Here is a 57671-nt window from a genome sequence, read left to right on the forward strand (position 1 = left end):
TTTCTAGTGTGGACAGTATTGGCACTAAAAGTTTAGAGCTAGAGCATAGCCGTATGTTGTATGTGCTAGCAATGGTAAAGAGTCAATGGCTCAATCAGGGAAGACCTGATTCGCTCAAGCTGAACTGGGAGGATATTACAGTTGGTTCAGGCAATAAACAGCTTGAAACAGATAGCCTTGGCACCAGTTCAAATATTATAAAGATGTCAAAGCAAGGCTGGCCGCAACTTAATGAGCCATCTTCGAAAGGCTGCAAAGAGTTATGGCAACAGTTAATGGCAAGTGATTTGCATGATTTAAAAGCTGCGGTTTCATATCAAAATGAGACAGAAATTTGTCGTTTTTCGACAGAGCAAAGTGGCAGTATTAGCTATCAAGGTATATCAGGAAGAGTGATTTTTATTGATAGCAAGAGCTAATATTTAACTAATACAAATGTTTAAATGTATAAATGGTGCTAAAATTTATTTATAGGATAGCTTTAGCTAGGTAACAATGGTCTTACGACTGTAATTACGGTCTGACAAATGTAAGGCGTAAAATAGGTAACTTATTATGAAATTAAAACAGCAAGGCTTTTCGTTAATCGAATTAGTGATTGTTATCGTGATCCTTGGTTTATTAGCTGCGACAGCGATTCCACGCTTTTTGAATGTCACTGAAGATGCGCAAAATGCCAGTGTTGATGGCGTTGCAGGTGGACTTGCTACGGCTGTTGGGTTCGTTAGAGCACAATGGGAAGTGGATGGTCGTCGTAATACGTCGGTAATTTTAGATGGTACTGTTGTTTCGTTAGATACGCGTTTTGGCTTTCCAACAGGTACATCAAATACAGATGCGACTTCGATGACAAATCAATCGTGTCAGCAGGTATTTGATAATGTACTACAAAGCGCACCCAGAAATGTATTGTTTAATGAGGATGCCCGCGATCAACGTTATACCGTCAGAATGTTAGAAGGTGTTGGTGGCGAAACAACTACAATCGACGGCACATTAGTGACGGCTGTAGATTTGTGTGTCTATCACCAAGTAGCTTCACTTACGTTAGATCAGACTACCGGTGTACCATCTCCAGCCCCAGATTTAACGACGAGTGGTGCTAAAGGAGTGACATACAACCCAGGCACAGGACAAGTACTTAGTTTCAGTAACGATTAGTATTTAGTAACAAGTATGATTAGCAAATTAATGCTCAAATATCGTTAGAAATATTGTTAGAGAATAGACTTAGAATAACCACAATATATGGAATGTTGAGTGGACTTTTAAACAAATAATAGATGTACAAAATTCACAAATTTTGATTTTAATAAAGGGTCAGTTTTATGCAAAAACAACAAGGTTTTACACTAATTGAATTAGTCGTGGTTATCATCATTTTAGGTATTTTAGCTGTTACTGCAGCGCCAAAATTTATTAACTTACAGGCTGATGCGCGCCAATCATCACTTCAAGGTGTCAAAGGTGCTATTCAAGGCGCAAATGGTTTAGTTTTTGCTAGAGCGGCGATTGATGGTCATGAGAAAAAAGCAATAGCTGATTGGGCTGCTAGCGAAGGTGTTGATATAGGTGCAGAAGAACTTGCTGTGACAAATTTTGGCTACCTTCAAGCTGATATGGATGAATTTAATAACGCCATTGATGCCGACTTTGGCACAGCAGATGCTGAGTGGATTGTGGTTGCTACTCCTCCTACCTTGACGATTACCCAAAATGGTTCACCAACCGAAGTGGTTGGAACTTCTGCCTGCAAACTAGTTTATACTCAAGCGGCTGACGCAAATACGGTACCTACTTATGTAGTAACCGATAACGGTTGTTAATAGGAGCTTTTATGAAACAGCAACAAGGTTTTACACTAATTGAACTAGTTGTCGTGATTATTATTTTAGGTATTTTAGCTGTTACTGCAGCGCCTAAATTTATTAATCTACAAGGTGATGCTCGTGTCTCTGCTTTAGCCGGGATGAAAGGGGCACTTCAAGGTGGCAACACTTTAGTTTATTCAAAAGCTGCGTTAGCCGGTGAAGAGAAAGAAGCTACTGGTAGCGTAATCATCAGTACAGGTGTAACTGTTGCAACACAATATGGATACCTGAAAGCGACTAAAGCTGAACTAGAGAAAGCATTAGAGGTGTCATTTGACGATATTGCTGCAGTGGATACTGGAACTAATGATTGGATTATTACAGAGACTGCAGGAACTGCTCCAGCAGCTGGCAGTGCTGTTATATATCAAAGAGGTGCGCCCGATACGTGTATTTTCACTTATACAGAAGCAACTCCAACGACGATTCCAACTTATGTATCTGTAACTGATACCGACAACTGTTAATTATTAGCTATCTACAAAAGCCCGCATAATGCGGGCTTTTTTGTGGCTAAATATCAGTTTTAAAAGCTTTTATGTGCTTTGGGTAACACGCAGCTAATATTGAATGGTGATAAAATTGTTGTGATAAAGGAATAAGCTCGTGAACAATATATTTTGTTTCATACGGGCTGTAGTTGTTCTATTTTAATGAAGGTTTTCAAATGCAAAAACAGCAAGGTTTTACGTTAATTGAGTTAGTTGTGGTTATTATCATTTTAGGTATTTTAGCGGTAACAGCTGCACCTAAATTCATCAATTTACAAGGTGATGCCCGTGTTTCTACATTGCAAGGTGTAAAAGCGGCAATTCAAAGTGCAAACAGCTTAGTATATTCAAAATCAGCTTTAGCTGGTGTAGAAAAAGGTGATACAGATGGTAAGGCGACTGTCGATATAGGAACAGGAACTGATTTGAATGTTGTTTATGGTTATACTGCAGGAACCGTTACAGACATCATCAATGCTGTTGATATTTCTAGTGATGATTGGACAATTACGGAAAGTAGCGGAGCAGTATCTATTCAGCAAGTAGGAGCTCCTGCTGGATGTAATATCATTTATACAGAATCTCAATCTGAAGGTGCTTTACCTATATTCACTAGTGGAGCTAAAGATGAAGATGGTGATGCTTTATTAATGCCAACTGCTTCTGAATGCTAATTAGTTTTTAGCTAGTTTAAAGGTCTGCTTGCAGGCCTTTTTTATTATCTGTATTTAAAAAGTAACCAGAAAAATACAAACTTCCTTTATGTATATACGATTGTATTTTTAATAAAGGATATCAAGACGTTTGTGTTATATTTTGCCATACTGTATATAGAGAAATGTTACTAAAGGCACTGACCATTCGAATGTTTCAAACTCGGGGTTTAAAAAATACATTGGGGTTTTCACTCATTGAGTTAGTCACTACTATTTTAATAGTAGGGATTATCGCTGTGTTTGTTTTGCCTAAATTATTACCTGAATCAAGCTATAGTGCCCATGCTCTTCGAAATGAATTTATCAGTGAGCTTAGACAAGTTCAAATAAAAGCATTAAATAACAGTGACCGTTGTTATCGTATTAGTGTTTTTTCAGATGGTTACCAACTCAGCACTTATCAACATAATATTAATAACGTCTTTGCAGGTTGTATTGATGCACAGCTTATTCGAACTGAAGTGAAACAAGATTTTAGTAGTGGGGCAACCATTGAGCTAGCAAGTAATGGTAATACTGATTTTACTATGGATTTTGACAATCTAGGTCGAGCTAACCTTGGCTGCAATGGGGCGTGCTTTGTCGTAAAAGCAGATGAAGCGCTCAATATTGCGATGGAGTCTGAGGGGTATGTGCATGCTTTATAATTTATCTTCCTCAAGAAACCTATTAGTAAAATCTCTTCAACACAGCGTGATTAAAAACTCACAGGGTGGTTTTACCTTAATCGAACTTGTGATTGGCATGCTGGTATTAAGCATTGCAATAGTGATGCTTACGTCAATGTTATTACCTCAAGCTGATAGAGCTGTTGAGACATTATCTCGAGTTCGCTCTGCTGAATTAGCGCATTCGGTCATGAATGAAATTTGGGGCAAACGTTATGATGAAAATACTAATGCTAATGGTGGTATCCCTGCTTGTAACTCTACTTCACCATTAAATCCCGGGGCGAATTGTACAGATGAAGGTGATTTTGGAGTTGATGGCGAAGGCCGAAATGATTTTAATGATGTAGATGATTATCACCAATTAAATATTACAGATCTGATGCTTGATTCCACTCAAACCTACGCTGATGTTTATATTAACTATGGCATGACAGTCACAGTCGCTTACCTAAATGGCCAAGCGCAAAAGCTTATCACCATATATGTAACAACACCTTCAGGGGAAGTTATTACTTACCAAGCGGTAAGGAGTAACTATTAATGAAAAGTAAAAGAGGTTTGCAACAAGCTGGCTTTACGTTAGTTGAAATGGTCACTGTGATTATCATTCTTGGCATTCTGATAGTAGGTGTAAGCAGTTTTGTTATATTTGGTACACGTATTTTTGTTGAATCTAGTTCTGTTGATCAAGTTCTAGGCCAAAGCCGCTTTGCTGTAGAGCGAATGACCCGTGACATTCGACATTCTGTGCCAAACAGTGTCCGACTCCGAACAGCTAGCACTGGCACCTTTCAATGCATTGAGATGCTTCCAATAGAAGCCAGTAGTAGTTATCTTGAACTACCTATTTATCCTGATTCTGCTTCGAGTACTGGCACCATTGTTGATAATAATATTACTGTTAACAATGGCATGTTTGCGATTGTATATCCTCTTGCTAATGAAAGTATTGGCGGTGTTAATGATATTTATCAAGCATCAAGAAATAAGCGCTTTGAGGTGCAAAGTGCCACTTCAGCAGCGGATAGAATAACCCTGACATTTGCTAATTCAGTTCAGTTTGCTGAACAGTCCCCCATTAAGCGGATTTACTTTGCTAATCAACCGATTAGTTATTGTTTTGAAAGCCCAGTAGGCTCATCTGAAGTGAGTTTGTATCGTTATTCAAATTATGGCTACATAATAAGCCAGCCAGTGCCATCGAATATGGGTACTGGTGTGTTAATGGCTGAAAATATTACTAATAGTTTACTTACAGAACCTGCAATTAAAGTGACAGAACAAAACTTAATGACCAACTCAATTGTGCACCTTGAGCCTCGCTTTAGTGTTAATGGTGAAACCTTCAAGTATCAGCATCAAGTGCAGGTGACCAATGTACCTTAATTACTTATCACTAAAAGACGGTCACATGAATACTAGGCTGCGTAAGCAACAAGGTAGTGCGCTGGTGATTGCCGTATTTGTGCTGATTGTGATGTTTTTACTCGCGGGTACCTTAATTCGAATGCTGGAAGATGGTGATGAGTCAGTCAATGTTGAAGTGTGGGGAGCTCGAGCGCTTTTTAGTGCCAATAGCGCTGCAGATGCTGAGTTGGCTAAATTATTTCCGCTGTCAGGTGCTGTGGGTGTTTGTAGTGCGACTTCCACTTGGACTCCACCTAGTTCAGTAGGTTTTCATGGTTGTACTGTCGCTGTGACCTGTAACCCTATTACTGTAGATGGAGTTACTCAGTATCAAATAAGCAGTAATGCAGTGTGTGAAACTGGAGATTGTGCTGGAAATGCAGCTTCGACCAATTGTTTACGAGTCAATCGCCAAGTGGAGGTAGAAGCACGTGGAGACTAGATTCTTTACTTCATTAATGTGTCTGTTGATATTACTGAGCAATAGTGTCAGAGCAGATTGGAGCGATACCTTCTTGGAAGGAGTCAATAACATAGACTCTCTAGGAGAAATGCGCACCAATACCTCGTTTATTATTAATGCACCGACTAATGGTCAACTACCTACTCATAATTATATTCAGGGGGGGGATGCGGCTGCAAAACTATGTGTTCCTGCCAATGGTAATGCTAAGGATTGTAAGGCTGGTAATTACGTCGCCACACTGCCATTAAATCGATTGGATTTTGCACAATGTGAGTCATCAAGTACAGAAAATATTGGCCCTCCTGAATGGGATAATAAAACTATTCAAGTGGATGAGGGAGAGTACCAAAATATTACTATTGGTAATGGAGGGGATCGTACGATTGAGTTCATTTCCTCTAATACTGAAGGGTTTTATAAAATAAAGTCGCTAACGGGTAACTCAGGTAACATAATTTTTTCTCCCGGCCAGTATTGGGTAGAATCTTTAAGTTTAGGAGATGGCGTTAACATAACCTTACCAGCTTCTGGGGCGGTCAGTTTTTTTATTAAGAATGATTACAGCCATACTAATTGGGGGTTGAACAATAACCCTGAACAACTTTTGTTTTACAGTTATGGCAACTTTTCAATGCAAGGGAGTTCAAGCTTAGAGGCTTATGTCGTTGCAGAAGGAAATGCAGATATTGCGGGAAGTGCAGCTCTCACAGGGGCGATCACCGCTTCAAACATAAGTATGGGAGGAAGCTCAAGTGTGACATTTGATGATACAGCAGATCAAATTTCGGTCGTGCCCAGCTGTAGCTCTTCGGCAGCACCATTCCACATCCAATATGGCAAAGCAACTTCGACTTCTGTGACTTTTGATGATGCCTTTCCTACGGGTGTAACACCGCTGGTGTTTATCATGTCGACAATTTCTGAAACGAATTCACTCACCACTGATGGTCCTCAAAGTGCATTTTTATCAAATATCAGTGAAACAGGTTTTACATGGGCAAGGCAAGAACCACCAGGGAATATAGTTTCTAGCGTCGATATGCCCGAAGTGCATTGGGTTGCTGTGACTCCTGGAACACATGACCTATCAAATGGAACGCAACTTATCGCAGGTTCGGTCGAATATGATTTAGCGCTTATTGGGGCGAATAATAATTATATCAGCGTGACAATGGACGCATCGCAAGATGTTTTACTGAACCAAATGCAAACAAGTAATAATGATTGCTGGTTAACCAGCACTTCCCAGTTTAATAATACTGGCATTGAGTTAGCAATGGATACTTCGGAAGTGAGGAATAACAGTGCGGAGTGTCAGCCTGCAGGTCTAAGTAATGGTAATTTACATAATGAGACCATCGCTTATATGACCGTTGCTTCTGGTTCAGGCGCCTTGATATTAAACGGTGAGGACCTCAACTATCACTTTGGAAATTCACAAACTTTTTTCAATACCACTGGAATTAGAGATGTGGAATATCAATGTAGCGTCACCACCCCATTAACGGGTTTTACTGACGTACCAATTTTAGTTGCTGGTAAAACTAATCGCCGTGGTGGTGATGGTGGTTGGTTAAGGCGTTGTCAGTTGACGAACGATCTAGTCAGTATGGTTGTGGATGAAGATACCTATCGAGATAACGATCGTAGACATATCTGGGAAAACTACAGTTTCTTTGCGCTAGAAAGAACAGAACCGGTTTCGCAATGTTTTACTGATGACTTTAATCGTACTTCTTTAGGGAGCGATTGGGTGGCTGCGAGCTCGAGCGGCAGTTTTACTCCTTCAATCGTGAGTAATAAACTTCGTCTAACTCAAGCAGCTGGCAACCAAGCAACTTCAACGACTTACCAACGTTTATTCCCAGCTGCTGATAATTTAATTGAAATTGAGTTCGACCATTCTGCTTATGATGGCAACGGTGCTGACGGTATTGCAATGGTGTTTTCTGATGCATCAATAACACCACAACCAGGTGCTGCAGGGGGACCGTTAGGTTATGGCTATAAACCAAGCATTGATGGGTTTGCTGGTGGCTGGTTAGGCATTGGTATTGACGAATATGGTAATTTTTCGGCAGAAGGGGGCGATAATAATATTGGACGCCGCCAGCAAAGCGTTTCGATACGTGGCTCGGGCAGTGGCACGTCAGGCTACCCATATCTGCGCGGAACGTGTAATAACGGCACCACTAATACTACTGGCGACTGCTTAACTCCACCTGTTGATAACAATGAGAATGACAATCATCGTTATAGAATCGTCATTGACTCACGTGTGTCAGGGCAGTCGTTAGTGTCAGTCTCTCGTGATACTGGCAGCGGCTTTGTCGAAATCGTTCCCCAGTTTGATATTTTATCTTTCGCATCACAAGCTGCAGTGCCTGATGACTTTATCTTGTCAATAACAGGTTCAACTGGTGGCTCAACCAATGTGCATGAAATTGATGATATAGAGTTTTGTGCACTTGACTCAAGCCCAGTGGGGGTTGTCATTGATCATTTTGAATTTACTCATACCGGTTCTGCGTTAACTTGTAATGCTGAGCCAATGACTCTAACTGCTTGTGCTAACGCAGATTGTACTCAAACCGTGCCTGACTTTGTTACTGCGACCTTGAGCCCTGCAACCATCGCTACAGGTGGTGGTTGGGTTGGTGGCAACGTAGTCAGTTTTAGTGGCGGTAGCACTAATTTATCACTCAGAAATAATACCGCTGGCTCAGTAACGGTTGATGTCACAGGCTCAACACCAGGCGCTAAGCCTTTTAGTAGCACTAAATGTAGTGTTGCTGGTTCAACACCAACGGCTGAGCAATGTACCTTTAACTTTGCTGATAGCGGTTTTATTTTTACTGTACCTGACAAGTTAGCGAATAAACCCAGTGGTGCTATTAGTATTTCAGCCGTAAAAAAAGATACCGAGACGTTGGAGTGTACGCCGCAGTTTGAAAATGTGACTAAAAGTGTTGGTTTTTGGAGTGACTACGTCAATCCGAGTTCGGTTATTTCAGCTTCAAGTGTATCGGTAACTGGAACAGGCGCTGCAACAGATATCGGCACGAGTATTGGCGCTCGAACTCCTATAGCGCTTCAATTTGATGCCAGTGGTATCGCTGAGTTTGAAGTGAATTATCCCGATGCTGGCGCAATACAGTTAAATGCGCAATACGATGGCACAGGCGAGGAAGATGGCTTAGTGATGGTTGGCGCGGATCCATTTGTCAGTTTTCCTGTTGGTTTATGTGTAAACCCTGTCGATACTAATGCCAGCTGTGCAAGCGGAAACAGTAGTTGCGATGTGTATAAAAAAGCCGGAGAAGACTTTGATTTATCGGTTCAAGCAATGGCTTGGGAGTCTGATAGCGACACTGATTATTGTGACAATTTAACCACGCCAAATTATGTTCATGCAGGTATTGTATTAGGCAGTAATCTTGTGGCACCAAATCCTGGAGAAACAGGCACTCTTGGCTTAGGTAACTACGACCATGTGGCTGCTATTAATAACCAAAACACCATCACTCAGTCAGTTAGTGAGGTGGGTGTATTTGAATTTACTGTGAAAGCACCCAGTGAATATTTAGGTTCTACCTTTTATGATATTCCGCAAGCAAGTTCTGGCAATATAGGCCGCTTTATCCCTGACCGATTTGTTGTTAGCAGTGTGAGTGTCCTTCCCGCATGTGGGGTTTTCAATTATATGGGTCAGCCATTTTCGATGGCGATGAATATAACTGCATTTAATATTGGCAGTGAGGTGACTAAGAATTACCAAGATGCTTTTGCATACGCGACCGGTATTTTAGTGGGTGAAAATTCGGATGATGGTGACGACAAACGTAACCGAATGAGCGCTTTACCCGTCTCTGCAAGTTCATGGGTTGCGGGTGTTGCAACTGTAGAGAGTAGTTATATGGCTAGCTTAAGTCGAACCACTGCACCTAGCCAAGATGGGCCTTTTGAAGACTTTGATATTGGGCTGATTGTTGTTGATAACGATGGTGATAACAGCTTTGTTTCAGATCCTGATATGAATGCTGCGACCTCTGGCACTTGTGGCAGTAATTGCGATGCAAAATTACTATCAAATCAACGTTTTCGTCATGGCCGTGTGGTGATGGACAACACGTATGGCGCTGAAAACGACACGCTACAAATGCCAACCAGAGCAGAATACTGGAATGGACTGGCTTGGGTGACCAATACTGATGATAGTTGTTCAGTCGTAACCCCTGCGTTAGCCAGTCAAGTCGATGATCTGTCGTTGGGATACAAATTTGAACCCAGTTTAACAACGGGTCAATTAATCGATCGAACTGGGCAAACTGGCAGTTTTTCTAACGGCGAATTTACCTTACTGTGGAATGCGATTATTACAGGTTCAGCTGCTGATTATCGCGGTCAAGTAACCGCTCCTTTGATTGTGCCTGAGTGGCTACAGTGGTATTGGAATTGGGAAAACGCTTCGTCGACAACTTTGTATGATCCAAGGGCGAGTGCGTACTTTGGGCGTTATCGTGGCCATGACCGAATTATTTATTGGCGTGAAAAACGATAAACAAGTTACATAATGGTGGACCAAAAGGATTATATGCAGCCTATTGGGTTTTGTATCGTCAAAATATATGCTTGAACGATTTTTTGACGGAGACACAGTATTAAATACTGTTGTTTTTTTACTCGTTATTTTGTTGTTTTTATGCACTTATGATTTAATTTGCTAATAAAGCAAAAAAAACACCGAGATTAGCGATTGTTAACCTGTTCGGTCTTGTGGAAACTGAGCTGCATTGATAAAGTTACCTGATTTTTCTTTCTTCTGACGTTACAGAATACAGGCTAGACACATGTTCAAAAAGCTGCGTGGAGTTTTTTCAAACGACCTATCGATCGATTTAGGTACGGCAAATACATTAATTTACGTTCGTGACGAAGGTATCGTGCTTAACGAACCATCTGTCGTAGCCATTCGTGGCGAGCGTGGCAGCAGCGGACAAAAATCAGTGGCTGCTGTAGGGACAGACGCAAAGCAAATGCTTGGTCGTACTCCTGGAAACATTCAAGCTATCCGCCCAATGAAAGATGGTGTGATTGCTGACTTCTATGTGACTGAAAAAATGCTGCAGCACTTCATTAAGCAAGTGCATAATAATAGCTTTTTCCGTCCAAGCCCACGGGTTTTAGTTTGTGTTCCAGTAGGTGCAACGCAAGTAGAACGTCGTGCAATTCGTGAATCTGCCATGGGCGCAGGTGCACGCGAAGTATACTTAATTGAAGAGCCAATGGCGGCAGCGATTGGTGCAGGTTTACCTGTGTCAGAAGCAACGGGTTCTATGGTTGTTGATATCGGTGGTGGTACCACTGAAGTTGCTATTATCTCGTTAAATGGTGTGGTGTATTCTTCATCGGTGCGGATTGGTGGTGATAAATTTGATGATGCCATCATTAACTATGTACGCCGTAACTACGGAAGCCTGATTGGTGAAGCAACTGCAGAACGTATTAAACATACGATCGGTACTGCTTATCCTGGTGACGAAGTGCTTGAAATTGAAGTTCGCGGCCGTAACCTTGCTGAAGGTGTGCCAAGAAGTTTCACACTTAACAGCAATGAAATACTTGAAGCGCTGCAAGAGCCATTATCAGGCATTGTTAGTGCAGTGATGGTTGCACTTGAGCAGTCTCCTCCAGAACTTGCTTCAGATATTTCTGAGCGCGGCATGGTGTTAACTGGCGGTGGTGCATTACTTCGTGATTTAGACCGTTTATTAATGCAAGAAACAGGCATTCCAGTGATGGTTGCCGATGATCCATTGACATGTGTTGCTCGAGGCGGTGGTAAAGCACTTGAGATGATCGACATGCATGGTGGCGACTTATTCTCTGAAGAGAACTAAAGAGCGAAACAATGGCGGTGTAGACTCTGATGATATTATTAAGAGTGTCACCGCCTACAAATTATGAAACCCATTTTTGTTCGTGGCATATCGCAACAATTCAGATTAACACTGGCAATTTTTTTGTCGGTGGTATTACTTATCGCTAATGATCGCCTCGATCCTATTCGTCAGTCCATTTCCTCAGTATTAAGTCCCTTACAGTATTTAGCCAACGTGCCAGGTTTATTATTGGATTGGTCAGCAGACTCCATTGCAACGCGCAATATGTTGGCTCAACAAAATAAAGAACTATTACGACAACAACTAATGATGTCAGAACGATTACAACGTTTCGAACATTTACGACAAGAAAATGTACGTTTAAGAGCTTTACTGGGTTCTCCTGTCCACATGGATGCTCGTAAAGTGGTTGCCGAAGTCATGGAAGTAGCCAGTGATCCGTTTCGTCATTATGTGGTACTGAACCATGGTGCACGTACCGGTGTTTTTGTCGGGCAATCAGTCGTAGATGCCCAAGGTGTTGTTGGCCAAGTGGTTGAAGTGAGTGAGTTAACGAGTCGGGTATTATTGGTAACCGATCCGACGCATGGCATACCTGTTCGAATCACTCGAAATGATGTCCGCGCGATGGCTCAAGGCACTGGTGATATTGATGAAATTGAACTGCGTCATGTGGCCAAAAGTACAGACATCGTAGTCGGTGATTTATTGGTGACTTCTGGTTTAGGTCAACGCTTCCCTGAAGGCTACCCTGTCGCGCGAGTGATGAAAATCTCCCGTGATGCTGGGCAAAGTTATTCTGTGATTTCAGCTCAGCCGTTAGCTGCATTAGATCGAATTCGCTACGTGTTGCTGATTTGGCCTGACGACAATTTAGATGATCTGCCTAGTTCAATCCATTCAGAAATATCAACGATTGATAATCCAAGCGTGGAACCAGAAACACAAGACGAGGGCAGTCAATGAGTGCACATATTGCCAATGGCCGCTTTGTCGTATTAGTGACAATTTTTATTGGGATGATGTTTCAAATCATGCCACTGCCTAAAATCGTCGAAGCTTGGCGACCAGATTGGTTGCTAATGGTAATGATTTACTGGGCGATGGCCTTACCGCATCGTTATAGCATCTTAACCGCTTGGTTCTTAGGCGTATTATTGGATGTCTTGCTAGGGGCGACCTTAGGTATACGTTCCTTGGCATTTTCGATTGTGATTTATGTGATTGTGATGCAATCACAGCGACTGCGAAACTTTACCCGTTGGCAGCAGTCTATTTTAGTAGCCATTTTTATATGTCTTTATCACTTTATTATTTACTGGGTTGAATTTGTTGTTAATGGTGTTGCCTTCGATTGGGCGATGTTTTTACCTGCTATCTCGAGTATTTTTATGTGGTGGTGGGTGTTCTGGGTGCTTAGAAATATTCGCCGTAGTTATAAGGTCCGTTAGATATGGGTTGGGTGCTCGCTTCCACTTCTCCAAGACGTAAAGAGCTATTTGCTCAAGTTGGATTCACTGAAAAGCATTTTTCATTTGACCAGGTTGCACCAGATATTAATGAGTCGCATATTTCAGGCGAACCTGCTGCGGACTTCGTTGTTAGATTAGCTAAAGAAAAAGCCCAAACAGGCTTAGCTTTATGTCCTGATGGCGAAAACCATAAGGTGCTTGGCTCAGATACTATTGTGGTATTAGGTGAGCAGATATTAGGTAAACCAGTAGATAAGCAAGATGCGCAGCGCATACTTTCTGATTTATCAGGGAAAACACATCAGGTGATGACGGCAGTAGCGGTGACCAATGGTAAGACTACGCTCACTAGACTGTGCCAAACGGAAGTGACATTTTGTCATCTGACACTAGATACAATTAATGACTATATCGACACACAAGAGCCAATGGATAAAGCGGGAGCTTACGGTATCCAAGGTTTAGGTGGTTGCTTTGTAAAGTCGATAAAGGGTAGTTATTCAGCGGTAGTCGGTTTACCTCTTGTTGAGACGCGCGAATTACTACATGAAATGAATCAAATTGAATTAACTTAACTTTTCGTTCGCAAACATGTGAATTTTACTGCGCTGACTATCAAAAAATATACGCGTGAGTAATGCATCATCCTTGCAGCAGGGCGTTAAACAGGTGGCTTATGCAAACAAAAGCACAGCGTAAAAAAGGCTCTGAATTACTGATTAACGTCACGCCAACTGAGGCAAGGGTCGCACTTGTTGAGCACGGCGTGTTACAAGAAGTGCATATCGAGCGCCGCATGAAACGTGGCCTTGTGGGCAATATCTATAAAGGAAAAATCAGTCGTGTGCTACCTGGCATGCAAGCTGCCTTTGTGGATATCGGCCTAGAAAAAGCCGCATTCTTACACGCCTCTGACATTGTGCCGCATACCGAGTGTGTAGCTGATGTTGAAAAGGGCAACTTTGTTGTTCGTGATATCGCAGAATTGGTTCGCCAAGGTCAAGATATCATGGTGCAAGTGGTTAAAGATCCGCTTGGAACGAAAGGTGCTCGCCTCACAACTGATATTACCTTACCTTCGCGTTATTTAGTCTTTATGCCCGGCTCAAGCCATGTTGGTGTGTCGCAACGCATTGAAGAAGAGTCAGAACGCAGCCGTTTAAAGAAGATCACTGAGCCTTATGTCGATGAAGATGGCGGTTTTATTATCAGAACTGCTGCCGAAGGCGTAGGTGATGATGAACTGGCACAGGATGCCGCTTTTTTACGTCGAGTTTGGGCTAAGGTCAGTGAGCGTCGTAAGCGCAAAGGTGCGACCTTGTTGTATCAAGATTTAGCGCTTCAAGTGCGAATTATTCGTGATTTTGTTGGCACGGAGCTGGACAATATCCAAGTGGACTCACGCCGAACCTTCGCTGAAATTGAAGGTTTTGCGCAAGAGTTTATGCCAGAAATAGCGGCCAAAATTGAGCACTATGCTGGGCCATCACCGATTTTTGAACTCTATGATGTTGAGAATGAAATTCAACGTGCATTAGGGCGAAAGGTTGAACTTAAGTCGGGTGGTTATTTAATTATTGATCAGACAGAAGCCATGACCACAGTTGATATTAATACTGGTGCATTTGTCGGTCATCGAAATCTAGCTGAAACAATATTTAATACTAATTTAGAAGCCACCCAAGCAATAGCAAGACAATTAAGATTGCGTAATTTGGGCGGTATAATCATTATCGACTTTATCGATATGATGAATGAAGAACACAAGAAACGCGTATTGGACAGCTTAACAGCGGCCTTAGCGATGGACAGAGTTAAAACCAGTGTGAGTGGCTTTTCTGGGTTAGGTTTAGTTGAAATGACCCGAAAGCGCACACGTGAAAGTCTTGAGCATGTGGTGTGCGGTGAGTGCCCAGCTTGTAATGGCACGGGTTCGATGAAAACGGTAGAAACCGTTTCATATGAGATTTTTAGAGAAATTATTCGTTTAAACCGAGCATATGCAGCTGATGAGTTTTTATTATATTGCTCCCCTGCAGTTTACAAGAGTTTAAGTAATGAGGAAGGCCACTTATTGGCTGAGCTAGAAGTTTATATTGGTAAGCAAATCCGCCTTCAAAACGAAACTTTATATACTCAAAATAAGTATGATGTGGTGATGGTGTAGTGCCCAAAAGTAAAACCGTAACAGTGTGTCGTTTTTTGTTCCAAATTGTAGCCGTAGTACTTGTACTATTTGCGCTAGCGGTCAGTCTCATCCGTGGTTTATTACCCCAACTACCCGAAGCTCGTTATGAAGTGATCAATTATTTGCGCGACCAATATCAAGTGGAAGTGCAAGTCGGCAAACTGTCAGCTGAATGGCAAGCGTTTGGGCCAGCATTAACGGTAAATAATTTAGTTGTTCCTCCCCAGCAAGCTTTGCCGGTAACGATCATCGCTAACAAAGTCCACTTTAAACTCGATTTCTGGCAAACCTTGCTGACTTTGTCACCTAAAATTGAAACCGTAAAGTTTGATGGCATACATGTGGCACTTAATGTTGATGAGTTGTCTACAGATAGCGAAAAGCCAGTGAGCAATACCAATATAGATTGGTTATATGCACTGTTATTAGAACAGCTCGAGTATTTCTCCATCAGCGACGGCACCCTTCAGCTATTAAGCCATAATCATGATTTTAGACCGATTTATATCAGCAATTTTATCTGGCATAACGGAACAGACTTACATCAAGGTAAAGGCTTTATGCACCTTGACTCAGAAGCATCAGCAAGTGAGCGACTGGCATTAAGAGTGGATTTAAATGGTGATGGCTATAACCCTGATGAACTGGTTGGACAGATTTACTTATCAGCAGAATCGTTAGATTTAGGTGAGTGGGCGTCTAGGCAACATGAGCCGTTGCTTAAACTGGACAATATTGAATTTGAAGGGGTAGTGAATCTTGAAGCTTGGTTAGGTATTGAATATCGAACGATTAATACAGGTTTATTGATGTTTGAACCCAGCTGGTTACAGTGGAATACTGCTGGCGAGCAACAAAGGTTTGCCATTAATGGTGGAGCGTTAAAATGGCAGCCAAATGAAACGGGCTGGCAAGTGAGCAGTCATGACTTAGATTTTTCAACTAATGGTGAGTCGTGGCCAGAGCTTAAATTGTCCCTAAAAACGAATTACAGTGACCTCTCTGTTAGCATTAACGAAATTGCGCCTGAAGTATTAACCCCGCTGTTACCTCTTATCCCTAAAATGGGCGAGAAAGGAGTCGCAAAATGGCGTGCACTCTCACCTAAAGGGCTTATTGGGCCTTTGCAGCTATTAAAAGAGCCAGGTAAACCTCTGTTATTAAAAACAGAGGTTAAACAACTACAGTGGCTAGCTTCAAATAATATCCCTGGAAGCAGCGCGATTGACTTTAATCTGTCTTGGGCCAATGGTTTGTTAAATGCTGAGTTTCCTCAGCAAGATTATCGATTAGACTTTCAAGATGGTTTTGAAGCGCCACTTGCGTTAATAGGCGAGGCCTTTCAAGTTCAGTACAGTGTCAATAATTCTCGGTTAACCTTGCCTAATGTGCATTTTCATAACCCAGATATAGACATTGCTGCCTCGATGCAATTAGATATGCATAATGCTGCGCACTTGGCATTAAGTGCTAATGTGGCAATTGCTGACGTAGATAATGCTGGTCTATATTTCCCGCTGCACACAATGAGTGACAATCTAGTTGATTACTTAAATGCCTCTTTATTAAAAGGGGAGATCCCTGATGCGAAAATTGTGTGGCATGGTCAACTGAACCAATTTCCTTATCAAGATAACTCGGGCATTTTTCAAGCGGGCTTTAATCTCAATGATGGTGCTTTTTCGTTTCAGCCGACTTGGCCAGCTGTCGACGATTTGAGTTTATATGCTTTATTTGAAAATGCAGCGATGGATCTTGTGGTCAATAAAGGCAACTTACTCGATGTCCCGGCTGATGGCGCCCATATCTATATCCCACATATGGGTAAAGAAACGACATTGAGAGTAGAAGCTAACGTTGGCGCTGATGCCGATGCAGCCAAAGCTGTTATTGATAATTCACCGTTAAAAACCTCAATTAGCCCTACATTAAATGTGGTGCAAATCTCGGGTGATATTGTCAGTGAATTAGATTTAACCATTCCGCTTTACGAAGGTGGAAAAGCAGATAATAAAGGCATCATTAAGTTTAATGGCAACAGCGTATACGTTACGACACCAGGACTACAACTTGAAAAAGTCACAGGTAATGTTGAATTCAATAATGCTGAGGTGAATGGTTTAGCGATAAATGCCAATTTATTTGAGCAGCCGCTGACATTTGATTTTGCCACAGAGCCAACCAACACTGGGGATCTGGCATTAACTATAGACTTGGCTGGTCAATGGGATCTTGATACGTTACCGAGCTATATTGATAACCCGTTAAGCGAATACTACTCAGGCAATATGGCTTGGGATGGTGCTGTTACCATGATATTTGACCCAACGGGTTACCGCCTTCAGGTTCAAGTCAATTCAGATCTCGTTGGTACGTCATTGTCACTTCCTGCGCCATTTTATAAGGATGCAGATCAAACCAAAGTCCTCCGTGCAGAGCTAGTCGGTGATAATAAACAATCATCTTTAGGGATAAAACTAGGTAAAGATGCTGAGTTTTGGGGAGGCTTTAATGAAGGTAATGGCGGTGCTCTCGCTCACTATGATTTACTGTTAGGGCGGCACTTTAAATTAGGTGACAAACTCGCTAAAGACCAAGGCCATATTCAAATTGATTTGCCTGAAACTGAGTTGACTCAGTGGCTTCCTATCATCAGCAAGTTTACTGATAAAGCGAATTCAACTATCGATGCCTTGCCTGAAAGCTCGCTTGCTGCGAATGCGTTAGCAACAGCTGACACGATCGTTCACACAGAATCAATCACTCCGACGCAAGTATTAATGGCAACAGCTGACGCCCCCGCTAATAAAGCAATTGAAGGTACTGACTTACAGGTTGAGCCTGACTTGAATACAGAGTTAACAACTGCAGCTTTGGCGAATACCAATGAGGTGACTCTTGCTGACATATCGATTCCAGCTCTACAGTCTTCAGAGCCACTGTTAAATGAAGTCTCAACAGCAGCACCGAAGTCGAGTTTTTTCCCACCTTTGATTTTAATCGATGCCCAAATAGGCTCATTAAATATCTTAAGTCAGAATTTTAATCAATTGAGCTTTTCAGCCAAGCCGTTAACACATGTTTGGCGTTTTGATATTCAGTCTGAACAGCTTGATGGTCATGTTGATTTTTATCCAAGCTGGCGCGAACAAGGACTTAAAATTGTCGCCAGTAAGCTGCATTTATCTCCAAAGGTTAAGTCTGCAGAAGAAGCGGAATTTACCCCCGGTAATTTGTTGGAAAACTTGCCTCCCTTGGCTGTCGATGTTGATGACTTTAAGTTATATCAAGCGCAACTGGGCCACCTCGTTTTACAAGGTATCCCTTATGAAGATGGTTATCGTTTTCAAACCTTAACCTTAACCCGTCCCATAGTCAGTATGCTGGCTTCTGGGGATTGGACATTTGCTGACGGTAAAAGCCTAACTACATTTGATGTGAATGTTGAAGCGAGTAAATTTGATGCTCTATCTGATGCACTGGGTATCAACCCAGGTTTGAAAGATGCGCCTGTGAATATGGTTGGAGAGTTTTCATGGCAAGGGGCACCTTATGCATTTTCTTTAGAAACTTTGAACGGTAAATTAAGATTTGATATGGGTAAGGGTTACCTTTCTGAAATCAGTGATAAAGGCGCCCGTATTTTCTCTTTGTTTAGTTTAGATTCCTTGGTGAGAAAGCTGTCGTTAGATTTCTCTGATGTATTCGGTAAAGGGCTTTATTTTGATTCGTTTGGTGGTTCACTGAATATCGATAATGGCGTGGTTAAAACTACTGATACAGAAATGGACGCGATAGCAGGCAACATGAAAGTGCGTGGCTATACTGACTTAACCAGCCAAAGTTTGAATTATGATATTCGCTTTATTCCGCAGCTTGCATCCAGTGTGCCGACAGTGGTACTGCTGAGTACCAGTGCATGGACATTAGGTTTGGGTGCGTTTGCCTTAACTAAAGTGTTGGAGCCTGTGATTGAGGTTATTTCAGAAATTCGTTTCCGTTTAGGCGGCACGATGACAGATCCTCAACTAGAAGAACTAGAGCGCAAAAGTAAAGAAATTGAAATTCCTGAGTCAATCTTGCCGAAAAAAGACGTCCCTGTAGGTGAAACGCCGCTTGATTCAAACGGTGGCATAAACGTTAGTAAAAGCGATAATGCGAACAAAAGTTTGAACAATGGTGTGAGTAGCGATGAAATTCCTACTACAGAAGTAAGCGTTAAACCTGAACTCGAACCTGAACCAGAAGCTGTATCTGACGCCAAGCCAATGCTTGATGAATCAACTTCTGATTTAGCGTTTAATGCGACGATTGAAGACGCGAATGTAATCTCTTTTGCAAGTTACCGAGATAGTATCAGAAAGCTCAATATCAGCCAGAGAGGCTCAGATGCAAATCAGCTTATTACAATGCCAAAGCAGTCGAGACGTCACAGCCAATCTGGCATATATAGACTCGCAGCTTAAATGCCTTCCTCGCCATCAAGGTGAAACGCAATTAGTCGTGTTACCTGAGTGCAGTTTGTTGTTTGGTGGCCATGAGAAACAGCAACTCGATGTCGCAGGAGATGATGAGACCAGTCATCTTAAAAACGCACTAGCGGATTTGGCTAAGCAACATCAAGTTTATATGGTGGCAGGTACTATCCCGATTTTAGCGGGAGATGGCAGAGTCTTTAGCCGTAGTTATCTATTTGATGATGCGGGTGATACCTTAGGTAGCTATGATAAATTGCACTTGTTCGATGTTGACGTGGCTGATAACACCCAATCCTATAGAGAAAGTGATACGTTTTGCCCTGGTGAACGTATAACGGTGGTAAAGACACCATTTGGCAATGTCGGATTAGCCATTTGTTATGATATTCGCTTTCCTGAGCTGTTTCGCGCGTTACGGCTTGCTGGCGCTGATTTTATTGCACTTCCTTCGGCTTTCACTAAAGTGACGGGTGAAGCGCATTGGCAAACGTTAGTAAAGGCTAGAGCCATTGAAAGCCAATGTTTTTTATTGGCAGCAGATCAATGGGGGCAGCATAATCAAGGTAGCCGAGAAACCTGGGGACAAAGCATGATTGTTGATCCTTGGGGGGAAGTACTCGCCGAACGTAAAACAGGCCTTGGCTGGGTTCAGCATCAGGTATCGCTGGAGTCGCTTGAAAAAATCAGGCAGCAAATTCCAGTGATGCAGCATAACCGCTTTAAAGTGCCATCGCTCATAAGTTAATTGTAATGACTCATCCCATGAGTATGTTAACTGGGTTTATACCTACTGAGCTTGTATGAAGTAAAAGCCTAATAAGCACCATTAGAATATAAAGCAGCGCCGTCAAAGTAATGATAAATTGCTTTAATAAGAAACAACAAATTATCGAGAATCGCAGCTGATATTGCGATTGATTAGCATCATTTTAGAAGCCGCTAGGCTTAAAGAGAGAATTAATGCCATTTCTAGCTCAAGTAGAACAAAGTTTATTACAAGATGGATTAACGTTAGATGGTCTTCAGGATTACCTAAACATTATTCACCAACATAATATTGATTTTTCAGACTTGTACTTTCAAGGTAGCCGCCATGAAACATGGGCCCTTGAAGATGGCATTATTAAAGAAGGCAGCTTTCATATTGAACGCGGTGTGGGCGTTAGGGCGATTACGGGTGAGAAAACCGGTTTTGCTTATGCCGATGAAATTACCCCAGCTGCATTGCAGTCTGCTGCAGAAGCTGCCAGAGGCATCGCACTCGCGGGTCAAGAGCATAAAGTACATGCCTTCAAGCGTCATACCACTCATAGTTTATATGATAGCGCCGACCCAATTGCTGCGATGGAAGAAGCGCCAAAAATTAAGTTGTTAAAAGAAACCGATGCTTATATTCGCAGCCTTGATAGCCGCATTATTCAAGTTGTAGTGAGTTTATCTGGCGTTCATGAAGAGATTTTAGTGGCGGCGAGTGACGGCACATTAGCTGCAGATATTCGTCCGTTAGTGCGCTTTAATTGTAGTGTCATTTTAGAAGATAATGGCAAACGTGAACGCGGCAGTGCTGGTGGCGGTGGTCGTCATGATTACAGTGTATTTATGGTCAATGATGACGCAGGATTACCTGTTTGTTTTCAGTTTGCACGTGAAGCAGTGCGCCAAGCACAAGTGAACGTGAATGCCATTGATGCGCCAGCTGGCGAAATGCCGGTTGTATTAGGGAATGGCTGGCCAGGTGTATTATTGCATGAAGCGGTAGGTCATGGTTTAGAAGGTGACTTTAATCGTAAGGGCAGCAGTGCCTTTAGTGGTAAAGTGGGCCAAAAAGTGGCGTCAGAACTGGTGACAGTGGTTGATGATGGCACCATTGCAGATCGCCGTGGTTCGCTTAGCATTGATGATGAAGGTGTGCCGACACAAAAAACCACTTTGATTGAGAATGGAATTTTGAAAGGTTACATGCAAGATAAGCTAAATGCGCGCTTGATGGGCGAAGCGACAACTGGCAATGGTCGTCGTGAATCTTATGCTCATTTACCAATGCCACGTATGACCAATACTTATATGGAAGCTGGCGATTCTACGCCAGAAGAGATGATTAAATCTGTTAAAAAAGGCATTTATGCACCAAACTTTGGTGGCGGCCAAGTTGATATCACTTCTGGTAAGTTTGTATTCTCAGCTTCTGAAGCCTACTTAATTGAAAACGGCGAAGTGACCGACGCGATTAAAGGCGCGACCTTAATTGGCAATGGTCCAGAAGCAATGAGTCAAATCTCGATGGTGGGTAATGACTTAGCACTTGATCAAGGTGTTGGTGTGTGCGGTAAAGATGGCCAAAGTGTTCCTGTTGGGGTCGGTCAGCCAACCTTAAAACTAGACAGCTTAACCGTAGGCGGTACAGCTTAAGTGAATTGCTAAGGTGTCTAGGTGACACCTTTTTTATTTATGTGACATAGGTAAAGCATTGCTGTAGTAGTGAAAAGTAAAACTAGTTATAATTCTCCATCAATAGAGTAATTACTCTACTTAAAGGGTGAAGTTAATGAGGCATTTAGCTGTTTTCTGTTCGAGTATGTTTGATTCAAGTAAAAGACGAACTGCATTGCCGTCATTGCTTGCGTTATGTGCGCTTTCCCATCCTGTTGTAGCAGAACCTATTGCCTTCAATAGCGCGTGGCAGCAATTATTAACTGTCAGCGACCAACTCAAAGCCCAATCTCAAGAAGTCAGTCGTGCTGAAGCTGAAGAGCGTGCTGGCGAAGATATGAATCTGCCTTCACTTAATCTTGCAGGTAGTTATACCCGTTTAGAAAAGCCAATCGAACTTGATTTGCGTGATCTTAACCCTCTAGCTGCGATTGATCCTTCGGGTTTACCACCGGCATTAGGTGAAGCATTAGCGGCGATCCCTGGTTCAATGTTCGTCACGCCGTTTACTGAACAAGATATTTTTCGCGCTAGCTTACAAGCGATGTGGCCGATTTATACCGGTGGTAAAATTACAGCTGCTCAAGGTATTCATGCCGCCCATGTCGAAGAGAAAAAGCATCAATACTCATTAACAACGCGAGATCTTTTCACTCAGTTAGTGGATCGCTATTTTGCCGTAGCGGTGACGCAAACCTTAGTAAATACCAATCAGCAATTAGTTGATTCCCTTGCTGAACACGAATCTCATGCACAAAAACTAGAGCGTGAAGGTCAGATTGCCAAAGTTGAGCGATTGAATGCTCAGGTGGCACTAGAAAATGCCAAAGTAAATTTAGGTAGCTCAAAACGCCAACACGAAATGGCGCAAATTGCATTATCGCGAATGCTGCAGCTCACCGATGCTAATCCCACTTCAGGATTGTTCAGTTTGCCTCAATCTCCCTCGTTGCCGCGTTTAAGTCAGCTAACGTTAACTCAACATCCTGCGCTGAAACTACTTGAAGCCAAAGAAGCGCAAGCGAGTGGCCTCATTCAGCTAGAGAAGGGGCGTTATCACCCGACTGTGTTTTTATACGGTAACTATACCTTGTATGAAGATGACAGCCTGTTTTCACAGATTGAACCAGATTGGATGGTAGGTGTTGGCGTCAATGTACCACTGTTTAGTCGTGATGGCCGCAGTGGCAAAGTGGAAGCAGCACAAAGTGCATTGTTACAAGCTAAGTATACAAAAGCTCAAACACAACAGGATTTAAGCTTATTGGTTGATCAAAGTTATCGCCAATTACAACAAGCCGATGAAGAAGTGAAAGCGTTAAATACATCTTTGGCGTTGGCAACAGAAAACCTGCGTTTGCGAGAGTTAGCCTTTAATCAAGGCCTATCCACCTCAATTGATCGAGTCGATGCAGAGCTTAAACTCAGCGCGGTAAAAACTCAGCAATTAGGGGCGCAATATCGTTATGTACAGGCTTACGCAAGATTAATGGCTATCAGTGGCCAATTAGATGAGTTCATTGGTCGAACCCAATTACAGGAGCAGCAACATGCGGGCTAATCGAGTTATTGCCGTTATCGCAATTATTTTTCTGCTAGGCACATTAGCTTACGGACTAAAACTAGCATTTGAGCCAAAAGAAAGGGTATTACAAGGGCAAATTGAAGCGCGAGAATACAACATTTCATCTAAGGTGCCAGGACGAGTTGAGCAAGTCATGGTTCGACGTGGCGATAAAGTGGCAGTTGGGGATTTATTGTTTGCGATTAACAGCCCTGAGTTAGATGCAAAACTGATGCAAGCAGAGGGCGGACGAGATGCTGCTAAAGCCATGCAACAAGAAGCAGATAATGGCGCGCGTCAGCAACAAGTTACAGCATCTAAAGAGCAATGGTTAAAAGCGAAAGCGGCAACAGACTTAATGGCCACAACCTATCAAAGAGTGGAAAACTTGTTTGATGAAGGCGTGGTCGCCAGACAAAAGCGAGATGAAGCATTCACCCAATGGAAAGCGGCGCAATATACTGAGCAAGCTGCATTAGCTATGTATCAAATGGCTGATGAAGGTGCTCGAGTTGAAACGAAAGCTGCAGCTGCGGGTAATGCACGTATGGCAGAGGGCGCAGTTAAAGAAGTCAGTGCTATTTTAGCTGATAGCCAAATGCGCTCTCCTAAGGTGGCTGAGGTCAGTGAAGTGTTATTGCAAGCGGGTGAGTTAGCACCAAGCGGCTTTCCTGTTGTTAGCCTGATTGATATTTCTGATGCGTGGGCGGTAATGCAACTGCGTGAAGACCAATTAGCTGATTTTAAGCAAGGTCAAACAGTGGCATTAACGATCCCTGCGTTAAATGTGACTGAAGAATTTACCATTTCACATATTAGCGTCATGGGCAGTTTTGCCACTTGGCGCTCCACTGAAAGTGGCCACGATTTTGATATGCGCACCTTTGAGGTGGAGCTGCGTCCGAATCGTCCAATTGCTGATTTAAGAGTCGGTATGTCAGTGCTATTGAGTGTTGATTAGCATTTTTAGTTAGAGGTTAAAGTGTCGTTAGAGGTTAAGGTGCAAAAATGTGGGCTTTACTAAAACAGGAACTTAATCGTTTATGGCACTCGCCTTGGCAACTTGCCTTGGTGACTTACATTCCGCTTATCAGTATTTTGTGTTTATGGTGGCTGTTTAGTGCAGGTTTGCCAAGGCAACTTCCTGTGGCTGTGGTCGATCAGGACAATAGCCAATTAACCCGTATGTTAACTCGCAATTTATCAGCCAACTCGGTTATTAAACCTATTGCTTATGCGCAATTAGCGGATGCAGAAGCTGCAATGAAGCAAGCTGAAGTTTATGCGCTGGTTTTGTTTCCTCATCAGTTTAAAAAGTCATTGCTAACCAGTGGTAGTCCTACCGTTGATATTCGTTATAACAGCCAATTTTTATTGGTGGGTAAGTTATTATCTAGCCAGCTTCAAATGAGTCTAGGGGCTGGATTAATGGAAGTTGCAGGCATGAATCAACTCCTTAGCGGAGTTAATCGAGCTTCTGTGGCCGTCAACTTAAGCCCTGTCACCAGTCAAACAACAGCGTTATTTAACCGTAACAACAATTATGTGGGCTTTTTAGTGCCACCGGTGTTGATTGCACTATTACAACTGATTGCGATGATGACGTTTGTAAATGCGTTAAATAGTACGCTAATCAACAAAGGTGATAGTTATTTATTGCCTAGTGATTTCTGGCAACAAGTCGTTTGTAAGGTCCTTTTCTACACGCCGATTATGGTGCTTCATGGTTGTTTCATTCTTGCATGGTTATATGGTTATCTGAACCTACCTTTTGCGGGCTCCTTAAGCCTTTTAGTGATGGCTTTAGTGATGATGCTTCTCGCGCTTTGGACATTAGTCATTTTGGTGTTCTTATTAATGCGTGAGCCTGCCCGCAGTGTTAGCTTTTGTACTGCACTGTTTGCGCCAGCATTTGCCTTTATGGGGGTGACATTCCCTGTTAATGATATGCCACAATTAGCTCAGTGGTGGCGGTTGATTATGCCTTCTAGCCACTATATTGATTCTCATATAAGCGTGATTAGCTATGGGGCACAGACACCGCAAGTATTGCAGCAATTCTTATCCTATGGGTACTTTTTGATTGTGTTGGTTCTGGCCTGGGCGCTTGAGCGAATGATCAGTAGCAAGCAATTATCGAATCAACAAAGTCAAATTCAGTCACTTGATGAATCAGTTGTTGTAGGTAATAACAAAGGGGCTAGCTTATGAGTTGGCTACAATTATTACTTGCCGAGTTTAAGGCCATATTAGCTGATAAAGCGATAGTCGTTACCATGTTTGGTGGGGTGTTATTTTATTCTGTTTTATATCCCTTACCTTATCTAAATCAGGTGCCAACAGAGCAGATGGTTGTGGTGGTTGATCATGACAATTCATCGTTAAGCAGGCAATTACTCAGGCACGCCGATGCAAGCCCTAAAATTAACATTGTGGCGCAACTTGGCAGTATTCATGAAGCAGAACAATGGATTTCAGAATCTAAAGCTCACGGTTTATTGGTGATCCCTGAAGGTTTCAGACGCAACCTATTACTCGGTAAAGGTGCCACCTTAAGTTACGGCGGTGATGCGAGCTACTTTTTGATTTACTCAGCTATTGCAGAAGGTCTCATTAGCGCCGGCATGGATGCGGGTAAGCAAATTCAAATGGTGGGTTTATTGGCTCGAGGCCAAAACCCTATCCAAGCTGAGCAAAGCTTAAATTCAGTCAATATTAATAGTGTTCCAGCATTTAATCCCAGTTTAGGCTACACACCCTATGTAGTGCCTGGGTTATTTTTACTTATTCTGCATCAAACCTTATTGATCGGTACGGGGATTTTAGGGGCAGGGCAATGGCGTAAAAAAGGCTACTGGAATAAGGTTTCCCCTTCAGCCTTAATTGGTGCTCGATTAACGGTATTTAGTCTTATCTATGTGCTGTTTTCAAGCTTTTATCTAGGCTATTGTTTCTATTGGTATGATGTCAGTGTGCAGGCGACATTAGCCCAAGTCAGTTTGTTCATGTTGCCATTTTTATTGTCGACTGCAGCTTGTGGTATCGCCTTAAGCAGTTTGTTTGTTAAGCGTGAGCTACCGACCCAAGTGCTGCTGTTAGTTTCAATGCCAATATTGTTTGTGTCAGGTTTTGTTTGGCCATTAGCATTAATCCCAGATGTGTTAGTGCAATTATCACAAGTTATCCCGGCAGTACCCGCCATTTTAGGAATGTTAGAATTAAATCAAATGGGGGCGGACTGGGTGACTGTGTTGCCGCAATGGCTGCAAATGTGGGTATTATTTGCTTTGTTTTTATTGCTGGCTTACATAGGTGTCAAGCGCAGACTACCGAGTGATTTGGCGTAGAGCACATCCTTTCAAATCCATAAAAAAATAGACATTGGCTTAAGCGCAATGTCTATTGGTTTCTCAGTATTATTAATTAGCTTTATTAAGCTTTGCTGTCGCTGTTGATCGTCTTCCAAATTATAAAGTTCCCGTTTCAGCGTTGTTAAGTTCAGCTTCTAGGCGAAGTAAGTTTTGCTTGTAGATTGGCTCATGAGTGGCTTTAGCAGCCTTTTTAAAGTCTTCTAAGGCACCTGTATTGTCATTGGCTAATACTTTCATCACACCACGGTTATTGTAGGCGTATGCGCGCATTTGCATCGATGGTAGCTTGTCTGCATTAACAGCCATTTTTACTGCTTCAGTACAGGCTTCTTCAGCAATTTCATACTTAGACATTTTGGTGTAACCAACGCATAAATTGAGGTTGCGTGTATAAGTATCGATTGCAGAGCGTTTAGCTGATTTGGTTAATGCGATGCCTTCAACAAGATCACCCGCTTGAATGGCGTCCACACCTGGCATGTTTTCAATTAACACCATTTTGTAACTTGTTGTTTCTACTGCTGCAGCAAAAACACTTCCTGAACAAGCAATTAATAGACTAGCAGCGATCATTGAGGTCAGTTTAGAATGTTTCATTTTAATACTCCTTTATAGGTAGTAGCGGTTGCTACATCGCTAATTTAGGCAAAACTGTGATAACTGACAAACGAGAATAATTGGATCGATAAGTGAGTTTTTTTCACTTATCGATATTTAGGGCGTATTGAACTATCAAAGTTGTTTTGCAGCGAGTTGTTGTTCATTTAGATAAGGCTGAGGCTTTGTGGTATAGCCATGCTACATAAAAGCCGATAACGCAGTAAAAATGAACAACACGACTTAGGGTTCTATAGCGGCTTATTTTGAAAATTAAATCGCGCGACAATCCAGTCAATTAACTGTTGAACGTCTACATTAGGCTGGCTGTTGCCGTGATGAATGAGGTGATAGTTATCTCGGCTGTTGAGTGTTTGGGGAAATAAAGCAACTAAGCTTTTATTATCAAACCACTTTTGACTGATCGGTAGGGGAATAAGGGCAATGCCTAAGCCTTGTTCTGCGGCTCGTGCAACGCTGAACATACTGTCTAACTGGATTATTTGTTTGGCTTTAAAGTTATGTATTCCAGCAGCTTCAGCCCATTGCTCCCAAGAGTGGGGTCTTGCTTGGTGAACGATTAATGGTGTTTCTGATAAAGCGTCCAGTCCCTTATCTTTAATGTGGGCATATAAAATGGGGTTACAAGCAGGAACATAGTTAAGTGGAAAGAGTTGGTATGAATGTTCACTGTTATGTCGAGTGCCGGATAACACAATGGATAGATCTGTTTGGGCGGTTTGTGCAGAGCGAGTTTTTACGGTTTCTAGCTTTAAGTTGATATGTGGATACTCTGTTGACCAACCGACGAGTTGTGGCACAAACAGCTCACTGGCAAAAAATTCAGGCATCGAAATGCTTACTTCTTGCATACTTTTTTGTTGATTGAATTGGTTGACTGTTTCTGATAATTGCACCATTAATGGCGCGACTTGTTGATAGAAACGACTGCCATCATCTGTGAGGGTTATTGAGCGAGTTTGACGCTTAAATAATGAAAGTTGTAAATTTTCTTCTAATTGTTTGATTTGGTGACTCACCGCTGAAGGGGTGAGAAAAAGTCGATGGGCAGTTTCTTTAAAGCTTAGGCACTCTGCGGCTACACAAAAACAGCGCAAACCTCGAAGTGAGGTATGTAAAGGTAACATGGTGTTCTCAATTAACTAAAAAAATATATAAGCAAAAGCTAAGCCAATACTGAAGCGATAAAATTCAATGGTTTAGTATGTTAGTGAATGGCAATTCGCTTTATGATTGAGCGTCTGCACTTTTCTGGTGCACATGTGGGGCGCTGAATTCAGTCAATAAAAAAGCCCGCATGAGCAGGCTTTTGTACAATATTTCAGCTTTTAATTTTAACGACTTGACGACTAACTTAGCCTTTTATGAATAAGCTTATTCAACTGTCACACTGAAAAATACTTCAGTTTTTAATCCCGCAGGTGTGGTTGTGGTTAAGGTTATCGTGTCTTGGCCAACTTCATCAGATGCGGTGTAGGTAAATCGAGTCGCCACTTCATTACATTCAAGGCTTGCATCGGTAAAGCTGTAGCAGGTTTTATTTGGTACGGTATAACCATTGAAGTCGATTGCGCCATTGGTTGCTGTAACGGTTAGTGTCGTTCCTGCTGGCAAGACTTGCTTGGCACTATCATATAATTCAACAAAAATAGTGCTCATGGCTTCTGGTGTTAAAGTTAAATCGCTGATCGGATTACTATCAACATCAGTGGTGATGATTGTAGCGCCCGAGCCTGACATGGTTAATACCGTTGCGGCGCGAATGTAAGTTTTGTTTGCTTGGTCTTCGCCACATAAACTACCTTCACATTGTGGGCCATTGAACATGCCATCACCACTAAATGGGTTCACACAGTCAATGACATCGCAATGGGCGTTGTAAGTATCACCTGTAGTATTGAAATAAGGTTCACCATCACGGCGAAACCCAGATTCATCATCATCTCTGAAGGCATCACCTAAGTCACTGAAACCGCCTTGATGGTAGGTCTCTCGGTCCATACCATTACCTGTACAGGCAATGGCATTTCCTACTCCATCTAAACAAGCATCTGTGATTACGCCGCCATCAGCATCATCAAAAATGTTATTACCATTGGTATCAAAGAAGGTTTCATGACCCAGCGCATAGGCTAATACTGTTACACGGTGATCGGTTGGGCGCGGGTCAGTTGATGTCCATAAGACAGAGCAACTACCATTAACTGTTGAACAAGAAGGCTGTATTTGTCCACCTTCAGCAGTAAAGTTCACTGTGGTGTCGTCAGGAGCTGGGTTGCCGAAACTGTCAGAAGCAAACACGGTCATTGTGACCTCTTCACCATTGTTGTTGCCCGCTTCAGGGTTAAATAACGAAGGAGAGATACTAAATCCAAGCTGTTGAGGCAGACCTGTGTTAACAGTGAGTTGTTCAGACTGAGTGGTAATGGTATCGCCTGAATCTGTATCTGTGGCTGATGCTAATACACGCACAGGCGTCGGAATAGTACCCGATTGAACCGTTACAGAGACTAAACCATCAGAATTACTGGTTGCTTGGCTAGTGGTATTGCCATTTGAGAAGCTTAAGCCGCCAACAATAGTATCTAAACTGAATTCGACTGCTTGTTGAGCTGCAGGTTGACCATTAGCGCTACTAATTAAAAACGTCACTAATGAAGTCTCGGTAGAGCCAGTCCCGCCAGCACCTTTAATGCGGATTTGAGTTGGATCTGCAGAAATAAAGCTAAGACTTCCGAGTGTTTGACGCTCTAATGAAAAATCAAAAGTTGCACTGAAGGATTCACTGCCAATCAGCGCTGTTGCAACAATTTGCTCACTTCGGAGGCTATTACCGCTACAACTTAAGTCTTGATAAGTTGAGCTTGCTGTACCTGTAGATGTAACCACTGGTGAGTCGATAGCTGCATCAGTATTGGTTACACAATCAGAGGTGAATGATACGCTTACTGGGCTCTGTAATGGCTCGAATGTCCCGTCAGCTGCTTCGACAATAACATCAGCATAAACCCCAAAACTCGCACCTGCACCAATAATGTAATTACCCTCAGCATCGGCAGTTAAGGTTGAGCCTAATTTACCTTCAATAAACACATCTGCGTCAGGGTCTGAGTTATCAATAAAACCAAACTTTAAAGTGCCCTCAGGGATCACTTCATCACCCGCTAATACTTCATAAGCACTGTTACCAGATATAGTTTCATCGTTAAAATCAGTGCTGGTGACTAAGGTATAGGCGCCTAATTCACTACTTGAAGCGGTATAACTAATGCTCGCAATGCCTTCAGCTGTAGTGAGTGCGCTATCAGGTGATAAACTGGCATTACCTGCTTGGAAGCTAACTAGTTGATTTGCGATTGGTTGGTTAGCACCATCCATTACACTGGCTGTCAGCAGTACAGCTTGATCAATTTTAAAGCGGGTGACTGTTTGACCTGCTTGAGTGATACTCGCTGTAACCGAAATGGTATCCGGTGTAGGCACGGTATTGGTATCTTCAAACTGATAATTTTTACTTGCGCTGACACTATCGGCATCATCAGGATTGAACGATACCATCAAAGTGCCCGCACCAACGGCATTGCTCGTAGAGCTAATAAATACACTAGCGAGGCCATCACTGTCAGTTAACTTACTCTCAGCACTGGCTTCACCAAAGTCAGGGGTAAAATTGACAATGGCACCACTGACGTTGCTATTGGACAGTTTAAGCTGAGCTACCGCACAAAAGCTTTCGTTGATATCAAATGTCAGTGAGTCGGTATCGGCATCACATTGTCCATTAACAACGGTTTGGTAGCTAACACTAATGCTATAACTTCCATCTTCTCCACCACCATTGTCGTTGTCATCAGACGGGCCATTACAGCCAGCAAGTAACCCGAGTAATCCAAGTGAAGCAATTGATAAAGGCAGTGCATGTATTATTTTTTTTAGTAGCATCAGCAACATCCTTGTAAGTAAATTTTATTCAGCTAAACCGGCGCGTAAGTATTTGAATAATTCTTTATGAGATTTTGATTCAGGGCCTTTGGCTAACTCTTTAGTTGATTGGCGAATAAGTTGGCGCAACTTTTGACGATCAAATGCTTCATGTTGAGCAAGTAATGTTTCAACTTCTTCGTTTGGATTTTCAAGTAAACGGGCACGAAGTTTTTCAATAATCTGCACTTGAGCAGTTTCATTATTGTTTTTATTCAACACATTATCTAGTGCTGTAATAATGGGTTCGTGCTCAAAACCGCGCATTAATTTACCGATGTACTGAAGATGACGTCGGTATGCCTCAGTTTTCTGTTTAATGCTTTTAGTTTTTAAGACAGCATCATACAAAAATTCATCTAAACCAATTTTGTCTAGTTGCGATTTGCTTAAAGCAATAAGGCGCATGCCTAGCTCTTGTGCATCTTCGCTTTCTTTCTTGAATTCTGTTCTGCTGACGTAATCATCGTCATTGTCATATGGCTGGTGGAAGTGATCTGAATCGCCGACAATTTTCATAGTAAATAACCTCTAATAAATATCATCGAATAATAACACTTCAGAGGCTATCGCGGCCACTGAATATACGTTAAGAAGACGATTTACTTTAAAACACATTTGCACTCATTAAGTGATAATTCAACACGATAACTAAAGGTTAGTTTATTTAACCCTATTTGTGGGGCTAAATCCTTGTTTTGTTGGTTATCAATACAGTTTTGAATTTGATATGCTAGGCGCAACAATGGAAACTGAAGAGTAAGTTTGTGTCTACCAATAATATTGATACTGAATTATCGGCGTTAAAAGATGCCGTTGCTGTAGCATTAGAATATGCAAAAAAATTAGGCACGAGTGCTGCTGAAGTTGCCATTAGCAAACAACAAGGACTGTCGGTTTCAACGCGAGAGAAAGAAGTTGAAACCGTTGAGTTTAATAAAGACGGTGCTTTAGGTATTACAGTCTACCGTGATGGCTGTAAAGGCAGCTCATCAACATCAGATTTAAGTCCAGATGCGATTGCTATAGCGGTAAAAGCAGCGAATGACATCGCAAAATATACCTCATCAGATCCATTTAGCGGCTTAGCGGATAAAGAGCTAATGGCGCAAACCATTCGCGATCTAGATTTATATCATCCACAAGATATCAGTCCTGACGAGCTGGCTCAGCTAGCCATTCGTGCTGAGGAAGCCAGTTTATCGGTTGATGAGCGAGTGCAACATTCAGACGGAGCAACGGCTAATGCACATACCGCTGCTAAAGTGTACGGTAACAGCCATGGCTTCTTAAATGGCTATTGCAGCTCGCGTTATAGTTTAAGTTGTGTGGTGATTGGTGAAGAAGCTGATGGCAATATGCAACGCGATTATGATTACACTATTGCCCGTAAATATAACGAATTAATGACGCCAGAGTCAGTGGGATTATTAGCTGCTAATAAGACGGTAAACCGTCTTAACGCACGTAAAATCCCAACATCGAACTTACCTGTTTTGTTTTCGCCTGAAATCGCGACAGGCCTGATTGGTCACTTGATTGGTGCGATTAGCGGCAGTAGCTTGTACCGTAAATCAAGCTTCTTACAAGATTCTATCAATACTCAACTGTTTCCTGATTGGTTTAGTATTGAAGAAAACCCGCATATGGTTGGCGCACTTGCAAGTGCAAACTATGACAGTGAAGGCGTGGCAACTCAGCAACGTCAAATCATTGATCGTGGCCAATTAGAAACATATCTATTAACCAGTTATTCTGCACGTAAGTTATCTCTACCTAATACTGGCCATGCTGGTGGTATTTACAACTGGACTTTAAGTCACTCTGGGCAAACCTTTGATGAACTTATTAAACAGATGGGTACAGGGTTAATTGTCACTGAGGTGATGGGTCAAGGCGTGAACATGGTGACCGGGGATTACTCTCGAGGTGCAGCAGGCTTTTATGTCGAGAACGGTGAAATCCAATACCCAGTGGAAGAGATTACTATTGCTGGTAATTTAAAAGACATGTTTATGGGCGTGCAAGCGGTTGCTAAGGATCAAGATTTACGTTCTTCAATCCGTACCGGCGGTATCTTACTGAGTGAGATGAAAATCGCAGGTAGCTAATCTGCTTAAGCAAAAACATAAACCTTATTAAGCACTGCTCCAGCAGTGCTTTTTTGTATCTCACTTTCAGATATTTAACCCCTTTACGCTGGCTTTCTTATCTTTACACTTCTTTACGGTCAATTACATCCACGCTTTGTCCTATCTCTTGAGAATGTAATTAAACAGTTAACGGAGTAGATATGTTTAACAGAAATGTGTGCAGTTTGATGATGGTTTGCTTGGGAAGTGTGTCATTGATGGGGTGCGACTCTATTGATGGTGATAGTGATGATGACTCAGATTCCGTTGCGTATGTGCAATATTATAATGCCTCAGCGAACAGTACTGCCACGTCGCTAGTGTTAGATGATTATGAATACAGTGATATTGAATTTGGAGATTCCATGCCGCGATATGGCTACGATACAGGTAGCGTGGCAATGGAAATATATGGTCAAGATGAAAATGAAGACACGGTCACGATTTATAGTGAGGATATGAGCTTCAGTAATGAAGATAATCATTTATTTGTTTTATATGGAGACTATCAATCGCCAGAATTATTAGACATTAGCTACGAACGTAGCGATATGGATGATATGAATGATGATGACGATGAAGATTACAGTAAAATGCAGGTCTTGGTAGCCAATGTTACGTCTGAAGATATGGCCTATGACGCTTATATTTCGCTAGATAGCGATGAATATCAAGATGCGACAATGTTAGGCAGTATCGGATACCGTGGCTACACTACCGAGCTGATGTTAGATACCGATGAATATATTATCTATTTAACTGATCAGGGGACTGATAACGTGGTTTACACCACAGAAAGTATGAGCTTAACCACTGAGACTGTTTATAAATTTGTGTTGCGTAACAGTTTTGGCTCGGGTGATTTAAAGGTCACGCTAGACAGTGTGGACTCAACATCGACGCCAGTTACTTATACTAATATTGATTCTACCGCTGACTTCAGGGTATTTAATGGCCTTGAAGACGTCACGCTAAATGTCGATGTGGTGAGTAAGCTAGAGTCGCATTATTTGCATGATATTACGCCATTCACTGTTAGCGACTTCCAGCAAACGGGTTTTAATGACTATGGCGTAACAGTGACTAATACCGATACCAGTGAAGTTATCTTGGATAACGTGTTAGTGACCTTTAACCAAGATGATATCCGCACCTTACTGTTATACCAAGAAGATGACAGTATCAAAGGTATGGTGATCGAACATGACATGCGCCCAAGAGCTTATGAATACAATGTTGATGTGGCGAACTTATCAGAAGATTATGATGACTTAACTGTGTATTTTGTTAATAGCACGGAAACCATTGAATCAGCTGAATACACGATTGAGGATATTGATTTTACTGAACAAGAAAGCCTTGTTATGCCTCAAGATGACTATGAAATCAATGTGGTGTATGAATCTGATAATGGCACTCAAACCTTACTATATCAGTCAGACCTTATCACGTTTGATGGTGATACTAACTATAGCTTTGTATTAACTAAAGACAGCGAAAGTCAGTTTGGCTACACCTTACATCAGCTATAAAACTCTTATGTTTATTCAGTAAAATGTAAAGCATAAGACCCCATAAATACAAATGCCGATATGTTGAATATCGGCATTTTCATTTCTAGTGATCTGTAAAGAGGGCTTATTTACATAAAGCGCCCTTTAAGCTGTTTGGTAGTTACTTAAAATTCTGCCCAAATTAGCTGATGCGGCAGATAGTTCAACGACACCATTTGAAGACTGGCTTGCAAGATCGCGGATGGTGTTTGATTTAACACGAATTTCCGTCAACTCTTTAGCAATATCATTAGCCACAGCGCTTTGCTCTTCAGACGATGTTGAAATATGGAAGCTCATGTCCATAATCGAACGCGATGACTCAGCAATGGCGTTCACATCAGTCCCAATATTAGTGATTAAGTCGCTACTGCTTTGCGCTTGCTTAACAGTATCTTGAGTAATGCTATCAATATTTTGCGTTTCAGATTGCAGCTGCTCAATCATAGATTGGATTTCAACAGTTGCTGATTGTGTGCGACTTGCAAGGGTACGCACCTCATCGGCAACTACAGCAAAACCTCGACCCATTTCGCCGGCGCGAGCGGCTTCAATTGCCGCATTTAATGCCAGTAAATTCGTTTGCTCAGAAATGGCATTAATTGTGGTGATCACCTCATTAATTTTAGTGGCATTCTCTTTCAGGCTACCAACAGAATCTGAGGTTTTTTCAATGTAAGTCGATAACTGCTGAATCTCTTCAATCGCACGTTTCACCCGAGTATAACTCTGCTTAGTGTATTCAGAATCTTGCTCAACTTGCTGAGTGGTATTTTTAGCAATATTTGATACTTCAAGTGATGACGCGGTCATTTCTTCCATTGCAGTTGCAACTGAATCTAATGAAATGTATTGCTGATCGATTTGGTCTGCACTTTGCTGGGTTTCATCTGCAAAGGAGCTTGATGTTGTATGTAGAGTGTCAGCACTTTGCTTAACCGTAACAACCAATTCAGTTAATGTATCCATTGCTTGGTCTAGTGCGCAGCCAATAGTACCAAATTCATCGCGACCAGGATGGAAACCTAAGCGCGAAGTTAAATCGCCTTTGCCAATTTTAGCTGTGGTATCCCATAGTACCCACAACGCACCCCCAATGAAGGTCGCATTCCAATAAATCACCAATGCAAATGGCAACACCCACAAGAATGACAGTAACAAGCTATAAAATGCATCTTGTTTGGCATCGTTTTCAAGTTGATAAACTGATTGGTTTAATGAGTAATACTGGCCATTAGCTTGCACAACAGCAGTGATATTATTGTCGTTACGCTGGCTTTGTTGATTATAATCAGACACAGATAAACCTGCACTACTTGCTTGGTCTAACTGGTTTGTGGCTTCAAGCGCATTAACGGTCGCGATGACTTTTTCTGTCAGCACAGTCATAGAGTGTTGTTCTATTTGGTTAATGCTATTGAAATAACTGTTAACCGACACACTGCCGATAATCAGTAAAAAGAGTGCAAAAATAGCCCAGAACTTATCGTTAATAGACATTTTGATAAAAAGCTTATCAATATTACGAAATTCAACTTGCTTCATAGTGCCGACACTTAAATGATGGAAATTAACCAAATTCTAGAGCAGCTTGATCGGTTTGGATACGATTTTTTGACAAAATATATTCTTTTTTATTCGATTTGTTACATGTGGTTGCTGTAAACAACATAACTAAAAGTTATTTCATTGTACCTCTTTGTAAACAAGGTCTTTTTTTAGGTTTTTTATCATTATTAATTCATCACCTTAAACAAAAACCGTCTAAAAGCATTTTCAAATGCATGGATTAAATCTGGGGTTTGTTGCTCTGACAAAATATGCAGCATTCCAGCATACGAAACAGCTTGATGTGCATAGCAAATACTTTCAGCAAGCTGCCATGCTCGTTTTAATTCATCTTTGGAGCCATATTTTGACCATTGATTTAAGTAAGCATCAATAATTTGTTGCTTCCCCTCACTGTCATCCATTCTAAATAAGTAAGTGCCATCGATAAAAGGGTGACTAATACAGCCGTCGCTCCAATCAAAGAAGGTAAAGTGTTCTTTTACGCCATTACGTGGAACAATATTTTCGATGTGTAAATCACTATGAACCAAGCTAGAAGGCAACTGATAAGCGGCTAATGCTGTGATAGATTGTTTGAGCTTAGTGAGTACTTGGCTTAGGCGTTCAGTAGATAGGTCAATATCTTGGGGTAAGCGAGAAATAATGGCCTTATCATTAAAAATGCGCTGCAGCTGTATTGGTAATTGGGTAATGTCACGACGAATACAGCCAGCCGCTTCTAACTCTTCAATGTGGTCAACAGAAGCCAATTGTAGATTGGCGAACTCAGTAAAAGGTTTAACCCAGTCACAAAGCGGTACGGTATCGACAAATGCCTCACCAAAACTTTCGGTTAACATCCATTGCTGATGTGCGTCGAATGCGATAACCCTAGCGCTATATTGAGGAAACAGTTCAAATAACTTTGCGCATAGACTGGCTTCATTTGAAAACAAAGGTAAGAAAGCCGTGGCCTTAAAGAAAGTATCATCTGAGTCAGTTGATTGCTTGAGTACATGACCCAAAGCCCACGTTTTAACAACTTGTAATTCATCGATTAAACGAATGTTTTGTTTGCTTAACTCAGCTGCAGTCCAGCGCTGAGCGGTTTGCGGCCAATTGGCTTGTTGCCAGGATTGTAGTGTCTTGCTCATAAAGGGTTTCCTAGGCAGTCATTAATTCAGCTGATACTGTAAAATAAAATGTGAATGTACGTTTGCTTACGATTATTGTTAATTTTATTAAGTCTTTAAAATTAGTTGGTTATAGGTAATTGTTGTGTTGAAGTTGCCCATAGGATAACACTTTGATTGCACTGTGAGACATTTGGACATTTAATAGACGCACACAAATACCCTAGATTAATAAAAAAGAGAACCGGTATGAAGGCTATTACCCTCGCAGCGACGCTGCTTTGTTTTTCCCCCCTATTGGCGACAACCTCAGTTTTAGCGGAAGACGACACTAACAACACTCGCTCATCATCTATGGCTGAGCACAGTCGTAAAATCGCTGTTGATGAAACCGTGGTGACAGAACATAAAACGAAAGTGAATGGTAATAGTTTTTCCTATACCGCCACGGTAGGTACCCAACCAGTATGGAATGAAAATGGCGATGCGGTGGCAACCCTTAACTACACCTATTACCAGCGTGAAAATGTGCGTAACACAGCGAAACGCCCTTTGTTGATTTCATTTAATGGTGGGCCAGGTTCTGCATCGGTATGGATGGATATTGGTTACACAGGCCCGCGTGCGATTAATGTTGATGAAGAAGGTTATCCGTTGCAACCATACGGGGTAAAAGCGAACCCTCATTCAATTCTTGATATTGCTGACATCGTTTACGTAAACCCAGTTAACACTGGTTACTCAAGAGTACTGCCCAATAAAGATGGCGAGATGCCAAGCAAAGATGAACAACAAAAAATGTTTTTTGGTGTGAATGCTGACATTAAGTATTTGGCTGAATGGCTAAATACGTTTGTGAGTCGCAATGAACGTTGGCGCTCACCTAAATACCTTATTGGCGAAAGCTACGGTACAACTCGTGTCTCTGGTTTGGCATTAGAGTTACAAGACCGTCAATGGATGTATCTTAACGGTGTCGTTTTAGTGTCACCGACAGACATAGGTATTGAGCGTAAAGGGCCTGTTAAATCGGCTAATCGCCTACCGTATTTTGCGGCGGCGGCTTGGTATCACAAGGCCTTGTCTGCAGAATTACAAAATGCTGATTTAACCGAGTTTCTCCCAGAAGTTGAAGCGTTTACGATTAATGAATATATTCCTGCATTAGCCATGGGTGGCTTTATCGCGCCTGATCACAAGCAGAAAATAGCTGAAAAAGTGGCTTATTTTTCAGGCTTGAGTGTGGATGAAGTACTTAAATCTAACCTTGATGTATCGACACGCTTTTTTTGGAAGGCGTTACTTCGAGAGCGTGGCCAAACGGTAGGTCGTTTAGATTCGCGTTACCTGGGTATTGATAAGCAAGATGTGGGTGACAGCCCTGATTACAATGCGGAGTTAACCTCATGGTTGCACTCGTTTACCCCAGCGATTAATGCTTACATGCGTGAAGAGTTAAATTATAAAACGGATATCAAGTATTACATGTTAGGTAATGTACACCCTTGGGATCGTACCAATAATAAAACCGGCGAAAACTTACGTCAGGCAATGGCGCAAAATCCATACTTAAATGTGATGGTGCAAGCTGGTTATTATGATGGTGCAACCAATTATTTTGATGCCAAATACAGCATGTGGCAACTTGACCCAAGCAGTAAAATGAAAGACCGTTTAAGCTTTAAAGGCTACCGTAGCGGTCATATGATGTACTTGCGTTCAGAAGACTTAAAGCAATCTAATCAAGATTTACGTGAGTTTATTGAAGCGACTATGCCAAAAGAAAATGAGGCTGCAAAATATTAACTGCTTATGCTTGCTAACAGATTGTCGAACTTATTGAGCAATTAGCAATTAGCAAGCAAGTAATTAAGTGATAATGATAAAGGAGCTTCGGCTCCTTTTTATCTATCAAATCAGCCTATTTAGTAATATTATTCAATGTATTAGCGACCTAATTTTTCACCTAGTGCTTGATCTAGTCCTTGTTGAATATATTGCATCAATAAGCATAAAAAATAATAAATTGGAACGTAAAATGAGAGTGAGCATATTATCTGCGGTGTCGTTGCCTATCATTCTGGCTATGCCAATGTTGGCACAAGCTAAATCGGTTATCACTAAAGCGGCTATAACTAAAACGGCTATAACTAAAACGCCAATGGCGAGTGAAGTTTTGTGTGACGCTGAAAACATCACCCCGATTTATCAGATCCAAGGTACTGGCTCTACTAGTCCATTTGTTACTGCGCAAAGCAATGAATCCGTTAAGGAAGTCACCACCAAAGGTGTAGTCACAGCTAGAGCGGAAAGATTATATAAAGGCTTCTTTATTCAAGATCCACTAGGTGATGGTTCACCTTTGACATCTGACGGTATTTTTGTCCATTGGGGCGCTTCTGCGCCAGCTGAAATCGTCCCAGGAATGGAAATCTGCGTAACAGGTAAAGTACAAGAATACTCAGGCTTTACCCAAATCAATCTTGAGCCCCAGCAAAAATATAAACTCGGTAATCAAGTTGGCGAGATAGCTGCGACTCCATTGCAGGTAAAAGAGGGTCAAAGTTTAGCTCAAGCCCTTGAACGATTTGAAGGCATGAAGGTGGTGTTAACCGCTGAGAGTGACATGACAGTTACACGTTCATTCAGTCTTGATTATGACTCGTATCGCAACAATATGGTGTTATCCCATCAGGCACCATTAATGAAAGCCACTCAGGTTTATGCGCCTTTATCTGCAGAGGCGATAGCATTAAATAAAGCCAATATCAGTAATCAGCTGGTGGTTGAATCAGACTATAAAGCTGACCATGGCAAGGTACCGTACTTTCCAAGTTTTAATGCCGAGAATGGTTATATTCGCATAGGCGATACATTGACCAATATTGAAGGGGTCATCGGCTATAGTTACGACAAATATCGCTTTATGCCAATCAACGAAATCAGTGCCAGTGATTTTGTGCGCAATCAGGATCGCAGCGCGGCGCCAGCGATAGCGAATCAAGGTGATTTACGTGTAGCCAGTTTTAACGTGCTGAACTTCTTTAACAGCCCATTTGGCGGTGATGCTAATCCATTGGGTCACAATCGCGGCGCTAAGATAGAGTCAGAAATGCTGCTGCAACGAACAAAAATGGTTAATGCGATGGCGGCAATGAATGCTGACATTATTGGCTTAATGGAAGTTGAAAATAATGGTTTTGGTGAGTTAAGTGCAATTCAAAACTTAGTCACTGCGCTAAATGACAAGCAGCCTACTGAGCTTGCTTATCAATTTGTCGAAGTGACTGACAACAATGGTTTGGTTGGCAGTGATGCCATCGCTGTCGGCATATTATATCGACCTGCTGTGGTCACTTTAGATGGCCTAGCAAAGGTTATCGCGACGCCTGAACAACACGTGAAAGAGGGCGTTGTTTCACGTATTAAAGATGGCGTAAAAGAGTTGAATCCAGCTTATAAAAAATATCAACGTCACAGTTTGATGCAAGGTTTTAGGGTTAATGATCAAAAACTGACTATTGTAGTTAACCATTTTAAATCTAAAGGCTCAGGCTGTTTAGAAGATTGGTTAAGCTTTAATGAAGATTCAGAACCTGAGGATTTACAGGGAAAGTGTAATGCGTTTCGTGTTTCCGCCGCCAAGGTGATTGGTGAGTCGATAATAGACTTAGACGGAGATGTGCTGGTTATCGGCGATTTGAATGCCTATGGCAAAGAAGATCCATTAGCCGTGTTAACTGACTATGATGCCAATCGTAGTGAACGCGTTATTAGTACTGCATCACACACTCGCTTAAATGGCCTAGAGCATGAAGCCCAAGGGCTGGTGATTGATAAAGGGTTCGGGTTAATTAATTTAAATACCCAAGCACATGGCCCTGAGACTTACTCGTACAGTTATCGTGGTGAATTGGGCAACTTAGACCACGCCTTAGGTAATTTAAGCTTAGCAGCGCGGTTAGTGGCGATTGAAGATTGGCATATTAATGCCGTTGAATCGAGCTTGTTTGAATACAGCAGTAAATATACTGGAGAGCTGGCTAAGTCTGACAATGTTTACTCTTCATCAGATCACGATCCAGTGCTCATCGCGCTGTCATACCCTGAGGCGCAAGCATCTAATGTGGCAGTGATTAAAGATAAGGCTGCTGGCGCGAGTTTAAGCTTTTTAGGTTTATTATTGTTATCCGCATTAGGGTTTGGCCGTAAGAGTAGACGGCTTACTGTTTAATGAGCATGATAGCTTAACAACAGGCGTGACTTGTATTTGATTTTATTGAATAGATTGGTTTGATTGAATAGAATGCTTGGTTTTATTGAATAGATTGATTTATCAATACCAACAAAAAAAGGAGCCTAGTGGCTCCTTTTTTTAGCTGCAAATCTTAAGTTGCTGATTGAGTGTCAATGGCAATTCTTGAGCGCTTAGCCGCTGTTTTTTGTTTGCGGCGACTCCAGAATAAATATAAGCCAGTAAAACCAAGAAAAACTGGCATTAAACCGACAATACACCAGATAATTCTAGTGAGTAATCCACCAAAATAGCCAAAGTGAAGCTTACGAAAGCTGTCTAAAAACACCATCAGAAAACCCGCTTCGCGTATATCTTGTTTACTCAACAATTCGCCTGTGGTCTTGTCAAATTTAACTACACTCGAGTATTCACTGTTTAGTGGGTTACTTGTCTCGACGGCACCATAAAATGAAATATCTCTATCGGGTTCATGGGGCATGGCTAAATAGCCCGCCTGATAAGTTGGGATCTCTTGGCTGCTTTGCTGCCTGAGCGACTCAAACGAAATATCAGGGCTATGGAGTGGCGCAGTAATATAAACATGGCCGCCGTCACCATGGTCATTGATTTCATGCAATATGCCGGCAATATTCCAGTAGCCGCCAGTGAATGCCATGATAAGTAAAATAGGTGAGCTTAAAATGCCAATGAATTTATGGATATCACTGAATAAAATTCGTCTTACTGCATTAAAGCGCATAGTGAATATTTTAGCCCAGAAACGACGATATAAAATAATGCCGCTTATGCCTAAAAATAACATCAGTAGCGCAGCAAAAAATCCCACCCATGCGCCTTTTACGTGCAATAGAAACGAGTAATGTAACTCTAATAACCAGTCAGTAATATAGTGATCCATGGCTTGTGGCTGAGATAACAGTTCACCAGAATACTGGTTAATATAGACTTTTCCCCAATCTTCAGTGCCGCGTTTTATCACATAGGCGGCGTCAGAACGTTGCTTATCATCGAACAGCTCCCATCCTCCTAATTCGTATTCAGGGTTAGCCGTTAAGGTGGTTTGCATCAAGGTATCTAAGCTGACACGCTCGCTTGTACTCTCAGCGTCAACCACCATATGGGCAGGTCGCAGCAAGCTATCTATTTCGACTTTAAAAACCAAAATGCTGCCAGTTATTGAAATGATCAATAACGGCAGCATGGCGATAAGCGCTCCGTAGGAGTGCCATTTGAATAATGTTTTTCTCATAATTTACTCTAAGAGGTTAATAACACTTTTAGTCCATCCTAAATAAGCAAAGCCTCCTTGCTAAATGAGCAAGGAGGCTTTGAATAGGGTTATAACTTCCAGGTTAGCGTGGCACTGTAATTAGCTGGTGCACCATAAAAGCCTTGAGCCCAGTACAAACTAGTAATGTACTTTTCGTCAGTCACATTGTTGGCATTTACTGTCAATTGAATATCATCAGTAAATTGATACTTAGCCATTAAATCAACGATGGCATAGGCTTCTTGCTCGGTAACAATTTCTTGCCCTGCATTGTCAAAACCATCAGCCACGATGCCTTGCTTACGAGAAGTATCATCTTGCCAGCGCATGTTCATACCGATAAAGAAGCCTTCGATATTTTGGAACTCATAGGTCGCTGCCAGTTTTAACAGTTTTTCTGGTGTGTAATCAGCAACAACGTCATCGCCTTTAATGTCAAAGTCGGTGTAACCAATACTGGCTTGAAGCCCTGTATACAATTCACCTGCAAATTCAATTTCGAAACCTTTACTGTTAATGCCGTCAGCACCGATATAGCGGTGTTGATCAGGTGGCAGTAATATTGTTGATTGATCTAATGTGGCTAAGTTGGTTTGCTCAACATCAAAATAGGCCAAACTGGCAATCAGGTTGCCGTCAAATAGCTCACTTTTAATGCCGATTTCTTTGCTTTCACCGGTGACAGGGTCGAGCATCTGATCGTTTATATCTAGCTCTTTTTGTGCAAGGAAGGTTTCGGTGTAACTTGCGTAAGCAATGATTTCAGGTCTAAAGCGATACACCATGCCTAGGTAAGGAATAAACTCGCTTGCATCCGTTTCTTGGTCAACGCTGTAGGCTTCGCCGTTCGCTTCCCAAGTGTTATAACGTCCACCTGCAATAACATGCATGTCTTCGAATAGGTTAAAGCGTCCAGTAAAGTATGCCGCCTGTTGTTTGGTGCGTACGTCACTGCCCGTTAGGCCGTCATTGAAGGTTGGTTTAGGTGTATTGCCATCCCAGTCATTTAAGTCGGGCATAGCAGGGAAACCATTACCTGTGGTGTAGTCGTATAACGAGCTATCCTTGTATGTTAGTTCAGCATGGTTAATACCAACCACTAACTGATGGTTACGGCCAAATAGATCAAAATTACCATCTACGTATAGGTCTGCTAAATCAGTAGTTTCATCCAAGTCATATTCACTGCCATAACCCGTTAAACCTAACCCGGTATTTTTGTCAGGGGTGCCATAAACATAGAATAATTCGGTATCTTCATCGGTCACTTTATGTGAGTAAGTTCCGCGTAAACGCCAATCATCATTAAAGTAATGGCTTATCTCAAAAACAGTATTATTCTTTTCTACTTGCCAGTTAGACCAATCAGCAGAGGTGTTGGTCGAACGGTCATAATTGGTTGGGCTACCATCAGTATAATAAAGCGGTAAAGCTCCCCAGTTATTGCCTGTAGCGTCATTGTCTATATAGCTGTGACTTAACGAGATAGTCGTGCTATCGGTAAGCTCAGCCTCGATGAAGGCATACAAGACATTTTTGTCTTGTTCGTAACGATCGAGGTAAGAATCTTGCTGATGTTTAACTGCGACTGCACGGGCTGAAACCTTATCAGTTATCGCCACAGAACCGTCAAGTTCGAGACGGGCATTGTTATCACTGCCATAGGTGCCAGAGATAAGGAGTTGGTCTTCAACAGTTGGGCGCTTGCGAATAAAGTTAACTGTAGCTGAAGGATTACCTACCCCAGTCATTAAGCCATTTGCACCACGGATAACTTCAATTCGGTCATAAATAGCGGTATCTTCGTCGGCGTGATTGTTACCTGAGGTCAATGGTAGACCGATGCCGTCAATTTGAAAGTTTGTCACATCAAAACCACGAGCAGTATAATATGTGCGGTCTGTTTCGATACGCTCTACGTTAATGCCCGTGGCGGTATCTAGTACTGAGTTGATGTCAGTTAACTGAAAGTCTTTCATTTGAGCTTCAGTAATAACAGATACTGATTGAGGAATATCGGTAATTGCTAGATCCAATCTAGATGCACCGCTTGCAGAGTGAGCGTTGTAACCTTGAATGTAACGTCCTGTCACTTCAATTACTTCTAAGTCATCATTAACAGCGGCGTCTTCTTTTGGTTCTTGATCCGCTGCAGAGGCGTATTGTATGACACTAAAAGCGCATAATATAGATAAGTAAATCGGGCTAAGTTTCATGTTTTTATCATCTTAACTGCTGTGTAAGCACAATGCTTACTGATTGAAAGTGTTGTTTTGGGATGTATTTTTTTCGAGACAGATGATATAGAAAAGTTAACATAAGTTAAATGAAAATCATTATCATTTACAGTTGGTTGGTTTTGTAAAGATTTTGAAAATATTTCATTACTATATTGACGTATTATTTTCACTATGGCACTTGAGGAAGATCTGTTGTAGTTGGTGATTGCTATAGTGCAACTGCAGCTAATTTATTCTGATGTCAGAATGGTATTTAGAAAGTCAGTAAGAGAGTTTTATTAATGAAAACAGTAAGTGCACAGATGTTGAAAAAGCGTATTGATAGCATCGATATAATGCGTGGCATCGTCATGTTGATTATGTTGCTTGATCATGTGAGAGAGCGTTTTTTCTTCCATGAGCAAGTCACCGATCCCATGACACTTGATAGCACCAGTACAGGATTGTTTATCAGTCGTTTTGCCGCCCACTTTTGTGCGCCAACGTTTGTGTTTTTAACCGGGGTCTCCGCCTGGTTATATAGTCATCCGCAATTTGGCCCAGAGCGTTCTGCGAGATCTTTTTTAATCAAGCGTGGCCTGTTTATCATCGCATTAGAGTGTACTGTGATTACGTTTCAGTGGATGGGAAATTACGACATGATTTGGCTACAAGTCATGTGGGCAATTGGTATCAGTATGCTTGCGCTGGCGTTACTTATAGGCTTACCAAGATTTTGGCTTGGGGTCATTGGTTTGGTGATTGTGTTTGGACACAATGCTCTGACACCAATTAGCTTTGCGCCAGGTGAGTGGGGTTATACCATTTGGGCAATATTGCATGATCGCGGTAATATTTTTACCAGTGATTTTGTCGGTATTCGAGCCAGTTATCCAGTGCTGCCTTGGATTGGGGTTATCTTGTTAGGTTATGTTATTGCACCAATTTACGCTGCGAGTTTTGATGATGTTAAACGCCATAAGATTTTAATTGGTTTAGGTCTGGTTAGTTTTGCGTTATTTGCGATTTTACGTGGTTTTAATATCTATGGAGAGACTTTAGATTGGCAGCAAGGTGATAGTGTAATTATGACCTTAAAGTCGATATTTAATCTGACTAAGTATCCTCCATCTCTTGGTTTTTTATTGGTCACAATTGGCGGCACACTTTTGTGCTTAAGCATGCTTGAAAAGGTCAAACCTCAATACGGTAAGGTGTTATCCACATTTGGATCTGCACCGATGTTTTTCTATATTGTGCACCTGTATTTGTTACTGTTTATGTACCGATTTGCCGTCAATGTTATTGGCCCTAATTATGGCGAATTATATGGCTTTACCCACATCGGTTGGGTGTGGGTTGTAACAATCGTTTTAGCCGTGTTGCTTTACTATCCAACTAAACGTTTTAGTCAGTATAAACATCAGAGTAAACAGGTTTGGATTAAGTATTTATAATCTGTGTTTAACGGATACAAAAAAGGCGCCTTGTGGCGCCTTTTTCAAATTTATCATGCTTGTTTACACTTAATTATCTTGCTGTACTACACGATTAAATCGTAGTTTTCACGTAGGACTTTAATGATATCTTCTTTCGGGTTTTCAGGAAGGTTAATGCTGCTGCCTGTGACCTTTTCTGCAACGCCCGTATAAGTGCGTGACACATTCATCATCGCTTCAAGGGGTAAGTCATTATCACGGGCTAGTGCTTCACGTTCAGGCATTCTGTCTTTATTTAATAAGATGTCGGCATCGTCAAAATGATTGAGTAAGAATTGGCGGAAACCTTCTTTGGAGTTTTCAACAATTTTGCCATCACGGTAGGCTGCGCCATCCCAAATACGTGAAGAGTCAGGAGTACCGACTTCATCCATGTATATCAGCTTTGAGTTACCATCTTTGTCATCGACATAGCCAAATTCAAATTTGGTATCGACAAACATTTGGTCGTGGCCACTTAATGCGTCGGAAATAACCTTAAAGCCTTCTTTAAGCAGCTTTTCATATAAGTCGATGTCCGAGGCTTTCTCGAAACCAAATGCTTCAACATTGGCTTCTATATCACTGCGGCTGATATTAACGTCATCTTGCTCTGGAACACCAGGAATACCGGTTAAGATCCCTTTGGTCGAAGGAGTAATGAGTAATTCAGGTAATTTTTGATCTTTCTCAAGGCCTTCTGGCAAAGTGATGCCGCAAAACTCACGTTCACCTTTTGCGTAAGCTCGCCACATTGAACCAGTAATGTATTGACGACAAATTGCTTCGACTTTAATTGGACGTGCTTTTTGAACAATCCAAACAAATGGATGCGGAATATCTAAGATATGGCTATCAGCTAAACCATTTTCTGCAAACAGTTTAAACCAATGATTGGAGATGGCATTTAGCGCCGCGCCTTTTCCTGGAATACCCTGCAAATTGCCTTCACCATGGAAAATGCAATCGAAAGCGGAAATGCGGTCACTGATCACCATGATAGCTAACGGCGTATCAGCTGGGACATTGTAGCCTTTATCGCGGATCAGGCGGCTACTATCAGCCTCTGTGAGCCAATAAACACTGCGGACTTTACCGCTATGTACCGGTTTATCGGTACGGATAGGCAAATCATTATTAATGGCAAGAACTGAATCAGCAAGACTCATGACCAGTGTTCCTTAGAAGTTAGGTGTAGGGGCTACCCTTGGTGACAAAGGATATAGCAATTTTATGGCGGCTATTTTACCTGTATTAAGTGAGATTTCCATGCTTATCAGGTGGCTAAACTCTTAATCCTGTATAGCGAATACTGAGCCTAATATTTAAACGTTTAATGGGTTTATTAGTCTGCAACAATCAGGCAATATGTTGCCAAATTAAAGCCATTTAAATCGAGATTTTCAATCTAGTGAGCCATACTCGTATAGGATTCATCTTTGTTTCTGTTGCCGTGATTTTTTGGGGGATATTACCCATAGCCTTAAAGCTATCGGGTGGTTTTATCGATCCTGTTACACTAACTTGGTTTCGATTCTTAGTGGCGTTTGTGGTGACGCTGTTATTGCAGTGGCGGTTTGGGGCATTAAGACAATTTATAGGATTAACTCAAGGCGATTGGCTACGATTGTCGGCTGCGGGTATTTTATTAATGTGTAATTACACATCTTTTGTGTATTCACTGGATTATCTGTCACCAGGAACCGCTCAGCTTAACTTTCAAACGGCACCATTTTATCTGGCATTTGGTGGCGCCTTATTCTTTAAAGAACGCTTAACTGCTGTGCAGCTTAGTTGCTTCGCGACCTTAGCTCTTGGAGTGTTATTATTTTTCCACCCAAGCTTAGATACGTCGGCGAGCAACGCCAGTCAGATAGGTTTTGGCGTGCTAATAGTGCAATTTTCAGTCTTATCTTGGACAAGTTATGCGCTGCTACAAAAGTCATTAATTACTAAGCTATCACCCAATAATGTGCTGTTATTCATTTATGGTTTAGGCATTGCGCTCATGGCTCCTTTTAGTCAATTTGAGCATTTCGAGCTGATGAATACTAACGACTGGATTATCGTGTGCTTTTGCGCGGCAAATACCTTAATTGCTTATGGCTGTTTTGGGCAGGCGATGAAGTATTGGCCAACGGCTCAGGTCAGTGCGATGCTCGCATTAACCCCTGTGTTGAGCTTTGTTGCCAATGCGATTGTGGTGAAAGTAGGCTGGTGGCCACAAGTGTTTAGCGCAGATATTCTTGATGGCTGGTCATTATTGGGTATCGGATTGATAATTGGTTCAGTGTTTGCGGTACAAATTTGGCCTGTATATCAAAACAAACGTGCGCATAAGCATCAAGAATAAAAGTCGTCAAAGTATGATGAGGTCGTGTTGATCTTTACTGGTGAGTTTTTGTTTGAGATAAAAACGGATTAAGCGCGGCGAATGAATTGCCGCCTCGCATCTAAGCAAAATTCGCTGCCCAAATAACCTTGAAACAGCAACACGCCCTAGAAACGATAGCTAATGCTGACAGCTGCAAAGTTGGCGGTACTGGGTTGATTGTTATATTGTTCAGTGCCTCGAATGGTTGAAAAAACTAGCCCCCAGTCTTTCCAGTTGAGCATAAATCCCATATTGAGCATGGCTTGTTCATGGGTCAGCTCTACAGAATGGCTATCTTTAAACGTGTTGCCATCAATGGTGATGTCATTTAATACATAGCGGCCATAAAAGGTCACAAAGAATTGCCAACTCAATCGGTCAGCACTTTTGACGATATAGCCATTATTACTTCTTGAAGCTGCTGGCGCGATATAGGCATAGCTCTGATTAAGAATATTACCAATACGGAAAGTTAAACCTGCACCCGCATGGCTCATCAAATTACCTATAGAAGCATCACCATGTAGGACACTATCAAATTCCAGATTCTCTGAAATTGGTGTATGTACCCATGTTACCTCAAGATGCTTTGTCAGGCACAAGCTCGGATAACAATGCAAGGCGTAAGCTGCGGTAATTGTTATTCACTTTTCAAAGGTTACAACGTAGCAGTGGTTTTCGAGCTTGCGCCCCGTAGGGCAAGGCAAATAGCACCAATCTGCGTTGTTATAAAATATCGATGTAGAATAACTATACTTCTATTTTATGCCTAGCATCTTGGCACTATTTGCCTTGCTGACTTTGCATCTTGAAGTATCATGGGTATATGCCCACTGATAGAGTCGCTGTGCTTGAATACGAAAAACGGCTTCATTACTGAGTTGGTTATTCCAACCTAAGGGCTCTTTAGCATCGATAATTTTATGCACTTGTTTCTGAGTTTGTTCTGCTAAAGAGGCTGGACCCACGACGCCTAAAGTGATGCTTAAATTGTCGCCAATGCCATCAGCATAACTACGTAAGTTCGATTGCCAAAGCAGGGTGCCAGCGTAGGGCCTGTCAGCTTCGATTAAGGTATCGATTTGTAAATCATCAGGCGTATACATCCGCTGAGAGACGCTGTAGCTAACCTGATACTGCCTATTGCTACCCTGATTTAAATAGCTCCAACCATAAAGGGTTTCTAGCCACCCTGGTAAGTCTATATCGTCATAATCATTTACGACCGCTTTTCCCCAGCTCCAATCAAGACCATTACTGTAACCGTTGTCACTGGTATCAATTAAACCAAAGGCATCATTCTCAAACGTAAATTGGACCCAATCGTTATTAGATTCATTCGCTAAAGTAGGCTGGCTAATTAGCGATAAAAAGCAGAGGAAGTAAAACGTGAGTTTGCTTGCGGTTGTTAGCATAGAAGAGTGAACTGTATCAATAAGTATCAACGAGTACAGAGTATAGCAATAGGCATAAAAAAATGGAGCCTAGGCTCCATTTTTATACGCTTTCAGTTCAACAGATTGTTGATACTGTGATCAATTACTCGCTATCACGTGGCTTACGTGGACGGTCATTACGAGGGCGATCACCGCGAGGACGGTCACCACGAGGACGATCACCACGAGGGCGGTCATTACGTGGACGACGTGGACGGTCGCTTTGCTCAGGGAAAGGCGTATCACCCGCTTCGCGGATGTTAAGTGGCTTGCCACATACACGTACTTTACGTAAGTGAGTCAGCACATCTTTTGGCATACCGTCTGGTAAGTCAATTGAAGTCACTTGATCAAATAATTGAATTTGACCAATGAATTGGCTGTCGATGTTAGCTTCGTTAGCGATAGCGCCAACAATGTTACCTACACCAACACCATTGTCGCGACCTACTTCGATTACGTAACGACACATCTTAACGTCAGGCTTATCTTTTAAGCCTTCTGCGCTACCAAAGCTTGTAGGCAATGGACGGCCACCGCGTGAATCACGACGAGGACGCTCACGACCATTGTCACGATCTCTGCCGCTGTCACGAGAATCACGTTGACGCTCTTGAATAGCTGGAAGCTGTAAAGGACGCTCAGATTGAACTTGTTGTAATAATGCAGCAGCAAGTAAATCAGTGTCGATTTCTAGTTGTTGACATAATTCTGCAACAGCGTTCTTCATGAAATCTAAGTCGCCATTAATGGTTTCTTGGATTTGCTCGCCTAAACGAGATAAACGACGCTCAGCAACAGTTTCAGGGCTAGGTACTTTCATTGGCGAAATACGGCTTGAAGTCGCACGCTCAATGGTACGTAACATGCGCATTTCGCGATTTGTTACGAAAAGAATTGCCATACCTGTACGACCAGCACGACCTGTACGGCCAATACGGTGAACATAAGCTTCTGAATCATATGGGATATCGTAGTTTACTACGTGGCCAATACGCTCAACGTCAAGACCACGAGCCGCAACGTCAGTAGCAATAAGGATATCTAACTTGCCACGTTTAAGCTGTTCAACAGCACGCTCACGGGCTTGTTGGTTCATGTCACCGTGTAATGGTGATGAAGCATAGCCACGAGCTTCTAGTTTCTCAGCTAATTCAACACAGCTGTTACGAGTACGAACGAAGATGATAATACCTTCAGTATTTTCAACTTCTAATACACGTACTAACGCTTCAAGTTTGTTATGTTGAGATACTTGAACAAAACGTTGATCAATAGACTCAACGGTAGAGTTAGTCGTAGAGATACTGATGTGAACAGGATCTGATAAATGCTTGTTAGCAACGCGCTTGATTTGCTCTGGCATAGTCGCAGAGAAAAGAGCAAGTTGGCTGTCAGCAGGCTTATGTTCTAATACCCATTCGATATCGTCAATAAAGCCCATTTTTAACATTTCATCAGCTTCATCAAGCACTAATGCTTTTAATGAATCTAATTTTAATGTGCCACGACGCATGTGGTCCATTACACGACCAGGCGTACCAACAACAACTTGTGGGCCACGACGTAGCGCACTTAATTGTTGATGCATGCTTTGACCACCATAAATAGGTAGTACATGGAAGCCTTTCATGTGTTTAGCGTAGCTACCAAATGCTTCTGCAACCTGAACTGCAAGTTCACGAGTTGGCGCAAGCACTAGGATTTGAGGAGCATTCAGCTTTTGGTCAACACTGTTAAGTAAAGGCAGTGCGAAAGCACCTGTTTTACCAGTACCAGTTTGAGCTTGACCTAAAATATCTTTACCTGCCATTAGCGGGTCGATACTTGCTGACTGAATTGGAGTTGGTTTTTCGTAACCTAGATCGTCAAGGGCACGAAGCAAATTCTCGGATAAACCAAGTTCGCGGAAAGTTCTTTCATCGGATGACATTGAGTTGTAGCCTTGTGGGTATGCACGAAATTTGTATCATTCGCGCTAAAGTTTCACAGACAGAAAATCAACCCCGTGTCGATTTCCCGCGTCAAAGGGGCGATATTATAGCAAGCTTTCACCCATTTGACTATATATTTTCAATAAGTTTTTAAAATTGGCCTGATTATTGATAAGCAATTTGCTGCTTATTCACTGAGACTAATTCAAATGCCGTTTCAGTGACCGCTGCTAAAAAACCAATATTAATCGTATCAATGGTATCGTTAATCGTATGGTATTGTTTATGAGTCGGTACCCCTAAATACAGCCAAGGTATGCCCATTTTGTGAAACGGATAATGATCCGAAGCACGCAGCCAATCAATCTTCACCATGCTGCCGTTTTTCATTCTTGAACGGCTCTGCCGAATACATAATTGATTATAGTCTTGGAGTTGAGTTTTAAGCTGACTAAATTCAGATAAATTTTTCTCACCTTCTATATAAATTGCATGAGGCCTAGAAGGGTTGCCGATCATATCGAGATTTAACGACATTTCCAGTTGCATATCAGGTGTTGAAGTTAATTGCTCAACTAGTGCATAAGATCCATATAAACCGGGTTCTTCAGCATCGGTGGCGACAATCATTAGATTGATATTGTCATTCTCTTGCTGTTGCCATTGCTCTGCGATTGCTAGCATCGCGGCGACACCTGAGGCGTTGTCATCAGCGCCAGCAAACACCTTATTTCCTTTTTTACCTAAGTGATCATAATGCGCGGTAATCACGCGCCAGCGTTGGGAGTTGTTGCTGGCTTTTATGGTCGCAATTAAGTTGATGCCTTGTTTATCTGAAAAATTAGACCGGTAGTTAAAAGGCACCTCAAATTCATCTTGCCATGGTGTGAGGTTTAGCTCAGTAAAGCGCTGTTGAATGTACTCGCGACTGAGCTCGGCGCCATATGTCCCGGTTTTTCTTCCTTCAAATTTAGGGCTACTTAATACGCGAATATCTTCAAGCAGCTGGCTTTGGTTGCTCCAGTGATTAACGGGTGAATTACCACAGTTTTGCGACGCACAGCCAGATAAGAATAAACACAACAGCAGAACCGATAAAGCGTGAGTATTAAGTGAAGAGATTGCAGACGAGAACGTTTGATTAACTAACTGAGAGTGTAGAGCTTGTCCATGGCGAACAAGCTCATTATTTTTGCCAACGCTTGGGCTTAAAGGCTTTAAGCTTTGTGCGTTTAAACTTAATGCCTTTAAGCTTAGCCCCTTTAAAATTAGCGCCTTTAAAATTAGTGCCTTTAACTGAAATTCCATTTCATATCCATTGGTTAGTCTTCCATAAGGTTTAACCTTAACTACACTATCTTTTAATCGGATTCTTTATTACTAGGTTAGGCAACAGGTTTTTTAGTGACCTTTTTAGCCGCTGCCTTGTTAGTAAGTGCCTTTTTAGCAGGTGCCTTGTTAGCTTTAGCTGATGTTAACGCAGGCATCTTCTCTAACAATGGCTTCAAGAAGTGCGCCGTGTGCGACTCAGTATTTTGAGCAACATCTTCAGGCGTACCACTCACTAGGATCATGCCGCCGCCAGAACCACCTTCAGGACCTAAATCGACAATCCAGTCTGCGGTTTTAATCACATCTAAGTTGTGTTCAATCACCACAATAGTATTACCTTTTGCCTTTAATCTATGTAATACATCAAGCAATAATTGGATATCGGCAAAGTGTAAACCTGTAGTGGGTTCATCGAGAATATATAAGGTTTTGCCTGTATCTCGTTTAGACAACTCTTTAGATAATTTCACTCGCTGAGCTTCACCACCCGATAATGTCGTCGCACTTTGGCCTAAGCAAATATAAGATAAACCAACATCAACAAGCGTTTGCAGCTTACGAGCGATTGCAGGGATTGGATCGAAGAAGACGCGGGCTTCTTCAATGGTCATTTGCAACACTTCATGAATGTTTTTACCTTTGTATTTCACATCTAAGGTTTCGCGGTTATAGCGTTTGCCTTTACATGAATCACAGGGAACATACACATCTGGTAAAAAGTGCATTTCGACTTTAATTAAGCCGTCACCCTGACAAGCTTCACAGCGACCGCCTTTAACGTTAAACGAGAAACGACCTGGCAAGTAACCACGGCTTCGAGATTCTTGAGTGGCAGCAAAAAGCTCACGGATCGGCGTAAATATACCTGTATAAGTGGCAGGGTTTGAACGTGGAGTACGGCCAATTGGGCTTTGATCAATATCGACAACCTTGTCGCATTGCTCCATACCTTTAATGCTTTTATGGGCAGCGGGTTCATCGACTGTCGCACCATTTAGCATACGGTGAGCGATTTTATAAAAAGTATCATTAATCAGTGTGGATTTACCTGAACCAGAAACACCAGTGACACAGGTGAATAAACCAATCGGAATGGTTAAGTCGACATTTTTCAGGTTGTTACCTGTAGCGCCAAATAACTCAATAACCTTTTTCGGATCCATTGGTGTGCGCTGTTCACCGACGTGGATTTGTTTTTTACCGGAAATGTATTGACCAGTAATCGACTCTTCACACTCAATAATATCTTTCAAGCCACCAGAGCAAATAACTTCTCCGCCGTGTACGCCAGCACCTGGGCCAATATCAATCACATGATCTGCCATGCGAATCGCATCTTCATCGTGTTCGACCACGATAACCGTGTTACCTAAATCACGAAGGTGGATAAGGGTTTGGAGTAAACGCTCGTTATCGCGCTGATGTAGGCCAATTGATGGCTCATCAAGGACGTACATTACACCCACAAGGCCGGCACCAATTTGACTGGCTAAACGAATACGCTGTGCTTCACCACCAGATAAGGTATCTGCCGAGCGATCTAAACTAAGATAATTAAGCCCGACATTGACTAAGAATCCGAGTCTATCACCCACTTCTTTAAGAATTTTTTCTGCAATTTGCGCTTTTTGACCAGTGAAATGGATGTCTTTGAAGTAACCCAATGCTTCGCCAATGGACCATTCGGTTAATTGCGGCAAGGTTAAATCGCCAATGAACACGTTACGGGCTTCTTCACGCAGGCGCGAACCGCCACAGCTTTTACACGATTGAGTATTAATGAATTTAGATAGCTCATCGCGCACTGAATTGCTTTCAGTTTCACGATAGCGGCGATCCATATTATTCAATATGCCTTCGAAGGGATGATTACGAATAACCACATCACCACGGTCGTTAATGTATTTAAAGGCAATGCTCTGTTTGCCTGAGCCATGCAGAACAATTTTTTGGACTTTGTCTGTAAGCTGCTGAAACGGCGTTTCGACATCAAACTTATAATGTTCAGCCAATGAGCTGAGCATTTGGAAATAATAGAAATTACGCTTGTCCCAGCCACGAATAGCGCCGCCAGCTAACGATAACTCGCCATTAGTGATCACGCGGTCAGCATCAAAGTACTGTTGTACACCTAATCCATCACAAGTTTGACAGGCACCGGCAGGATTGTTGAACGAGAAAATACGTGGCTCAAGTTCAGCCATAGAGTAGCCACAATGGGGACAAGCAAAATTAGCAGAGAATACAATCTCTTCAGCTTCGCCTGCCATGTCAGCAACCACAGCAATACCACCAGACATTTCTAGTGTGGTTTCAAATGACTCAGCTAAACGTTGTTTAAGATCATCACGCACTTTGAATCTGTCGACGACTACTTCGATGGTGTGTTTAACATGTAAATCTAGGGTTGGCGGATCGGATAAGTCACATACATCACCATCAATACGTGCACGGACATAGCCTTGTGCGGCTAGGCTTTCTAGTAACTTTACGTGTTCACCTTTACGGGCTTTAACCACTGGGGCTAATAACATCTGCCGACTACCTTCTGGTAGCTCGAGCACCTTATCCACCATCTGGCTGACGGTTTGTGCCGCTAAAGGTTGCCCGTGAGTCGGGCATCGAGGTTCACCAACGCGGGCAAACAGTAAACGCAGATAATCATAAATTTCAGTGATGGTGCCCACGGTTGAACGTGGGTTATGTGAAGTGGATTTTTGTTCAATTGAAATCGCAGGGCTTAAGCCTTCAATATGGTCGACATCTGGTTTTTCCATCAAACTTAAAAATTGACGTGCATAAGCAGATAGTGATTCAACATATCGACGTTGTCCTTCAGCATATAAAGTGTCGAAGGCTAATGATGATTTGCCTGAACCTGACAATCCCGTAATGACAATCAGTTTGTCCCGTGGAATTTTAAGGTCAAAGTTTTTTAAGTTGTGGGTTCGTGCACCACGAATTTCAATGGTATCCATTCTTCACTCTGATGTTGTACTCGCTCACCGATAAAGCTGAATATCTTGGCAAACAAGTTAAGGCATTTGATTTGTGATTAGATTTTACTCTGTATTTATACAGTATTTCATACAGTATTGTACAGTGCTAAATTGTTAGTTCATTTGGTTGTTTTGTTAGCTAAAGTCGAATATTAATGAACTGCGATGTAAGACACATTATAACCTGTTTGTTTAACTTCATTAGCAAATACGATAAACAGTTGTACCTTGGTTCATTATTCCTTTTGAGCTAAATTAGGACGCTGTGATAATATGCGCAACTCAAAATTTTTTACAGATACAAAATTAAGGGCAACTGAATGGCCAAAAATGGACTCTCCGGCATTGAGAAAAAGGTCGCATTTTCGTTAGCTA

44 protein-coding genes (2 of these 44 cut by a window edge) are annotated in these 57671 nt (G+C 42.0%); 29 read left to right on the top strand and 15 right to left on the bottom strand.

Going from position 1 to position 57671, the window contains the following annotated elements:
- The 22 genes from LMH66_RS10065 to LMH66_RS10170 form a co-directional block, all read left to right on the top strand.
- Positions 1-419: the 3' portion of an MSHA biogenesis protein MshF gene (locus LMH66_RS10065; RefSeq protein ID WP_229369745.1), read on the top strand. 106 nt of this gene lie to the left of the window's left edge; only the last 419 of its 525 coding nucleotides appear in the window; the start codon falls outside the window, past its left edge; its stop codon occupies positions 417-419.
- 136 nt (positions 420-555) lie between these two features.
- Positions 556-1161, top strand: a complete 606-nt coding sequence (locus LMH66_RS10070) for a pilin (protein ID WP_229369747.1) — start codon at positions 556-558, stop codon at positions 1159-1161.
- 167 nt (positions 1162-1328) lie between these two features.
- Positions 1329-1826: a type II secretion system protein gene (locus LMH66_RS10075; RefSeq protein ID WP_229369749.1), complete on the top strand. Its 498-nt coding sequence runs from the start codon at positions 1329-1331 to the stop codon at positions 1824-1826.
- 11 nt (positions 1827-1837) lie between these two features.
- On the top strand, positions 1838-2338 hold the full coding sequence (locus LMH66_RS10080) for a type II secretion system protein (protein ID WP_229369751.1): 501 nt from the start codon (positions 1838-1840) through the stop codon (positions 2336-2338).
- 200 nt (positions 2339-2538) lie between these two features.
- The gene (locus LMH66_RS10085) at positions 2539-3036 is read left to right on the top strand and encodes a prepilin-type N-terminal cleavage/methylation domain-containing protein (protein WP_229369755.1); all 498 of its coding nucleotides are present in this window, start codon (positions 2539-2541) and stop codon (positions 3034-3036) included.
- A gap of 191 nt (positions 3037-3227) precedes the next feature.
- Positions 3228-3725, top strand: coding sequence for a type II secretion system protein (locus tag LMH66_RS10090; protein WP_229369757.1), 498 nt, complete (start codon positions 3228-3230; stop codon positions 3723-3725).
- Positions 3715-4290 carry a type II secretion system protein gene (locus tag LMH66_RS10095; RefSeq protein ID WP_229369759.1) on the top strand — a complete coding sequence of 192 codons (576 nt, stop codon included), beginning with the start codon at positions 3715-3717 and terminating at the stop codon, positions 4288-4290. The genes LMH66_RS10090 and LMH66_RS10095 overlap by 11 nt, the downstream gene beginning before the upstream one ends.
- The gene (locus tag LMH66_RS10100) at positions 4290-5135 is read left to right on the top strand and encodes a prepilin-type N-terminal cleavage/methylation domain-containing protein (protein WP_229369760.1); all 846 of its coding nucleotides are present in this window, start codon (positions 4290-4292) and stop codon (positions 5133-5135) included. The genes LMH66_RS10095 and LMH66_RS10100 overlap by 1 nt, the downstream gene beginning before the upstream one ends.
- A 25-nt stretch (positions 5136-5160) precedes the next feature.
- Positions 5161-5598, top strand: coding sequence for an MSHA biogenesis protein MshP (locus LMH66_RS10105; RefSeq protein ID WP_229369762.1), 438 nt, complete (start codon positions 5161-5163; stop codon positions 5596-5598).
- A complete protein-coding gene (locus tag LMH66_RS10110; RefSeq protein ID WP_229369765.1) occupies positions 5588-10183 on the top strand; it encodes a DUF6701 domain-containing protein in 4596 nt (1531 codons plus the stop codon). Before LMH66_RS10105 ends, LMH66_RS10110 begins: the two co-directional genes overlap by 11 nt.
- 289 nt (positions 10184-10472) lie before the next feature.
- A complete protein-coding gene (locus LMH66_RS10115; protein WP_055022908.1) occupies positions 10473-11522 on the top strand; it encodes a rod shape-determining protein in 1050 nt (349 codons plus the stop codon).
- Positions 11523-11585: 63 nt separating this feature from the next.
- The gene (gene mreC / locus LMH66_RS10120) at positions 11586-12491 is read left to right on the top strand and encodes a rod shape-determining protein MreC (RefSeq protein WP_102527447.1); all 906 of its coding nucleotides are present in this window, start codon (positions 11586-11588) and stop codon (positions 12489-12491) included.
- Positions 12488-12976 carry a rod shape-determining protein MreD gene (gene mreD, locus LMH66_RS10125; RefSeq protein ID WP_229369769.1) on the top strand — a complete coding sequence of 163 codons (489 nt, stop codon included), beginning with the start codon at positions 12488-12490 and terminating at the stop codon, positions 12974-12976. Before mreC ends, mreD begins: the two co-directional genes overlap by 4 nt.
- A 2-nt stretch (positions 12977-12978) precedes the next feature.
- A complete protein-coding gene (locus tag LMH66_RS10130) occupies positions 12979-13572 on the top strand; it encodes a Maf family protein (RefSeq protein ID WP_229369770.1) in 594 nt (197 codons plus the stop codon).
- 101 nt (positions 13573-13673) lie between these two features.
- Positions 13674-15164: a ribonuclease G gene (gene rng / locus LMH66_RS10135; protein WP_229369773.1), complete on the top strand. Its 1491-nt coding sequence runs from the start codon at positions 13674-13676 to the stop codon at positions 15162-15164.
- Complete coding sequence (locus LMH66_RS10140; RefSeq protein ID WP_229369775.1) at positions 15164-19651, top strand: YhdP family protein; 4488 nt, start codon at positions 15164-15166, stop codon at positions 19649-19651. Before rng ends, LMH66_RS10140 begins: the two co-directional genes overlap by 1 nt.
- Positions 19575-20408, top strand: coding sequence for a carbon-nitrogen hydrolase family protein (locus tag LMH66_RS10145; RefSeq protein ID WP_229369778.1), 834 nt, complete (start codon positions 19575-19577; stop codon positions 20406-20408). Before LMH66_RS10140 ends, LMH66_RS10145 begins: the two co-directional genes overlap by 77 nt.
- A 215-nt stretch (positions 20409-20623) precedes the next feature.
- Positions 20624-22072 (top strand): metalloprotease TldD, encoded by a 1449-nt coding sequence (gene tldD / locus LMH66_RS10150; RefSeq protein ID WP_229369780.1) that lies wholly within the window; start codon positions 20624-20626, stop codon positions 22070-22072.
- Positions 22073-22208: 136 nt separating this feature from the next.
- A complete protein-coding gene (locus LMH66_RS10155) occupies positions 22209-23654 on the top strand; it encodes a TolC family protein (RefSeq protein WP_229369783.1) in 1446 nt (481 codons plus the stop codon).
- Positions 23644-24618, top strand: a complete 975-nt coding sequence (locus LMH66_RS10160; protein ID WP_229369786.1) for an HlyD family secretion protein — start codon at positions 23644-23646, stop codon at positions 24616-24618. Before LMH66_RS10155 ends, LMH66_RS10160 begins: the two co-directional genes overlap by 11 nt.
- Before the next feature lie 47 nt (positions 24619-24665).
- Positions 24666-25868: an ABC transporter permease gene (locus tag LMH66_RS10165; protein WP_229369788.1), complete on the top strand. Its 1203-nt coding sequence runs from the start codon at positions 24666-24668 to the stop codon at positions 25866-25868.
- The gene (locus LMH66_RS10170) at positions 25865-27004 is read left to right on the top strand and encodes an ABC transporter permease (RefSeq protein WP_229369790.1); all 1140 of its coding nucleotides are present in this window, start codon (positions 25865-25867) and stop codon (positions 27002-27004) included. Before LMH66_RS10165 ends, LMH66_RS10170 begins: the two co-directional genes overlap by 4 nt.
- Positions 27005-27124: 120 nt before the next feature.
- Here LMH66_RS10170 and LMH66_RS10175 read toward each other — a convergent pair whose 3' ends face one another.
- The 4 genes from LMH66_RS10175 to yjgA form a co-directional block, all read right to left on the bottom strand.
- Positions 27125-27625 carry a hypothetical protein gene (locus LMH66_RS10175; RefSeq protein ID WP_102527458.1) on the bottom strand — a complete coding sequence of 167 codons (501 nt, stop codon included), beginning with the start codon at positions 27623-27625 and terminating at the stop codon, positions 27125-27127.
- Positions 27626-27876: 251 nt separating this feature from the next.
- Positions 27877-28773 (bottom strand): LysR substrate-binding domain-containing protein, encoded by an 897-nt coding sequence (locus tag LMH66_RS10180; RefSeq protein WP_102527459.1) that lies wholly within the window; start codon positions 28771-28773, stop codon positions 27877-27879.
- Positions 28774-29020: 247 nt separating this feature from the next.
- A complete protein-coding gene (locus LMH66_RS10185; RefSeq protein WP_229369792.1) occupies positions 29021-31588 on the bottom strand; it encodes an Ig-like domain-containing protein in 2568 nt (855 codons plus the stop codon).
- Positions 31589-31612: 24 nt separating this feature from the next.
- Positions 31613-32146 (bottom strand): ribosome biogenesis factor YjgA, encoded by a 534-nt coding sequence (gene yjgA, locus LMH66_RS10190; protein ID WP_229369794.1) that lies wholly within the window; start codon positions 32144-32146, stop codon positions 31613-31615.
- A gap of 248 nt (positions 32147-32394) precedes the next feature.
- Between yjgA and pmbA the strand changes: the two genes are divergently transcribed.
- Both pmbA and LMH66_RS10200 read left to right on the top strand, forming a co-directional pair.
- Positions 32395-33738, top strand: coding sequence for a metalloprotease PmbA (pmbA, locus tag LMH66_RS10195; RefSeq protein WP_102527462.1), 1344 nt, complete (start codon positions 32395-32397; stop codon positions 33736-33738).
- A gap of 182 nt (positions 33739-33920) precedes the next feature.
- Positions 33921-35291 (top strand): hypothetical protein, encoded by a 1371-nt coding sequence (locus tag LMH66_RS10200; protein WP_229369796.1) that lies wholly within the window; start codon positions 33921-33923, stop codon positions 35289-35291.
- A 126-nt stretch (positions 35292-35417) separates the two neighbouring features.
- Here LMH66_RS10200 and LMH66_RS10205 read toward each other — a convergent pair whose 3' ends face one another.
- Entirely contained in the window at positions 35418-36857 is a 1440-nt protein-coding gene (locus tag LMH66_RS10205) for a methyl-accepting chemotaxis protein (protein WP_229369797.1), read from the bottom strand.
- Between the two features lie 191 nt (positions 36858-37048).
- Positions 37049-38017 carry a phosphotransferase gene (locus LMH66_RS10210; protein WP_229369798.1) on the bottom strand — a complete coding sequence of 323 codons (969 nt, stop codon included), beginning with the start codon at positions 38015-38017 and terminating at the stop codon, positions 37049-37051.
- Between the two features lie 333 nt (positions 38018-38350).
- Between LMH66_RS10210 and LMH66_RS10215 the strand changes: the two genes are divergently transcribed.
- Together LMH66_RS10215 and LMH66_RS10220 are read left to right on the top strand one after the other, a co-directional pair.
- Positions 38351-39802, top strand: coding sequence for a S10 family peptidase (locus LMH66_RS10215; RefSeq protein ID WP_229369844.1), 1452 nt, complete (start codon positions 38351-38353; stop codon positions 39800-39802).
- Between the two features lie 232 nt (positions 39803-40034).
- Positions 40035-42230: an ExeM/NucH family extracellular endonuclease gene (locus LMH66_RS10220; protein WP_229369800.1), complete on the top strand. Its 2196-nt coding sequence runs from the start codon at positions 40035-40037 to the stop codon at positions 42228-42230.
- Between the two features lie 154 nt (positions 42231-42384).
- Here the strand turns inward: LMH66_RS10220 and LMH66_RS10225 are convergent, their stop codons facing one another.
- Together LMH66_RS10225 and LMH66_RS10230 are read right to left on the bottom strand one after the other, a co-directional pair.
- A complete protein-coding gene (locus LMH66_RS10225) occupies positions 42385-43503 on the bottom strand; it encodes a PepSY-associated TM helix domain-containing protein (RefSeq protein ID WP_229369802.1) in 1119 nt (372 codons plus the stop codon).
- Positions 43504-43592: 89 nt separating this feature from the next.
- Positions 43593-45740 carry a TonB-dependent siderophore receptor gene (locus LMH66_RS10230; protein WP_229369805.1) on the bottom strand — a complete coding sequence of 716 codons (2148 nt, stop codon included), beginning with the start codon at positions 45738-45740 and terminating at the stop codon, positions 43593-43595.
- A gap of 305 nt (positions 45741-46045) precedes the next feature.
- On the opposite strand from LMH66_RS10230, the gene LMH66_RS10235 reads away from it, so the two are divergent.
- A complete protein-coding gene (locus tag LMH66_RS10235) occupies positions 46046-47200 on the top strand; it encodes a DUF1624 domain-containing protein (protein WP_229369810.1) in 1155 nt (384 codons plus the stop codon).
- 86 nt (positions 47201-47286) lie between these two features.
- Here the strand turns inward: LMH66_RS10235 and LMH66_RS10240 are convergent, their stop codons facing one another.
- Positions 47287-48390: a phosphoribosylaminoimidazolesuccinocarboxamide synthase gene (locus tag LMH66_RS10240; RefSeq protein WP_229369812.1), complete on the bottom strand. Its 1104-nt coding sequence runs from the start codon at positions 48388-48390 to the stop codon at positions 47287-47289.
- A gap of 242 nt (positions 48391-48632) precedes the next feature.
- On the opposite strand from LMH66_RS10240, the gene LMH66_RS10245 reads away from it, so the two are divergent.
- On the top strand, positions 48633-49574 hold the full coding sequence (locus tag LMH66_RS10245) for a DMT family transporter (RefSeq protein WP_229369813.1): 942 nt from the start codon (positions 48633-48635) through the stop codon (positions 49572-49574).
- 146 nt (positions 49575-49720) lie between these two features.
- On the opposite strand, the gene LMH66_RS10250 is transcribed toward LMH66_RS10245, so the two are convergent.
- From LMH66_RS10250 to uvrA, 6 genes are all read right to left on the bottom strand, one after another.
- Positions 49721-50215, bottom strand: a complete 495-nt coding sequence (locus LMH66_RS10250; RefSeq protein ID WP_324295171.1) for a lipid A-modifier LpxR family protein — start codon at positions 50213-50215, stop codon at positions 49721-49723.
- Positions 50216-50353: 138 nt separating this feature from the next.
- Positions 50354-51010 (bottom strand): lipid A deacylase LpxR family protein, encoded by a 657-nt coding sequence (locus LMH66_RS10255; protein WP_229369817.1) that lies wholly within the window; start codon positions 51008-51010, stop codon positions 50354-50356.
- Between the two features lie 124 nt (positions 51011-51134).
- Positions 51135-52964: a DEAD/DEAH box helicase gene (locus LMH66_RS10260; protein ID WP_229369818.1), complete on the bottom strand. Its 1830-nt coding sequence runs from the start codon at positions 52962-52964 to the stop codon at positions 51135-51137.
- A 166-nt stretch (positions 52965-53130) separates the two neighbouring features.
- Entirely contained in the window at positions 53131-54048 is a 918-nt protein-coding gene (locus LMH66_RS10265; RefSeq protein WP_420709416.1) for a M20/M25/M40 family metallo-hydrolase, read from the bottom strand.
- 103 nt (positions 54049-54151) lie between these two features.
- Positions 54152-54268 (bottom strand): pentapeptide repeat-containing protein, encoded by a 117-nt coding sequence (locus LMH66_RS20565; RefSeq protein WP_420709417.1) that lies wholly within the window; start codon positions 54266-54268, stop codon positions 54152-54154.
- An 82-nt stretch (positions 54269-54350) separates the two neighbouring features.
- Positions 54351-57275, bottom strand: coding sequence for an excinuclease ABC subunit UvrA (gene uvrA / locus LMH66_RS10270; RefSeq protein WP_229369822.1), 2925 nt, complete (start codon positions 57273-57275; stop codon positions 54351-54353).
- 341 nt (positions 57276-57616) lie between these two features.
- On the opposite strand from uvrA, the gene LMH66_RS10275 reads away from it, so the two are divergent.
- Positions 57617-57671 carry the 5' end (the start) of an MFS transporter gene (locus tag LMH66_RS10275; RefSeq protein WP_229369825.1) on the top strand. The gene runs 1313 nt beyond the window's last position, so only the first 55 of its 1368 coding nucleotides appear in the window; it begins with the start codon at positions 57617-57619; its stop codon lies beyond the right edge, outside the window.

The sequence above is a fragment of the Shewanella sp. 10N.7 genome, from assembly GCF_020806285.1.
Taxonomy (GTDB): Bacteria; Pseudomonadota; Gammaproteobacteria; order Enterobacterales; family Shewanellaceae; genus Shewanella; species Shewanella electrodiphila.

What these genes read in the sequence shown, in the direction of transcription:
- mreD (WP_229369769.1), top strand. Translation starts at nt 12,488, where the DNA reads ATGAGTGCACATATTGCCAATGGCCGCTTTGTCGTATTAGTGACAATT.
- LMH66_RS10170 (WP_229369790.1), top strand. Translation starts at nt 25,865, where the DNA reads ATGAGTTGGCTACAATTATTACTTGCCGAGTTTAAGGCCATATTAGCT.
- LMH66_RS10070 (WP_229369747.1), top strand. Translation starts at nt 556, where the DNA reads ATGAAATTAAAACAGCAAGGCTTTTCGTTAATCGAATTAGTGATTGTT.
- LMH66_RS10260 (WP_229369818.1), bottom strand. Translation starts at nt 52,964, where the DNA reads ATGTCATCCGATGAAAGAACTTTCCGCGAACTTGGTTTATCCGAGAAT.
- LMH66_RS10225 (WP_229369802.1), bottom strand. Translation starts at nt 43,503, where the DNA reads ATGAGAAAAACATTATTCAAATGGCACTCCTACGGAGCGCTTATCGCC.
- LMH66_RS10085 (WP_229369755.1), top strand. Translation starts at nt 2,539, where the DNA reads ATGCAAAAACAGCAAGGTTTTACGTTAATTGAGTTAGTTGTGGTTATT.
- LMH66_RS10080 (WP_229369751.1), top strand. Translation starts at nt 1,838, where the DNA reads ATGAAACAGCAACAAGGTTTTACACTAATTGAACTAGTTGTCGTGATT.
- LMH66_RS10230 (WP_229369805.1), bottom strand. Translation starts at nt 45,740, where the DNA reads ATGAAACTTAGCCCGATTTACTTATCTATATTATGCGCTTTTAGTGTC.
- tldD (WP_229369780.1), top strand. Translation starts at nt 20,624, where the DNA reads ATGCCATTTCTAGCTCAAGTAGAACAAAGTTTATTACAAGATGGATTA.
- LMH66_RS10175 (WP_102527458.1), bottom strand. Translation starts at nt 27,625, where the DNA reads ATGAAACATTCTAAACTGACCTCAATGATCGCTGCTAGTCTATTAATT.
- LMH66_RS10220 (WP_229369800.1), top strand. Translation starts at nt 40,035, where the DNA reads ATGAGAGTGAGCATATTATCTGCGGTGTCGTTGCCTATCATTCTGGCT.
- uvrA (WP_229369822.1), bottom strand. Translation starts at nt 57,275, where the DNA reads ATGGATACCATTGAAATTCGTGGTGCACGAACCCACAACTTAAAAAAC.
- LMH66_RS10210 (WP_229369798.1), bottom strand. Translation starts at nt 38,017, where the DNA reads ATGAGCAAGACACTACAATCCTGGCAACAAGCCAATTGGCCGCAAACC.
- LMH66_RS10255 (WP_229369817.1), bottom strand. Translation starts at nt 51,010, where the DNA reads ATGCTAACAACCGCAAGCAAACTCACGTTTTACTTCCTCTGCTTTTTA.
- LMH66_RS10205 (WP_229369797.1), bottom strand. Translation starts at nt 36,857, where the DNA reads ATGAAGCAAGTTGAATTTCGTAATATTGATAAGCTTTTTATCAAAATG.
- LMH66_RS10160 (WP_229369786.1), top strand. Translation starts at nt 23,644, where the DNA reads ATGCGGGCTAATCGAGTTATTGCCGTTATCGCAATTATTTTTCTGCTA.
- LMH66_RS10145 (WP_229369778.1), top strand. Translation starts at nt 19,575, where the DNA reads ATGCAAATCAGCTTATTACAATGCCAAAGCAGTCGAGACGTCACAGCC.
- LMH66_RS10185 (WP_229369792.1), bottom strand. Translation starts at nt 31,588, where the DNA reads ATGCTACTAAAAAAAATAATACATGCACTGCCTTTATCAATTGCTTCA.
- LMH66_RS10165 (WP_229369788.1), top strand. Translation starts at nt 24,666, where the DNA reads ATGTGGGCTTTACTAAAACAGGAACTTAATCGTTTATGGCACTCGCCT.
- LMH66_RS10215 (WP_229369844.1), top strand. Translation starts at nt 38,351, where the DNA reads ATGGCTGAGCACAGTCGTAAAATCGCTGTTGATGAAACCGTGGTGACA.
- LMH66_RS10105 (WP_229369762.1), top strand. Translation starts at nt 5,161, where the DNA reads ATGAATACTAGGCTGCGTAAGCAACAAGGTAGTGCGCTGGTGATTGCC.
- LMH66_RS10240 (WP_229369812.1), bottom strand. Translation starts at nt 48,390, where the DNA reads ATGAGTCTTGCTGATTCAGTTCTTGCCATTAATAATGATTTGCCTATC.
- LMH66_RS10235 (WP_229369810.1), top strand. Translation starts at nt 46,046, where the DNA reads ATGAAAACAGTAAGTGCACAGATGTTGAAAAAGCGTATTGATAGCATC.
- mreC (WP_102527447.1), top strand. Translation starts at nt 11,586, where the DNA reads ATGAAACCCATTTTTGTTCGTGGCATATCGCAACAATTCAGATTAACA.
- LMH66_RS10095 (WP_229369759.1), top strand. Translation starts at nt 3,715, where the DNA reads ATGCTTTATAATTTATCTTCCTCAAGAAACCTATTAGTAAAATCTCTT.
- yjgA (WP_229369794.1), bottom strand. Translation starts at nt 32,146, where the DNA reads ATGAAAATTGTCGGCGATTCAGATCACTTCCACCAGCCATATGACAAT.
- LMH66_RS10180 (WP_102527459.1), bottom strand. Translation starts at nt 28,773, where the DNA reads ATGTTACCTTTACATACCTCACTTCGAGGTTTGCGCTGTTTTTGTGTA.
- LMH66_RS10130 (WP_229369770.1), top strand. Translation starts at nt 12,979, where the DNA reads ATGGGTTGGGTGCTCGCTTCCACTTCTCCAAGACGTAAAGAGCTATTT.
- LMH66_RS10115 (WP_055022908.1), top strand. Translation starts at nt 10,473, where the DNA reads ATGTTCAAAAAGCTGCGTGGAGTTTTTTCAAACGACCTATCGATCGAT.
- LMH66_RS10075 (WP_229369749.1), top strand. Translation starts at nt 1,329, where the DNA reads ATGCAAAAACAACAAGGTTTTACACTAATTGAATTAGTCGTGGTTATC.
- LMH66_RS10090 (WP_229369757.1), top strand. Translation starts at nt 3,228, where the DNA reads ATGTTTCAAACTCGGGGTTTAAAAAATACATTGGGGTTTTCACTCATT.
- LMH66_RS10155 (WP_229369783.1), top strand. Translation starts at nt 22,209, where the DNA reads ATGAGGCATTTAGCTGTTTTCTGTTCGAGTATGTTTGATTCAAGTAAA.
- LMH66_RS10100 (WP_229369760.1), top strand. Translation starts at nt 4,290, where the DNA reads ATGAAAAGTAAAAGAGGTTTGCAACAAGCTGGCTTTACGTTAGTTGAA.
- LMH66_RS10200 (WP_229369796.1), top strand. Translation starts at nt 33,921, where the DNA reads ATGTTTAACAGAAATGTGTGCAGTTTGATGATGGTTTGCTTGGGAAGT.
- rng (WP_229369773.1), top strand. Translation starts at nt 13,674, where the DNA reads ATGCAAACAAAAGCACAGCGTAAAAAAGGCTCTGAATTACTGATTAAC.